The sequence below is a fragment of the Leptospira kirschneri serovar Cynopteri str. 3522 CT genome, from assembly GCF_000243695.2.
Classification (GTDB): domain Bacteria; phylum Spirochaetota; class Leptospiria; order Leptospirales; family Leptospiraceae; genus Leptospira; species Leptospira kirschneri.
On sequence record NZ_AHMN02000004.1, the window covers coordinates 576,716 to 634,386 of the forward strand.

Genomic DNA, 57,671 nt, shown 5'->3' on the forward strand with positions numbered 1-57,671 from the left:
TTATAGGAGAATAAGCAGTTTAAGGAGTAAAATATTTTTAGAATATAATAATTATTAAATGTATTTTTACATTTAATAATTATTTTAAGTTTCAAAAAAGAAACAAAAATAAATTCGATCGTAGACGGGATATCATTGAATTTGTTCGATTGTTTTTAACTTTTTATAGTTACAAGCGAGCGTTCTGGAAAGTTCTATAGCCAGTGGTTGAACGTCTTTTCGTTCTGGCTGTAATTGAAATTCGTGCGCCTGAAATTTTGCGGATTGAGTCGTATGGTTGTAAACCGAAATTGTAACTCCAGAAAAACCACGGGTACTCAACACTTCAATAATAAACGGACCGTGGCTGCTGGGCTCCGACCTAGAAGTTATTTGATGTTCCGATTTACGATTCAAAATCTCCGCCTCGATAGAAACGAAATTTTCAACACTATATACGACTATATTCTTTGCAACCGAAACGGGAACTTTCACGATTTTTACTCCCAGTCCTAGAATCGGAATATCTTCCACGGCTTGGAGGATTCCGGATAAACCCAACATTTGTCTTTGAGAAGATGGAAGTGAATTATGCGGAACCCGATTCATGATATTCCAAACAACCGATTGTACATCTTGCCTTGAGTTACATTGTCCCCACATGCTATTCAAAAGCTTTCGAATTTCGTTATTTTCGTTTACATGAATAACTTTGTAAGGTTCGTTCGGATGTGGACCTGCTCCCGATGATTTCAAACAATAAGAATTGAGCGATAGAATCAGCTTTGTTTCTGCTGGAACGATCAAAGTATTGGGTTCAAGCGTAGGAGATAAAATATTAAAAAGAAGGGGATTGATTTTACTTTGATTTTTTTTATCGGGGAAAAGGTTAAATTCGGTTTGGGTTTGTTTATCTATGTCTATTGCGGTTGTCTTTTTAGGAACGTATTTTGAAAAATCGACCATCTCTTCGGATTTTATTTGCTGTGTGCAAGAAATCGTAAAGATGCTTACAAAAAATGGAAGAAAAATCGCAACGATAAATAAAAAAAAACTGTTTAGAAAAAAAGTCATAGGCTCTAATCTTTATAACAATAATTCACCAGGATTGTAATCGGCAAAACTCCATTCGGACAAATATTGATAACTCCGATTTGGAAATTTCCTTCTCCGCTGATGTTAAGCGCTCCTATATTAAATCCTTTCCCATCGTTATTGATGTTAAGGACTCCTAGGTTGAATCCTATTCCTTGATTGACTGCTCCTATATTAAATCCTGTACTGTTAGAATTGACAACACCTACAGTGAGTCCTTTACTAATGGAATTGATAACACCCAGGTTCACTCCGGTTCCTCCATTGATGGCGCCTACGTTGATTCCCGTTCCTCCCGAATTGTAGAGTATTCCGGCATTTAGTCCGGCTCCGCTATTCTTGGAATTGATGATTCCGAGTGTAACACCACCACCACCGTTGTTGATTGCACCTACCGTAAGATATAAACCGGGTGTCGTTTTTGCATTATAAATTCCTAATTGAATTCCAGTGTCGCTTGCTTCTGTAAAATTCAACCCGCCGGCCTGAACCGTAAAAACTCCTCTTTTTTCTTCGTTATAAAGTCCTACTTGAATTCCTGTACTACTTTCTGCTTGATTGATTCCGCCTGCTTGAATCATTATGATTCCTTTTTCTTCTTCTTTATTCATTCCTGCTTGGGTTTCGGAGTATTCTCCAGAAGTTGCTCTGGTAACTTGAACGTTTTTGGTCTTTTTTCCACTTTCACTGTTATAAAAGCCTAATTGAATTCCTGCTACACCTTGGACTTTGTTTGATCCTCCAGCCTGCAGAATTAAACCAGCTTTTTTAGCGGTATTGTAAAAGGCGACTTGTGTGGCTGCATAAGTATTTCCTTGCGAAATATTAGCGCCTCCAACTTGAATTCCTACTAGATTTTCTTTTACAGTATTGATGACGCCCAAATTGATTCCGTATAAATTTTTTACTTCACCTTGGGAAAGACTGGTGTGAAAAACTTCCGTTTCCGTTCTAACGGGAATTCTGATAAAGGATTTAGACCCGCTGAGGCCGGTTACGCCGCAATTTAAGAATAAGGCCGTAGAGACGGTAATTTTGAAAAAAGAAACAACAAAATGGAATATTATAAAATTTTTATATTTCATATTTATCTACAATAGTTAAAAAGGATCATTACGGGAAGGATTCCTTTTCCGCAAAAATTTAAGAGACCGAATTCTAGAGTCGGTTCGTTCGTGTCTTCTTCACCGGCTGCGTTGATGAGACCGATGTGAATCCCTGAACCTCCGTTTAAAATACCTACATTGATTCCTTTACCTTGGATATTCAGAGCGCCTAAGTTAAAACCATTTCCTTGTTCGTTCATAATACCTACATTGACTCCTTCCGAATATAAATTCAAACCTCCGATCATCATTCCCTTGGTCTGAAAGTTACCCGCGCCAACTGTAATGTCAAAACCACTTTTTTGAGAACCAACATTGACGATTCCCGTTTGCAGTCCGTTTGATTGCCCCTCCGAGTAATTTATGAGTCCTGCTTGAATACCCGCTCTTTTATCCTTGGCCGTGTTCACGAGCGCTATTTGCGCGCCGTATGTACTTCCTTGTGAGGAATTTGCGATCCCTATCTGTGTGCCTATCATTTGATTTTGACTTGAATTATATAAAGAAACTTGTGCGCCGTAAGTGTTCCCTTTGGATGTATTCACAATTCCCGCTTGAGCTCCGTAAGAATCTTTATTTGAAAGATTTACAATTCCAGCTTGGGCTCCAATCATCCTATTTTCCACAGTATTGACAATTCCTACATTGATCCCGATCAGATTCATAAGTTCTCCGTAAAGGATATTCAATCGAATTATTTCGATTTTCGTTTCCTTATTTTGCGGAGGGATTGTCGTCGTAATTTGCGGCGTTAAAGCCAAGCCGCAATTGGAAAGCGAAATTTCGCATAAAATAAAAAACAGAATAGAAAAAAAGGAGTAAATTCTCATAAAATTATAAAGCTAAGGTGAGTGGCACTTTAACGAGTAGAATACGGATCGTCAATATTATTTTTAAGAAAAGGCTGATTGTCGAAAATTTTTAGGAAACGATTCAAGCCGGTTAGCTTTGTAAAGAAATTATGGAATCTTATATACAGTTTTTTCTCTCTTGAAAAAAACGAAGCCGAGATCTTTTAAAAAATCTAAAGTCAGTAAAACGATTCAATCGAAGTGGAAATAGGGTTTAAAGGATATGAAGCAGACTTTTGATGGATTGCATTCAAGTCGTATTTATAGTAAATTAAAAATTTTGAATATATGAAAGTGTAAATGTTTTTTATTTTATTGAGTGATTTTACCCCGGTGCGAGAATTTTTCAGAATCGCATCTTATACGTTGAAATTGTCTCTGAGTTAAAAAGAATCTGAATTAAGTGATCGTGATCGGGACCAGATTTTTTTCTCTTTTTAATTGTATACATCGACGATAAACATGATCCAACCATTGGAACAAAAATTTATAAGCCCGATCGAAAAACTTCCGTTTTTGTTTTAGGAGGAAGTTTCAACGTAGCATTTCGATTTAAAGCAATTCCACAGTTTGTGAGACAATATTACGAATATATTCTGTAGACTATTATAATTCGATTTCATATATTTTTCTGATCATTTTTTTAAAATAAGAACCTTCTAAATTGATTTTGATGACAGAAAAAGCAAAATTAAATTTTGATTTTGAATATTCAAGTATAATTCCATTTTAAATTTAAATTACACATTTGATTTTTATTTCACGAGTAGCATCTGATCAAAAATTCATTGGATATGGATTTTTTAAAAGAAAACAATTCTTTCTAGAGCAGATTTGATCTGAGAATTTCAATTTTCTTAGTGTGATACAAATTCGAAATGAAATTATGTAAATGCTGAAACAGTTCGATATAGAAGCACGGAAGTCAAAACGAAATAACTTAAAATTTTTAAAGTTATTTTTTTACAAGGTCAAAGCTTGTAAAATATTTTGAATCTGAATACAAAGTTGGTTCACTTCTTCTTGAGTTGTAAACCAACCAGTTGAAATTCGAATGGCGCGTAACGCTTCTTCTTTCGAAAAGCCCATGGATAAAAGGGAAGACGCCGGTTCTCTAGATCTAGACTTGCAGGAAGAGCCTGTAGAAATTACAAAACCAGCTTCTTCCATTCCCATCATAAAAAAGTCAACATCGTCGGTGGGAAGAATACAAAAAGAAGTAGAAGGAATTCGATTTGCATTTTTTCCTATTATTTTACAATTACATTGTTCCAAAACGGCTTCTATTTGAGTTTGAAAATTATTCAAAAGTTCGTTTTTTTCTTTTTGTTTTAAGATTCTATGTTTTAGTACTTCAGAAAGTGCTAATATAGAGGGAGAATTCTCAGTTCCGGCCCTGTGGTTGTTTTCTTGATTTCCTCCTCTAAAAATTGCATATTCTTTTTCAGAAATTAAATCGGATCGAACCCAAGTTCCGGAAGCTCCCATTCCTGCTCCGATTTTATGACCGGAAAAAGTAAAACCGTCTAAAAACTCAAAAGGAACTGGAATTTTACCAAAGGATTGCATCAAATCCGAAAAAAGCGGGACCGAATATTTTTGAGCAAGCAGATGAACTTTTTCCAAGGGCTGAATTACGCCTGATTCATTAGCGACTTGTAATATAAAAATCGGAGAAGGGTTTATTTTTAAAAGTTCTTCCAAATGATCTAAATCGATTTCACCAGAAGATAGGGAACGGATTTTTTGAAAATCAAATCCAACAAATTCTAAAGCAGAATATAAAGAAGAATGTTCTAAAGAGGAAACGATTGCAGAATTCGAAAATTTTCCTCGGATTGATTTTGTAAGTAAATGATTGGCTTCGGTTCCCGTGGAGGAAAAAACGAATTCTTTTGTAGGTTTACCCGTATAAGATTCTAAGGTTTTACGAGCTTCTTCTATTTTTCCTTGACGGGCTAAAGAAAACCGAGTCGGACCGGAAGGATTGTAAAAATCGGAGAAGTAATCGTTTTGAATTTTTACGAGTACATCCGTAAAGGGAGGGTGGGTCGCGTTGTAATCAAAGTATCGAATCTTCTTCGACATAAAGTTCATCCGCTTCTTCGTATCTTCCCTTTTTTCTCAAAACGTATCTAAGTAGTTTTTTACGATCTTCTAATAGATCACTTCTTCCTCTGCCAGTGACTCTATAAGCCTTATCGATCGTATAAAGCTCCGTTTCTAATTGTTGTAATTCTAACAGAGCCGGGTCTAGTTGTCCTTTACGAATTTCTGATCGTGCGATCATAAGTCTAGATTCAAAAACAGAACCCTTGTCTAAGTGAATCGACTTGGAAGATTCTCTAAAATAAAAAATTGCTTTATCAAAAAACATGGGATCTCGTTTGCCCAGTTGATAGTTTAACATTCCTCGTTTCATTAGTAATTCATCATATTCTACCGTATTTGGATCGGAAAAAAATAGAAGTTTTTCTAAAACTCCGTCTGCTTCTATAGGAGAAATTGAATTGAGTCCGGTTTTATAAATTCCAAATGCAAGAATATTAAGCGCTTTTTTAAAATCGTTTGCGTTAACTTTTAGATTTCGATCCGGATCGATTACAAATGTATTGAATTTGATCTGAGACCAGACCCTCATTAGGTTTTGTTTTTCAGTCAATACATTCGGTTGTTCTTCTATTTGATTACAGGAAAAAAAAGATTTAGGCTTTTTAGTTTTTTCCATTACGATTCGAACCGTTTCTTCCGTATTTCGAATGTAATCCGCGTATGCTAACAATACTTCTTCTGGACGACAAACCGCTAGGGCGGTTTTTTCGATTTTTTTAGGAACGTTTAAATCCGGTCCTGAAAAGTTCAAAGCTCTTTTATAATAATCTAGAGCTTCCAATACGTTTGGAGAAACCACTTTCCAATAATCTCCCGGATTAAAACTCCCAGTGATAGGACTTCTGGATTGTGTTTTGTACGAATTTTTTTTATCTCCGGATTCTTCTTCGGCTTTAAATCTCCAGATCGACATAGAATCGGTCCAAGAAGGTTTATATAAAACCCTATCTATTTCGCTCAAAGAATAGTAATACAAACAAGCTTCACGCATCACATTCAAATCAGGAATCCGTTCACCTAAATCTTGATAGGCGATTTCCTTTTCTAAAATAGAATTCCCCTTTTTTATAAATTCTTCCGCCGTTTTTGGGTCGTAACCGGGAGGTCGAATCATCAGTGCGAGTCTATTTAGTAATCGATACCGATTGGGAAGAATCCATACGGTTGCGATGATCCAGACAAAAATTAGGAATAGTATGTACTTTCTATTTTCTCGAATGTAAGTTAACAAAGTTTTGAACTCTCCGAGATTGGAAAATTGATTCGACTCCTGGATGGATCGATCTCAGAATGAAATTCCGGGCCTATGAAAAGGATGGTTCCTGATAGATGGAACATTCTTTTCAAATCTGCTCCGTTACCCGAATGAATCAAGCAAATATTAAAGCCGGTTTCCGTTTCGTTTTTTTTGTATCTTTGATTTTTGGAATCTGTTTTTTTCCAATATCCGTTTTTTCTCAATCAGAATGTGGGCACTTACCTCCAGAATATTTTCTTTCTCTTGCATTTGAAAGACAGACGAATGCAGCAAGAATTCAATTTCAGGAACAATCTAAAAAGATCTACGAAGAATCTTTGGAGTATTACGATCGATATATCCGTTGTTCCGCAGAATTACAAAAAGAAGTTTCTCCGGTTTCCAGGGTTGCAAAAGCAAGTGTACATTTTTTCTTAGGACAACTGGAAGATGCTTCCAAAGAAGTAGATGCAGCAATTCTTTCTGATTCGAGTTTTAGAGACAGTTATATTTTAAAGGCTAAAATTTTAATTCGTTTTGGTGAATTTCAAAAGGCGAGTGACTTTCTAGAAACAAATTTAAGTCGTTTTCCGGAAGATTCCGATTTTCTTTATCTTTTGGGTTCTCTCAATCAGGAACTTAAAAATTATCCGAGAGCAATTCTTTATCTGACTTCTTTGAGCGATACTATTCAAAACCGGGAAGGAAATCCAAAATATAAATCTTTTGTGGATAAGTCTTTGGGTGAGATTTATTTTGCAAATGCACAACCTAAAAAGGCGCTCTATTTTTTAAATTCCTATCTATATCAAAACCCCAACGATCTTTCTGCAAGACTGACTCTTGCAAAAATCTGGAATCAGTTGGGTAAATTCTCCTCTGCCCGCAAAGAACTAAACAGAATTTTAAAGACTAAAAAAAATCTATCCTCCGTGGAACATCTTCTTGCGGAAATGTATTTTATAGAGAGTAGGTCATCAGCATTCGAATATTTTAATATTCTTAATAAAAACTCTAAAATTCCTAAAGGAGGAGTTTTAGAAGGACTTTATTTAATTCTTCAGGGTAAAAGTGAACAAGCAAAAGTTTTGCTTTTACCAATAAAAGAGAAGTTTTCGAGCCGTTTAGCGATTAGACTAGCTATGTTGGACGTGTATGAAAAGGAGAATAACGCTTCTGTATTTCTGAAGGAACTCAAAGAAGTCGCCGAACTTGTGTTTGGGATGCAGCAATTTGAACTTGCGGAAAGAATCGCACAAAGGGCTTTGTCCGTGTCCGATAAATCTTCAGAATGGAATCAAGCGGAGATATATGATTTTCTTGCTTCTTGTCATGAACAATCGGGTTATATTTATCGTGCGATTTTGATGTCAAGAAAAGCAGTAGAAAACTCTAAAGCGGAAGAAGAAAAACTTAAGTTTCAATTGCACCTTGCTTATTTACTTAGAAACGATCCTCCTGATAAAAAAGAGGAAGCGGAAACACTCATTCGTAACGTTTTACAAACTCGTCCAGAAATGGCCTATGCTAGATATTTACTTGGGGTCGTTTTGGCTTCTAACGAAAAATATAAGGAAGCATTAGAAGAATTGAATGTAGCGATAGAAACGGATTCGGAAAACGCGGTCTACTATTTTTATAGGGCCTCGGTTCATGAAAGGTTGGAACAACAGGAATTTATGGAAAAGGATCTAAAAAAATCGATAGAAATCGATCCAGGAAATCCGGTTGCATACAATTATTTGGGATATTATCTTTCCGAAAAAGGGGTTCGTTTGGAAGAATCTCTCTCTCTCGTTCAAAAAGCTGTGGAACTTGCTCCTGACAACGAGGCTTATCAGGATAGCCTAGGTTGGATTTTTTTCAAACTAGGAAATCACGAAGAAGCACTTTTACATCTTCAACTTGCCTATCAAATTTTAAAGGACAAGGGGGGAGAAGATCCGGTCATTTTAGAACATTTAGGAGACGTTTATAAGGAAAAAAACCAAGGCGGAAACGCAGTCGCCTATTGGGAAAAAAGTCTAAAACTTTTTAAAAAGAAGGAAGATATCTCCAGGATTCAAAAAAAAATACAAACCGGTGTTCGACAAAATAACAAATAAAAAAACGAGTTATTATGAAATTTAAAGTATATTTTAATATTCTAATATTTATTTCAATCTTGAGCGGCGGGGGTTGTACCACTACTCAAATTGAGGAAATTTCTTTTCCAGACAAAGGAAATCTGAAATTCCTATCTTCTAAAAATCCGGAGGCGGCCAAAATTTTGAAAGCAGTCAGAGATTTAGAGGCTAAAAATTCTTCTTATTCGGGAGAATTTTCTATGCGGATAGAAAACTTTGTTCCCAAAAAGGAAAATTTTTCTGCGGATGGAAAGATCTTTTACGATAAACCTTCCGGGAAGATGTATATAGAACTTGCTGATCCTTTTTTCGGAATGATTGTATCTAGAGTATATACGGACGGAAATTCGATTCATATCAAAACCGCAAATGGCGGAACGCAGGTTCTTCCGATGGGAGATATTCTTCTTAAAGATCCAAGCGGTAAAAAACAATCTACAATTCCATTTCCGGTTTTATATTCTCTTTTATCCAACAATAGTTCCGGTCTTGCGGGAACGGATCCGATTTATGTGAATCTTTCTGAAAAGGCGATTCTTGTTAAAAAACCTGGGGAAGACATTACTTTTTGGACGACTGATTTTGGAATTTCTTCTGTGGAATTACTTTCTAAAAAAAGTAATCTCAAGGCGATTACAAAGGTTCAAGGGACGGTTTCTTTTCCTCCAAAAAACACAATCACAAGAATCGTAGAACCGAAAACCAATTTGGATCAAAATAAGATAGAGATTAAAATGAAAAGAATTTCTCTTTCCGAAACGATTTCTGCTTCTAAATTTCAATTTTAAAATATAAAGATCTGTAATTCCTATCAAAATAAATTTAAGGATTGATTCTAAAATTATAAATAGATTAAAAAACTAAATGCATGTTTTAGAATATATTAAATAAATAATGAATCATTTTGGGAAATATGTTCTTTGATTTATTTGAAATTTATAAAAAATGTAGAGTGGGTTGTTAAATAAGGAGAAATGAATATGCTTTCCGAAATCAGAAATGGTCATATTATGGAGTTTTATATTGAAACTAACGAAGTGAATTCTTTGAACGTAGAATTTTTCAAAACGTTTTCCGCAAAACTGGATTTAATCGCTAAGGATCAGTCGATCAAATCGGTCATCTTAACTTCTAAAAACGAAAAGTTTTTTTCCAACGGTTTTAATCCCGGAATTTTTGTAGATAAATCTTCGGAAGAAATCAAAAACGTTATGCGTATCGCTTTGGAAACTGCATCTAAATATTTATTTTTGGATAGACCGGTAATTTGTGCGATGAACGGACATTCTATGGGTTTGGGAGCGGTGTTTGCGATCTTTTCTGATTATAGAATTATGGTGGGAAAAAAGGGAAGGTTTTGTTTTCCAGAATCACAGATTGGAATCAACTTTCCCGCGGTTCCTGGTTTTATGCTTAAGGAAATCGTAGGAATTACGAAAGCGAGAGATCTTTTGTATTCCGGAAAAGCTCTCAAAGCGGAAGAGGCTTTGGAAATCGGTTTGATTGATGAGGTTGTTTCTTCGGATGATCTTATAACTCGTGCTCGAAAATACTGTGATCAGTTCAAGGATATGGCGATCGGTTCCGTGATTGGAATTAAAGTTTCTTTGCGTGATCCTGTTCGTGTTTTTGCGGAACATAACGCGGAAAGAGACGTTGAACTGATTTCGGAGGCCATATTTTCTAAAAATGGTCAGGAAGGTATGAAGTCAATCTTAGAAAAAAGAAGACCCATATTTCAGTAAATTGGAATATTTTAATAAAATAATTAACTGAAGTTTATCTTGTTTTCGGAAATTGAATCTTAAATTTAGAAAGAATTTTATTGTAAGAAAACCTTTATGAAGTAGGTTTTCAATTTTTGTAATGACCAGAAAACGGTGTTTCCATCAGAAATTTGAATGGCGAAGTTCTTTGGGTTTTTAAAAATTTCCGAAACCTGTTCCCAAATTTTAGTGTGAACTCTTTTTAAAGGATCGATTGAATGTGGTAGTTCCCACAGATTACGTCACATTTTGAATTCGCTGAATTTAATTCTTGCATGAATTTTATTTTAACGTAAATCCCATGTAGAAAATCAGAAAGAATTTTTTAAAAGTATGAGTTCCTACAATTTTAGAATTCATTCGTAAAATCGTGATCTGTGGTAGTTCCCACATTTTAGAAATTAATCTGTAAAGTTCAGAGAGTTATTGCATTGATTTTTTTATTCGCCCAGATTTTCTTACGTCGAACTCACATTATCTATGGTTTTTAAAATCCTTTTTGTTACGAAATTTTTATGGTAGTTCCCACAAATTACATCTCTTTTGATTCTTTTTGTGATTTTAAATCATTCTGCCTGCAGTAGTAGTTCCCACATTTTCAAAAAAAAACTCTCTTCACCAAATTAAGATCTGCAATACAAAAGTTAATTTCGCTTATATTCTCCCAGCTTTTTTACGCCGAATTCACATTAGATTAGCTCGGGGTTAAAAATTTCGTTTTACGAAAGTTCATTTTTTAATTTAAGAAATGTAGGAACTCTTACTTTTAGTGAAATACTTTCCCCGGATTTAAGATTTCCTTTGGATCTATTTCTTTTTTGAACATTTTCAAACCTTGCAACGCAGGTTTGGAAGTTGCTTTTTCATACCAAACTTTGTGGTCAAAACCGACTCCGTGATGATGGGAGATAGGAGCGCCATTTTGAAAAAAAGTTTCTGAAACTGAACGTTTCATTTTGAACCACTGTTCTGCGGGTTTCTTTTCATCCATAGGAAAGAGAATGGTGAAATATAAACAAGCTCCTTCATGATAACTATGAGAGATATGACACATAGAGATCGAACCCGGAATTGATTTTTTCAAAGAGTCAATTCCTTCTTTATGAAGTTGAAGAACCCGATCGTATGTAGTGGATGTCTCCATAGTATCCACACCGATTCCGTTTTCCATCAAATGATTTCTAAGGAAAGGCATATTGTATCTGGAATGAATCCATTGTTCCCCTAAATGAGTTCCTGCGTAAAGCCCTCTATGCTTACGAAGAATCGATTGGATCCTTGAAAAATTTCGAGATACTTCTTCTCGAGCGCCATCTAATCCAAGTAAGACTACACATTTGTCTCTACCAAGGGAATTCCATTTTAAAATTAAATTTTGAATTTGGTTCTTGAGCCAGCGGATCGGTGTATTTTTTTTACCAATAGTGCCTAACGTTTGATAAAGACGGGTTTCGTTTGAATCGGAGAGACGGATCATAGAAGTCGGAATTTCCCTATGATTGACTTCTCGAATAAAATTAACTCCTGATTCAAAGTTAGGAAATAGAATTCCAAAATACTTTCTAGTTTCCGGAAGTTTATGAACTTTGATCGTAGCCTCTGTGATAATTCCGAGCAGTCCCTCACTTCCGGCAAAAATTCGATTCAACTCAGGGCCCGTTGAAGAGGCAGGCTCTTTCAGAGTTTCGACCGTACCCGCTGGAGTCGCTACTTTTAAACTAGTAAGAATTTCCTCAATCTTACCATATCGATTTGATTGTTGCCCCGCGCTTCGAGCTGCGATCCAACCACCTAACGTAGAATATTCGAAAGACTGAGGGAAGTGACCTAGGGTAAATCCTTTTTCATTTAAGGATGTCTCTAAAAGAGGCCCGTAGATCCCGGTTTGAAACGTGGCCAAATGACTTTCCAAATCTAAGTATAAAAGAGAATTCATTCGAGTAGTATCTAAAGAAAGGACCTGTTTTTGTCCTTTACCCTTGATTACTTCTAAACCTCCCACTACGGAAGAGCCACCTCCATAAGGAATTACTGTGATGTGGTTTTTAGAACAGTATTCTAAAATTTTGGAAATTTCAGATTCCTTACCTGGATAAATCACTCCGTCTACGAAATTTTTAAGAGAGTTGAACGAAAGTCTTAATACGTCGTAATAACTTCTTCCAGCGGAATGAAGAATCCTTTCTCTCCTTTCGATCGAAAAATGTTTTGCACCGCTGATTTTACTCAAATCTCGAATCTGAGTTTGTGTGAAAGAGGACTTAGGAAGAGTGATTTCTTCCAGAGCGACTGGAGGAGTTTTTCGTATTTCCGAAATTTGAAGTTCGACTGATAAAAATTTTAGGATCTCTTGCATCTGTCCAACTTTAAAAAAGTCCTGACCGTAAGCTCCCCAAGAATTCCATCTTAGATTTTCTCTTGTATAATCTATCTTAGAATTGAGTTCCGTATAAAACATAACGCTTTGAAAATCTCCGTTGATAACTGTATGTTCAATTTTTTTCAAATAGAAGATTATATTTTGAAACAAATCGAAAAAATAAATATCTTATAAACCAATGATCGAATCCTTTCGAGTTTAAAATCGGAAGAATCCGTTTCATTTCTAAAAAATCGAGATGAATATGCCAACCAATAAAAAGTTATCTTCTTCAAAAACAAAATCATTTAGAAACTCAGAAACTTCCGTCTATGACTTGTTAGTGATCGGAGGAGGAATTACAGGAGCACATGTACTCTGGGATTCCACTTTGAGAGGAATGAAATCGGTTCTTTTAGAAAAAAACGACTACGCTTCTGGAACCAGTCAGGCGACGTCTAAAATGATTCATGGAGGATTACGGTATTTAAAAAATTTAGAGTTTGGACTTGTCAGAGAATCTTTGAGAGAAAGGGCTACTTTGGCCAGAATTACACCGCAAGCGGTTCAGACAATGGGGATTCTGGTTCCACTTTATTCGAACGTGGAGAGGGTTGTTTTGAAGTTCGGAATGATTTTATACGACGCTCTGTCTTATGATCGCAATACAAATATATGTAAAGATAGATTGATTCCTAAATATGATTTTCTTTCTAAAGAACAAATACTTTTAGAATCTCCTACAATCCAACAAGAAAAACTAAAAGGGGCTTACTTATATTATGATTATTTAAACATCAATCCAGAAAGACATACTTGTGAATTTATCTTTTCTGCAAGGGAAAGAGGGGCGGAAGCAAAAAATTATACAGAAGTGGTTTCTATCACTCGTTCGAATGATTCTTTATACACAATCATTGCAAGAGATAGAATTTCAGGAAAGGAAATTATATATAGAACTAGGACGGTCATTAACGCAGCCGGACCTTGGGCGGATTTTGTGGAATCTATTGCAGGAGTTGAAATTGATAAACACCTCGTAAGATCCAAGGGAATACACATAGTTACCAGAAAAATTGGTGGGGATAAAATTTTAGTAACAAAAAAAAAGGACGGTACACATCTTTTTGTAATTCCTTGGAGAAACAAAACGATCATCGGAACGACGGATACAGAATATACGGATCATCCGGATCGTTTTAGAGTTACTAAAAAAGATATAGAAGAATTGTTAAACGAAATCAATAATTGTTTTGGATATACAAATCTGACTTTAAAAGACGTGGATTTTTATTACGGAGGTTTGAGACCTCTTGTAGAAGATTTAGGTGAGGGCAGGTCTACATACAATACTTCCAGAAAGACGGAAATCATCGATCATAGAGAACTTGGTTTTCCGGGTTTTTTGACGGCGATGGGAGGGAAATATACAACGAGTCGTAGTGTAGCGGAAGAAGTAGTCAATAAGGTAGCCGATTATCTTCCGGGAAATTTTCGAGTTTGTGAGACTTCCTCGGTTCCACCTTCTACCGGAAATTATTCCGATCTTGTTTCACTTGTCAAGGATCTACAGAAAAAATTTACTAAATTTAATGGAGAATGGATCGAGACTTTAGCGTTTCGTTATGGGTCTCAATCGTATCGAATACTTGAAAAGGGTAAACCGGAAGAAGAATTTTATATTCTTCAAAACGGAGAAAAATTTTATGAAAGCGAAGTAAAATTTATCACAAATAGAGAAGACATACGATTTGCCACCGATTTTTTCTTTCGTAGATCTGGAGTGGGTGTGCCGGGTTTATTGGAAGAAAAAGAAATAAATAGACTTTTCGGATCGTTAGGAAGACATCTTGGTTGGAACCAGACCCGAATTCGTCAAGAAATCAAAACGGTAAAGGATCGTTATAAGATTTATTAGAAAATCAGAATGTAAACGAATTGGAAAGAAGGATCGATAAAAAATCTTTAACAATGTCCGAAGTTTCCGAAAGACTGATCCCCTCCGAATCTAGGATTCTTTGAACTACGGTTCCTAAAATCACGCTGATTAGAATTCGATTGAGAGCGGGGTTTGTAATTCCTAAATGTTTTGTTATGATATGAACGTATTCTTTGATGGTATCCGCGATCAAAGATTTTTCCTCTTCATGATTTTTTAATCTGGAAACGTCACAAATGATGTAGAGTAGATTTTGAAAATACGCTTCTCTTGCTTGAACCATTTGAAAAAGGGATTCTACTCTGGTTTCTAAAGTTTCTCCTAGATCTCCTTTAGAGTGGATTTGTAATTCTTCAATATCTTTGTTTAATACGAACTTAACCAATTCCTTAAATATATCTTCTTTGGTGGCAAAATAGTGATACAACGTTCCTGTGGAAACGTCCAACTCCGCGCCGCGATTTCCCTCATAGAAACCGCGGAATATCCTCTTCTTGCAAGAATATCCACGCATTTGGCTAGTATCTCCGTTTTGTATTTTTCATGATTTACTATCTTAGGCATCGAATTCCCTCGGGATATTTTTTTGATAATTTGTATTGTACAAAGTGATACTGATGAATATCGATTTTTTTCGTACTTGAATTGGAACGAATTAATAGGCGATTTTCATCTTTTTATAGATAAATCCAAGTAACCAGATCGGGCCGATCATTAAAAACTGAAGATCCTTAAAGAAGGAAGGTTTTTTACCTTCAATTTGATGGCCGATAAATTGTCCGATCCAGGCCAAAACAAAAATCGTAATTGAAAATTCCAAAATTCCGTAAGAATAATTTCCGATCATAATTGGCAGAAGGGTTCTTTGTAAAAGAATGATCAGATACATCATCAAAGAACTTAAAATCAACATTCCAAAAGCCAATGTAGGCGAAAGTCGTATATAAAATACAAGCGCCAAAACAAGAGCGATCGTTGCAAAGTTTAAGTAAGGTACGGATAGAAAAATCGAAGGAACTGGGATTGCCCAAAGAAGTCCAACGACCGTAAAATAAATCGAAGGAACACAAATCCAATGTATATTTTTATTGATAGGATTTTGATGGCTTTCCCCGTACTCGTCCAACCAGGTTTCTACAGATTTCATAATAACTCCTTTAGATTTAAAAATTTTAAACGTTCGAAATAGGACCGCAAGTGTTTTTTATGAAACTTCCCGAATAAAATCTAAAATAGTCGCAATTTCGGGAAACGTTATTAAATTCATAAAACGTAATTGAATTCTAAAAATTTTAGCTTTTCTTTGAGAAACTTTAAAGAATTTGGATTCCAAAATTCGAAATAAACGCACAGAAATCTTTATAAAATGAATTTTTAATTTTAATTAGATCATATTCGCCGAACGTAGATTTAACGACGGCTTATTTTTACTCACTCCGTTTCTAAAGGTTTTGTAATTCTTTCGATAGGTAGTTTTTTTACGTGATTTGCCATTTCTTTCAAAATACCTTCCGTGACTTGTTTCATGATTTCGCCGGTGACTTCGTTTTCCAAAATCTCCGTAATCATAGAACTTATATCTTCTCCTAATCTTTTGGAAATTTCTCCCATGAACGGAATTTTAGATAATTCTCCCAATAAAAATTTAGATTGAAGAGACTCGTTTACCTTTGCGTGGAATCGATCTTGATGAAGTTCAAATGCTTTTTTGGCTAGCCCGTTATAGTCTAGACGAATCATCACTTCTTCTACTCTTTCCAAAGAATGTAAAAAAACTGCGTCCGCAATTGTATCTACGATCACATCTCTAAATCGGAAAGTAATTTCTCTGGTGACAATATCGCTTAGGTTTTGTCCGGATTGACCTAACTTGTAGAATGCGATCAGTAATTTGATTCCTCTTAGAATCAAAAAAGGACGTAGAAAATAAAATGGAACGACTCCTATTATTTCATACCAATTCATAGAAAAATAGGAACTTGGATCTTTTGATTTTCTAAATTTTGAAATGAGTTCCAGAATCCAAATCGTTAAGACAAAAAAATCAAAACCGATCACGTAGACGTATAATTCTTTTGGAAGGATTTCTTTATAAGAATTGTAAATTAAAAGAAGTAGAACGTCTAAAACGGCAAAAGAAAGTAGAAAGACGTCTCTTCCAGAACCAGGAAGCGCACGGAACCAAAGATAAAAATGCCAAATGTTAAATCTGTTGATCCTGACCGGAAAACGTTCGGAATCAGCCATTTTAGTTATAATCTCTCAATAAAGGATGGTTTACAGTATTTGAGAGAATGGGATTTTGGTCACTACAATTCCATGTCATCTCAAGTGGCGATTGACGGTTTTAATCTGATCTATAAATTTCCAGATTTGGAAGAATTCATGTATCAAAATCGACTTTCTGATGCCAGACGAACTCTTTTGGAATGGATGGAGTTGTATTCCAAAAAAAAGAAAAAACAAAACTTTCACGTTTTTTTTGACGGAAAAAAAGAAATAGGAAACGAAGTTCTCCAAGAAACATTCGGAAAATTGAACGTATATTATAGTCTAGATAGAAAGGCGGATGACTTGATTAAGGAATTTGTTCGAACTCAAATTCGTCCGGCCGATGTTCAAGTAGTCAGTTCGGATAAGGAAATTTTTTATCACGCAAAAAAATGGGGTGCTTATCCGATTTCTTCGGAAGAATTTGCATCCATCATCACCGCGGAAATTTTCCCTTCTAAACAGAAAATCGATCTAGAAGAATTCAAAGATAAAAAACTGAGTTCCGAAGAATTGGAATATTGGAAAAATTTATTTAGGAAGGGTAGATAAACCGTGTTGTTCAATTCGATTACTTTTGCGATTTTTTTTGCAATTGTTTATTGTATCTACTGGTCGATTTCTAAAAAAAGGCGCCCCGATTTTTTGATTCTTTCCAGCGCTTTTTTCTACATTTGGTTTTCTTGGATTTTCTTTTTTCATTTCTTTTTTGTAATTTTACTCAACTATTTCTTTTATATTCGTATTAAAACTTCTCAAAATAATCCGAAGTCTTGGATGATCGTATCGATTCTTTTCAACTGTATCAATCTGGGATTTTTTAAATATTTTTATTTTTTTTCTAGGGTTTTAGCGGATTTAACTGGTTATCCGTTTTTTACGGAGATACAGGGAATCATACATATTGTTCTTCCTCTTGCGATTAGTTTTTATAGTTTTCAGATGATCGCTGCGGCTGTGGACGCGGGAAGAAATCAGGAAGGAAAAACGATTTCTCTAAAAGAATACTTTTTATTCGTATTATTTTTTCCTGTTCTGATCGCCGGACCTATCATGAGGACTGGAGATTTTTTTCCGAACTTAAATAATTTAGAACCGGATCGAGATAAAATCTATAACGGCTGTTATTTGATGTTAGGCGGATTGATCAAAAAGGTTCTGATTGCAGATCCGGCCTCTGGACTGATTTCTCCCGTATTTTCCAATCCTGCAACGTATGATTTTACTTCTTTGATTCTTGCAGGGATCGGGTATTCGATTCAGGTATTCTGTGATTTTTCGGGTCTTACCGATATGGCAAGAGGAGTAGGGGCGTTGTTAGGTTTTTATCTGCCTGAAAATTTTAAGGCTCCTTTTTTTTCCTTAAGCGGAAGAGAACTCTGGCAGAGATGGCACATAACTTTGTCTTTTTGGCTTCGGGACTACATATACTTTTCGTTAGGCGGAAGTAAGGTAGCGGTTTGGAGAACACATTTAAACTTAATTTTAACCATGACGATTGGAGGTTTTTGGCACGGTGCTGATTATACTTTTATCGCGTGGGGTTTTTACTGGGGAGTTTTACTTGCTGTAGAAAGATATTTAGAAACTTCTTTAGGATGGAAACTGACTCCCGATAAAAATTTTGTTTTAAAGATAGTCAAGGTTTGGATTGTGTTTTTGCTTTTTTCTTTCGGGGCCATTCTTTTTCGGGCAAATAACGCAAAGACTATGATACAACACGTATTCGGAATTTTCGAAAATGTTCCGAATAAAATTGAAACTGAACTTGTTTTGTCTTCCTTATCCTGGTTAGGAAATGCGGGAAGTTTGATTGATGGAAATTCCTTCTTTATACTCAATCAAATGGAAAATTTAGAAAAATTCTTTTACCTTTTTTTGGGTTTGGTGTTTTTCAATTGGGTTCAGTATGTTCCGGATTTTTGGAAACGATTTAGAAAATACGATCCTTGGCTTCTTACGTTAGTTGGCGTTGTCTCCGTTTTTTTGCTCGCTTTGTTTTCGGAAGATTCGAGCGCGTTTATCTATTATAAATTTTAGGAAAATGGAATGTTTCGAAATCGATTTCTTCTGATTCCTTTTGTTATATTTGTGATCTCGTTTGGAATCGATAAGTTAATTAGTTCCACAATTTTTGAACCTTATTATTCTTTGAGTCTTTCCGATTTGAATTTCAGACATAAGGAATTTCTTTTTGAAGAATTGAAAGATTATCTGAAAAAAAAGGACCGTAAAAAAGTTTTGGTTTATTTTGGAAATTCCAGAGCACTTTTATTTAGAAATGATTATATAGAAAAAAAATATCCGGATTGGGTTTTGTTCAATTTTTCCGTTCCCGGAGGATCTCCCGATTATTATTTGTATTGGTTGGAACGTTTTCAATCCGATGGCGTAAAACCGGATTTTATCTTGATGGACGAATCGATAGAAATTTTTAATTCTTCTTCTATTTTGACCTTGGACGAGGTTCTTTTTTACGGATTAAATCCTCTTTTTGTATTGAGACATTCAGATCGTTATTCTAATTCGGATCTTACTGGTTATATAGTCAAAAAATTATTTCATACGGTTAAAAACCGTCCTAGATGGAGCGTAATTCGTGCTCGGGCTAAAGAAGGAGGAATTTTAGCAAAAGGTTATAGTAAACTGCGTTCCGAAATTTGGGAAAATCTTAAAAGACAAAGAGGTAGTGCCACTTCGGATTCAAGTCCCAGAGTTGTGTTGCCTGCGGAGCTTCTTAAAAAAAGATCGAACACTGATTTTAAATCTTATTTAGGTATTTTTACGTTCAATCCGAAGATGCTCGCAAACCAAGAAGACGCGATTCGAATTGTCAAAGAAATGGGAATTTCCTACGCTATGATTTGGGTAAGAGTCGCTCGTCCTTACTTTGAACTTTATAAAACTAAAAAAGTTTCGATGGGCGATCAAGATGAAAAAACTCCCTACGAAATTATGATTCCTATTTTACAAAAATTGCATGAATCTACCGAGACTTCTTTTTGGAACATGAACGAAGATGAGGAGTATCATTGTGACGATTTTAGCGATCCTGGTCATATGTCTCCGAATTGTTTTAATGACTACGCCGACTTCATATTCAAAAGATTACAGAAATAGGGAAGATTTTTCTTCGCGTGAAAAGTATTTATTTACACGTGTCTTTTATTAAAAGATTAAGCTGAAAAAGTTCTGTTTAGGTTTAGAACGGATTTTATCTTCATTGAAAAATTAGATATGTATTTGGATTTCAAACTTTAGGATTCTCTTTTCGTAATGAAGGGTTTGAATTCTTTCTGAATTTTAGTTAACGTGAGTTCTGTGTAAAAAAAAATTTCTAAAAGTAGTAATTCCTACATTCATATACGAGAGAACTAAAACCGTCTCGCTTCTTGAACTAAAATAAAACGCTTCCTGAATGGCTCTCTACGGATCGCGTTTGAAACTAAAGCAAAACGCTCTCTATCATAACCTTATCCACAAGTATTTAGATTTCAATATTAAATCTTGTGGGAATTACGACAAATCCTCTGTAAAATTTAGTTCCCACCCCACAACGCGATTCATAGAGAGCGTTGTGCTTTAGTTTTCCCTATTTTTGGGTGGGGGCAACTCAATGAATTGCTTCCCATGGGTCGCAATTCAGGTGGAGAAATTCGGAAAACTTTTCTCTATCAGAAAAACATGTTTTTTGCAAGTAAAAAGACTCATTCTTGTCGGAACACTTGAAAAATGTGCGTTTTTGAGCCCACAACGCGATCCGTAGAGAGCGTTGTGTTGAGTTTCCAACGCTTTCGCAAAAAGCGTTTTGCTTTAGTTCAATTTTGATTCTAAAATCCTATTCAACTTGTGGGGTTGGTTATGGCTCTCTATGGGTCGCGTTTGAAATTGAAACTAAAGACGATTGTTGTATAACGTCTTCTGTATGTAATTTATTAACCAGAGCTAAAGAGCCCAGTCCGGCTGTTATAGGCAGGCGCCGGATCGCCTAGATTTTATTACGACGTACTCAAGTTAACATAAGTCAAATGAGACGTTAGGATAGATTGTCTAAAATTTCTCGTATTAATTCCGGTAAAACCTCACCCGTTTTGCCTTGCAGAAACAAATCTACGGAAGATGAAAACGAAGAAAGTTCCGGATTGATTTCTACAAGAAGCGCGCCGGAATCTTTTGCGATTTGTGATAGATAAACAGGCATACTGACGGAACCAGAGGTTCCAAGAACGAGTAATAGATCCGTATGTTTCATTCTTTGGATAGAAAGATTCAATTTAGGATCGTCGTAACTTTCTCCGAACCAAACGACTCCCGGTCTTAAAAAAGAATTACAATTTTGACATTGCGGAGGAAGAGACGTTGTGTTTTCGGATATTTTTTCCTTAGATTCTTGTCCGCATGAAATACATCGATTGATAAAAATATTTCCATGAATTTCGGTTAATTTTTTAGAACCTGCTTGAGAATGTAGACCGTCCACGTTTTGAGTGATTAGAAAAAAATCTGGATGTATTCTTTCTAATTCCGCAAGTGCAAAATGTCCAGGGTTGGGACGTTTGGTCTTGATGATATTTCTTCTCCAAAGATACCATTCCCAGACTAGTTTAGGATTTTTGGAAAAAGCTTGAGGAGTTGCAAGATCTTCTGCTCTAAAATTTTTCCATAGACCTTCCTTTCCGCGAAATGTAGGAATTCCACTTTCAGCAGAAATACCCGCTCCAGAAATTGCACTGATTTTTCGGAGTTTATTTTTGTGTTTTGCTATAAATTCTTTCATGAAGCCAGTTGAAGAGCTGATTTTACCTTTAACATGGATTCTTCCCCAGAAAGTATTTTAACGAGTTCTAAAGCAAATTCGAACGCGGAGCCGGGACCTATACTCGTAACTATTTTTCCGGAAATTTCCAATCTGGAACCAGTATAACCGGAGTTGTTAGATATAATTCCTGGAAATGCAGTAAAACGATCTTTAGATGTTAAAATATTTTGATGTACTAAAATACTAGGAGCCGCACAAATCGCGGCGATCCATTTGTTCTTTTCTTTTGCGTCTTTGAGAAGTTCCAAAATTTTCGGTTCTGCACCTAAAACTTTTGTTCCGCCTCCACCTCCTGGAAGAACGATCATATCAAAATCTTCAAAATTAATTTCGCCTAACGTTATATCTGCTAAAATACGTACTCCTCTGGATGCTTTTACCGGACCTTCTTTTAAGGACGCACTTAAAACTTCTATTCCGGCTCTACGAAGAACGTCCACTACGATAACTGCCTCCATTTCCTCCATTCCTTCCGCGAATGGGACCAAAACCTTTGGCATAAAATACCTCCTTGGAAAACCAATTTAAATAATCTGTAAATGAAAGATTACAAATCTCTGACATTTTAAAAAAACTTCTCAAAAATCCGAATATAAAAATTGAAAAAGAAAAGAATATTTTTTTTCAGAAAATGCGAAAGTTTTGAAATGGAATTTATCATGGTATTTAAAAGAAAAATTCATCCTAGAGTCCTATATAAAGTTTTAGGCGCGTTTACTTTTTTTGTCATTATACATCTTCTTACTTCTTTTATTTTAACAAACGAACTCAGATCGATCAAAAATTTTCCATTCAAAGGAGATAAGATTCATTCTCCTTATTCTGAAACGAAACATAGATGGTTGAAAATGGCGTTTCACCTTCATTCGGATCGGGACGGTTTTTCTCCTTTTAGAAGTTCTCCAGAAGAGATTCAGGAAAAATATTTAGAAAAAAAATATGATCTAATCAGTATTACGGATTATTTAAAAATCAGCGGAACTGAATCTAAGAATCCTAAGTTTTTTCCGGGATATGAATGGGGAAGAGATTTTAATAGAAAACATATTCTTGCGTTAGGTGCCGAAAGTTTAATTCGGGATTTTTTTCCTCTTTATGCTTCTGAAGAAAACATACAATGGACAATTGATCAGATACAAAAATCGGGAGCTTTTATCGTGATTAGTCATCCTGGTTTAGAAGGATCCATTTCTTATAAAATTTTAGAACGTTTACGAGGAATAGATGCTGTAGAAGTTTTTTCTAATTATGGAGATACTTTCGAAGATTGGATTCGACTTTTAGACCAAGGAATTCCGGTGCTTGCTACGAGTGGGGATGATCTACATTATTTTCCCGGAGAATTGATTCGAGCTATGAAACTTCCGCTTTATCAGAGAATTTTTCATGAACTTACTTTTTCGGATCAAAATGAAGGAGAAGCTTTTGTTCGTTATATCCTATTGAATACCTATTCAATAGAACGAGATGAAATTATTCGGAATCTTAAAAAAGGAAATTACGTTTCTGTAATCAAGATTGCGAATTATATGGAAGATCCTAAAATTACCGAATTAAAATTAACGAAAGATCTGATTATGGCGGAGTTTCCAGATAAATTTCTTAAAATAATGTTTATCGGAAAAAATGGAAAAATTCTCAAAGAAGATAAATTGGCATTTCGGTCCTTTTATCAATTTCGAAACGAAGACGAATATGTGATCATGAAAGTAGTTTTTTCCTCCGGATACATCTATTCAAATCCGTTTTATAGAACCTCTAATTCTGATACAAAATAAAATTTTGATCTAAACACAGAATTTTACTTTGGAATAGGTTTTTTCGATAAAAACCTGGTAATCAATTTTATAAGGATCAAATAATTTTCACTTAAATGTTTGTTTACGTAAACTTACTGTTAGAGTTTTCAATAAAAACATTTATATTAAAACAAAAATGTACAAAAGTAATGAATTAAAAAGTATACAGGATTAAATTTAAATAAAATATAATACTTAAGTAATTTTTTTGTAAAAAATTAAGTTTTTAAAAAATTTGCTTGTAAAAGAATCGTATTTTAGCAAATTCAATTCAAGAAAAGGAGTTTTATGAAAAAGGATTTTTTTCGGATCAAATTTTTAATTTTTGTGATTATTTTTTTATTATATAATTCTAATGTTTATGCTTGGGGATGGGAGGGGCATCGCGCGATTGGAATTATTGCTCAACAATTATTGATAAATTCTAAGAAATTTGATCCGATAAATGATATTTTAGGAGATTTAACTTTAGAACAAATTTCTACCTGTCCAGACGAGTTAAAAGCATTCCAGTCTCAAAAAAGAGAGATGAGTCCGGTTTGTAGTCAAGTTTTTACCAGTCCAGCACCTCCAACAAATACGGGTCCTTGGCACTTTATAGACATTCCGGTTTCATTGACGAATCCTACCCATGACGATATAGAAAAAATTTGTAAATCTACTTGCGTAGTAGCTGAAATTGATAAATGGAGTAGTGTGTTAGCGGATACAACTCAGACAAAAGCAAAACGATTGCAGGCTCTTTCTTTTGTAGTACATTTTATAGGGGATTTACATCAACCTTTACATACCGCGGAAAGAAACAATGATCTTGGAGGGAATAGGGTGAGTGTGCAAATTGGAAAACGCAAAACTAATTTGCATAGTATGTGGGATACCAGTTTAGTAAATTATGTTAGTACAAATCCAGTCACGGTGACTATTATGTTAAAATCGGACATAGCTTTTGCACAAATGGAAACTCAAATGAATCCTGAGGCGTGGACGTTTCAAAGCTTTCACTTTGCTCGCAATGTCGCTTATGATGGAATTCCAATTGGTCGTTCGATTACAAAGATTTCAGACGTGTACATTCAAAATGCATTACCAGTTGTAAAACATCAACTTGCAAATGCAGGCGTTAGATTGGCAAGGCATTTAGAAAAATTATTTTCTAAGTATAATACCAATGAATAATAAATTAGTATTTAATAATATATTGAATTTATAAATTTTTATTGCTACGGTTAAAAAATAAATTTTTTTTGGATGTTCGTTATGTTATATAATATGTATTATGGGAATTTAATGTTACTTAATGGTTTATACTAATCAATTTGCTTAATTTTTGATGCTAAAGTTATGTTTATGATGAAGTGCTTTTCTTTTGTTATAAATTGGTAGAAAAATATCGATGTAGTGGAATTATAAAATTTAAAAGTATTATTTTCTTGATGTTGAAAAAAACTCTTTCTTATATGAGGTTCGAAAGAAAATTCATGTTACTCAATTTTATAAGAGTTACTCAAAACTATAAAATAATAAAGTAAGCAATCATTTACATTTCAATAGTGTGAAATTCTACATAAAAACGATTAGGCGAATTCGGTGTTTGTCGGGTTGAATTTCAACTTCAATCAATAAATTGAAGGTTCACTTGAAAACACTCTTAAGGACTCTGCTACTTCTTTTATCGTAAACGAACCGCTTAACATCCGGTTTACTGTTTGTTTCCAAAATTCCGGCTAGTAGTTACTTATTCTTTTTATCTCACTTTTTACCTCAATTCTTGGTGAAAAAATGCCCACTTTTATGTTACCAGGTCTGATAGGGAGCAGTAATTGGTATTAACAAAAACCTATTTTGGTTTTTATAATTACTTTTTATAGAAAATATAATTATAAAAAGAAGAATAATTTCCATTATGAAATATCGTTTCATGTTGATGTTTTTCAATTTTATAAAAACCTGATTTTTGCATTATCGAAATAACACGATCAACATAATCGATTTCATTATCGTCAAGTTCAATTGATACTGATTTTAACTTAGAATTACTCAATATTTTCATGCCCCCTTTTACAATTTTATCCCCAAAACTATCAACGTCGATTTTAATGTAATTCGGAAGAGGTGGTTTGTATAGATTGACGAAGGAATCGATTGTATAAGATGTCATGGCTTGTCTACAGTTAATTTGAATGATCTTACCTCTAACTTTGGTTTCTTTTATTATATCTTTTTCACTAAAAAAATTCATATTACCTCCAGGAGTATCAGAATTCATATGGAGATAACCAAGAGAATCAAGATCATTGAATGCGATTGGATAGGCGCTAATGGTTTGGTCCATCTCATTTAAAAATATATTTCTATTCAGTAAAAAAAAATTTACCGCGGATGGCTCAAAAGATAGTATTTTTAAATTCTTATTTAAACTTCCTGCATATATAGAATAACTTCCTATATTAGCTCCAATATCCCAAAAAACAGAATCGTTTGAAAATGTTTCTATCCATTCAATAGTTTCAGGTTCTTGTATAAATAGAGTTTGAGCCTTCCAAATTACAATTGGTCCAAAACCAAAAAATTTAATTTTTCCTTTTTTTGTTTTAATTAATATGTTTTCAAAAGATGAATATAGATCTAAATAGATAACCTTTTTTATAACTTTATTTAATTTTATTAGAATTTTAAATTTGCAAATCGAAGACTTTAAAGGTTTTACCATTTTGTCAAAAATCAAAAACATATTCACAACTTCCGATAATACATATTATGTCTCATAATGAGAAAACTGGGGAAGAAGGTTGCTTACGTGGGCGATATTCTTTTTTAGAAAGCTGTCGTCCAGCTTGTCGGTGAAAGTCCGATCCGGGTTAAACGCCAGAGAGCCCGGTAGCTATTCTCAGATGTTTCTGGGCAACCAAGATGTCTAAGGGAGAATATTAGGCCATTTGAATGGAGGTGCGAAAAACAGCAGTCCGTAACATAAAGTGAATTCTGTGCTGTTAAATAACGCAAGTTCGGCGTAAAAGATTCGTTTTATAAAAACCTAGTTATTCATAAAAAATAAATATAGAACCTTTCGACTCGAATTACAAAAAATGAAAGTTTAAAAATTTGTAATGCGACTTAATCTGTGGGAACTCTCACAAATTTATATTTTAACGTGAATTCGGTCATGGTTCACTTTTCTGAAAAAACTTAAAATCTGAACTTTACAGATCGATTCCTAAATGTGGAAACTCATACTTTTAGAAAATTCTTTCTCATTTTTTTTACGCCCTGCTCACGTTAAATACCGACAAAAGAGAGTCGAGCCTGTCATAGTGAGGTGAAGACAATAAGAAGAAGCGAAGATTCTAGAAATGCAGCTTCGAAGAACTACATCGGTTGTGGGATCGATGATCTGATAGGATCTCTCACGTTCCGTTGTTCATTTTCACAATATTCCGATTCCCTTACGCCGAGGAATTTTTGGTATAAGTGAAAGAGTCTGATTGGGTAAACGTCGGAAAATCTGGTAGGAAAGTTTTGGATCTTTTCTCAATCAAATTTATAGATAAAATTATTGTGTTAGATAATAGCGCTCCATTTTATAAAGATAAAATAGGAACGCTATTTAAAAATGTTTAGTAATACTGGCCGAGACTGATCGTAACAATAGTTTTATTGTTATCTTTTTTGTTGATACATTCACATTTAACTTGAGCCGATTGGCTATAATAACCTTGGTGTGCGGAAAAGCCTGGAGCAGCTTTACAACTTTTGTACATTCCCTCGTTTACCAAACGATTACATGCTTCTTGAATCGCAGCTGCAGCATCACTTGCTTGAGAAAATACTTTTCCAGGCAATAAAATTCCTACTAAAACTAAACTTGAAAATAACACTGTTTGAAAATACTTTTGAATCACGTAAAAATTCCTCTCTTTATGAAGAGAGAATTAGTTCATGATTGGTTAAAATTTCAAGAGAGAATATGAATTTCGAAATAAATTTTTAGAAATTCTGGAGGTTTCTAGTGAGAAAAAACTTCAAAAATGACTTAAAAAACGTGAATTAGGTATAACGCGAAAGGGAGCGATGCGGGGAAACTTAGTAGAACGCTCTCTAAAACTAAAGCTGTCTCGCGATTCGACAGGTCGTGTTTGAAACTCAGCAAAACGAACGGGTCGCGTTTTATATTGAAACTAAAGACTATTATATTTCCTATATACAATTTATTGACCAGAGCGAATTATTCGCCCAAATTTTCTTAAGTCCGAACTACGTTAAAAAGGGATCAAAAATATTTCTTAAAATTTCGAAATCAATTTTCAGATTGAATACTTAAAAGTCTAAGTTCAGAAGCTTGAGTTTTAATTCTTACAATTTCTTCTTGAAGTTGTCCCGAGTCTTCATTGATTTGATTGATTTCAGAACCTAAATTTCCCATTGTCTGAACCATTTCCTTTTGTCCCAGCATTTGTTCCTGAGTAGATCTGAGGATTTTTTCAGAAGTTAATTTAATTCGATTCACTTCTGAGACGAATTTTTGAATAATTGATTTTTGTTCCAGATAAAACTGATTCATCTTATCGATTCGATCTGCCGTATCTAAATTTTTCATTTTCTGATTTTCCGTCAGATTTCCAGTTTCTGTGGAAGCAATCCTTGCCTCTTCAATAAATTTTCTGGACTGATTGACAATTTCCGAAATAGATTTGGCATTACTGGAAGTAAATTCTGCAAGTTTACTTACTTCATTTGCGACCACTGCAAAACCTCTTCCGGCAATACCTGCCCTTGCAGCTTCAATCGAAGCGTTTAGAGCAAGCAAGTTGGTTTTATCTGCAATTTCACTCATAATTCTATTGATTTCGTCTACTTTGTTAAACGAATTCGAAATATCCATGAGATAAGACTTCGTTTTTTCTGCAGCGATCGTTACGTTCTCCATGTCTATTTTATTTTCTTTGGCGAAAATAGCGAGAGCTTCGCTTAGGGAAGCGCTGCTTTTTAAGATTTCGTCTAACTTTTCTGAATTTCCAACAAGCTCGCTCAAACTCAAATTCTGAGTTTCGATAGAATGTGTAGTGTTTGAAGAAGAAACGGAAAGTTCTTCGATCACTGCGTTGACTTCTTCGATAGCGGCGGCTTGAGATTCCATCTTTTCTCCGGTTCGATTGATAAATTCTGCGAACTTACGGATTGAAGATTCCAAATTTTCTGCTGAATTCTCCAATACCTCACGATCTTGAGTGAGTTTCTTTAAGAGATGTTGAGAATCTTCGTAAAGTCTTGAACCTTCTGTAGTAAGTTTATCAAAAAGTTTCATCAAATGAAAGAGAATCACACTCGCCGTAAATACGAAAGTTACTTTAATGATCTGAACAGAAAAGATCAAACTACCTGGATTTTTACCTATTTCAGGATCTTCTGTGAGAATCATACCACCTTTCCAAGCCACAAAAACCGAAGTAATGATGCCTAACGCGGAAAAAACGCCAACTAGAAGTATGAATTTTTTTTCGCCTAAAAAAGACGAATAAAGCATGATGTAAAAATAAATAAAGAATATAAGCATATTAGCGAGTATACCGGAAGATACTTCTGGTTCGATGGAACAGTCTACCATGAGAGTTAAAGAAAGAATGTTAACATCAAAAAGAACTAACGTTTTTTGAAATCGAACCCCTACTTTACCCGCTCGATGAAGAATAAATTCTAAAAGACAATAAAGTCCCATTAAAGTTGTACCAGCTACGTGTGCGATCACTTGAGTGGGGTGATTCGTTTTAGAAACACTGATCAATGTAAGAGAAAAAAGAATGACCAATCCGAAACGAATTCGGTTGATAACTACGGCACCTTCTTTCCAAATCTGATGGATGGAAGATTTTTCGGATTGGATTGGATTCTGCATGAGAATACTCCTATGAAGAAGTTCATTTTGAAAGTGCGGATAAAAAAGAAAAGCAAAAACTTCGGAATAGAAAAATCGTATTTAGGTATCCATTGTAGAAAAGTAAATTCAAAGGATGTAATATTCTCAGTATTAAATAAAAAGTAAAAGGACATTTATCTTTTCCGGACGTTTCCCCGTTCTGAAAGAGTTTACAAGATTATAACGAAAAGATTTCTAACTTAAATTCGTAGCTGTATTTTTTTAAGTCAAAAATTATCTGAAACATTTGTTGTCTTTTACTCATCTAAACAGTGAAATTTATAATTTTAGAAATAAATATAATCTATAAAATAAGTTTTAAAAGTAATTACCAAAAACAGAAAAATATTTAAGTGAGAATTTATTTTAATTTGTAATGGTAAATTTTCTTTTTATACGATAGAAACAAATATTTTTCGAGAACGAAAAGCAATTTCATTTCTAAAAGTTTTTTATAAGCTTAAAATTCTAGTGGGTTAAAAATTCCTTATTTGTCATTCTTCTAAAATTTTGTATTTGTGTTTTATACAAAACCAAGTTTACATTTTAATTACAAAATCGATGATACTTATTCTGAACTTGTTTCAAAACTTAAAATGTGGATTCACTTCAAAAAGCCAATAAATTCGGATTAAATGTAATTTTTCGAAAACTTCTACATCTTTGATAAAATGGATTGTTAATTTTAGATACGTCTGAGTAGTAAGTAAGTAAGTTTGAAATAGAATACCCAAATCTTGCTTTTAAACTTGGGGTCTATCTCAAAATTAATGGTACTTTTATATAAGAATCAGTAGTACAAATTTATAAGATTTACTTGACAAGAAATCTTAGATCATTAAGGAATGAGTGGAAAAATTTAGGAGAGAAAATTTTGAAGGGATCTATATAAAATCCAAAAGAAGCCCAATCAAATTTTTGCATAGAATCGCCGTTTGGCGACCATGATGAACAAAAATTAAAAATTTTATAGAGTAAAATTTTAAATTCTAAAACTTCAAAAGTTTCAAAAACAAATAAAGGAAAAAATGATGAAAATATTATTTAGTTTATTAGGAACAATTTGTATTCTTGGTTTGGGATTTTTGGGTTTAGGGGTTTTTGCAAATCCAAAATTTGAAGGTAACATTTCGGGAACTGTAAATGCTCCTGTGGAAAAAGTATTTCAACATCTGTTGAATTTGGAAGAGATTCCAAAGTATAGACAAGAAGTCGTAGATGTGATTCTGGAAGGAAAAAACACGAAAGGATATCCGATTTGGAAAGAAGGAACGGATATGGGTGGATACATTCATTTCGAAATGACTGAAAGAGAAGAAAACTCTCGAGTTCGAGTTGAAATGAAAGAAAGTAGCTTTGGGATGAAAGGATCTTGGGATTATAGATTACAACCTGACGGAGGCAAAACGAAAATTACGATTAACGAAGTTTCAGAAGTTTCTAGTATTCCAATTCGAGCGATTTTTATGATTGTTGGAAAAGATGCAAATCTCAAGAAGGAACTTGAAATCTTAAATACTGTCTTTCCTTAAAAGAGTTTTTATTTTATTGGAAATTTATCGTATTCGATTTGAGTTTAAGATTACATCCGAACCACGTTAAAAGTGCTTAGGAAATTCTGATTCTAAAACAAAAATTCGCATCAAAGTATTTTTATATTATAAGGATCAGTTTATAAACTCAATTATTGAAAATGAATGTTTAAAAATCCGTAATGTGACTTAATTTGTAGGAACTAACACAAATTAAAATTTCACAAAATGCCTACTCTTCTTTTCTGCTCGAGCTTTAGTATAAAGAAGCAAACTCTTATACATCTTATCTTGAATGTTTCTATTATAAGATGTTTAAGTTGTTATAAATTCAATAATCCTGTTGCTTCCTCCCAAACATTATTTTTAGAGAAGGTCTTTCTATTTTTTCATATATGAACATGCATTTTTCTTTTTATAAATCTGAGATTTAGTTTTTTATTTAAATTGGATCGCTTAAATTAAATTTCAATTTATAAAATGGTTTTATTATTGGCATACTTTTTGATTTCTTAAATATAAAATTTATACAAAAATAAATTGTCACTCAAGTTCCAATTTTACGAAACCAACCTTGTTTCAACTGAAAATTTTCATTGGATCCATTTTTAACATAATTGATTTTGAGTCCTGGGATCATTTAATATCTTTACAAATAAAACAACTTATTTCTAATGTGGTCATGCTATATAAGTTAGTTGTTTTATCTTGTTTCCTAGGTAATGCAGTTGGAACTTATCTTTTAATTTTAAAAAATACAACTCAACGCATAACTTTAAAAATAAGATTCTTAAATTCTAATATTCTTTTTCATTTTTGTAAATTATCTATTAGGATTTTATTATTTATATCGACATTCACTCTTGATGGACAAGAACCTACTCGTCCGACTTTGAAAGAAGAAGATAAAAAAACTTCTGAAAAGAAAGATGGAATTATGGTTCAAGGTAGAAAAGATAAAAGAGATCTTGAAATATTCAAAACCCCGAGTAGTATTTCCAGATTTAACGAACAGGACATCTTAGATAAGGGTATATCTAGAACCAATGATATTGATAAACAGGTTCCAAATTTTGCAATCATAGATTCGGGTTCTCGTAATTTCACATATTATAATATTCGAGGAATGAGAAGTACTCTATTCAGCGATCCTTCCGTGGGATTGATAGTGGACGGAGTTCCTCTTATGGATAACGTTGCACTAAACACGGAATTATTTGCACTAGATAGTATTGAAGTTCATAGGGGCTCTCAAGCGACTGTATTTGCAAAAAATTTCCAAGGAGGTGTAATAGAAATTAATACCAAAAAGCCGAATAATATGCCTCAAGGTAGGTTTACGGTCGATTGGGGAAATTATAAAAAAAAGGAATATTCTTTTTTTTATAATACACCTCTGATCAAAAATAAACTTTATATAGGTATCTCCGGAAAATCCATCCAAAGAGATGGATATTTGAATAACGTAAGCGGATTTAATTATCCTAATAATTTAGTTTCTGATATACCGATTGAAATTCGTAAAACACATCCAGACGGACGAAGAGGAAAATCTGGAAGACTCAGATTGTTTTGGACTCCATTAGAAAATTTAGAAGTTGATTTACAGGCAAACGCCGAAAGTTTCGACGATGGTTCTTTAAACATAGTCAATTACCTTGCGTCAAAAACGGAAAGACGAAAAAGTCTAATAAAAGGATGTGTGGTTAGTCCGGAAGTTTGCGATAAAAACGTTCGAACTTATATCAATCGTACGAAAGCGGTTCGAAAAGTGTTTTGGGATTATGAAGGTGTCTCAAATACAACCGGGAAAACATATTCCAGTAATATTACCTATAGATTACCTAAGGCGATTTTAAGGACAGTTTCTAGTATTAGAAAAATGGAAATTGATCCTTTAATTGTGGATGGAGATTTTACAAGAAGCCCAGTAATTAAGTCCGAATATATAGAACATTCCACTACTAGAACCCACGAAACAAGTATAGAATCAAAAAATAAAAAAGAACCATTACAATTTAAAGTTGGAACATTATTTTATCATAAAATATCCGACAAAGAATTTGTTCAAGAACGTTTGATGCAGGCGTATACGTATAACGTTCTTAAGGGTTTAAACGCTCCCGCCAGAGAGATACATCATTCAAGAATTGTAGATAAATCTTTCAGCTTTTTTACTCATAATAGTTATACGTTTTGGGAAAAATTTACTCTTACCTTAGGCGCCAGAATTGAAACTCAAAGAATTGGTATAGGTCATAGCCGTGATGCTAGAGGTGCTCTATTCGATAATCCTTATGGAGACGTAAGAATTTTATCTCCCCACTACGTTCGAAACGATTTCTATCGTTACAACGTTTCTAGAATCATTTTTGATTATAAACCTATAGAATCTTTGATGATTTTTATCGGCTTAAGTCGCGGATATAAAAACGGAGGATTTAGTACCGTTGTGAATCAACCAGCGTTGGCCGCCTTTAAACCAGAGATCAACGATACACTGGAAGTAGGAATCAAATCTAAATATTTCAACGAAACCTTAGGAATTAATCTCGCTTATTTTTATACGGAAACTGCTGACTTTCATGTAATCAGAGCCATTTCTATTGCTGAGGCTGTCAATTTGAACGCCGAAAAAGTTACAATTCGCGGGGCTGAAATGGAAGCCTATCTAAAACCTCATAAGTCATTACAACTCGGTTTTTTAGCAGGATATACGGAAGGGATTTTTAATAAATTTTATGATCGGATTTTAGATACGAACTTCGATGGTAAACACGTACATTTTATTCCACAGTACGACGTAGTCAGTTATCTGCAATATCGTTCTTCGCCTGGTTTGTTTTTCAGATATGAATTTCAAGTTGTTGGTAAGATGTATTTTGCCGCAGATAATACGATTTATAGCAGTCCTTATACGATCACAAATCTGAAAATAGGATACGAAGAAGAACGTTTATCCGCTTATCTTTATTGCAATAACATTAATAATGAATATTACTTTACTTCCTATATAGATGGTACCTTTCAAGCAGTCCCAGGAGCACCACGGACTTATGGATTCATTGTAAATTACAAAATATAAACAAAGTTTAAGGAGATTTAAATTCAATGAAAAAAATGATAAGGATAGTATTGGCGATCGTTTTGATATTCGCTAACTTATCTTTTTGTAAGCAGGAGGATAATATAAACGTAAATGAAATTCTTGGGTTTTTACTTTTAAAGAAAACTTCTGAAAGTGTGGGTGAAAGTTTGGGACTTACAATTGCGTTTAGTCATAGATTAAGAAGACCTAATGGAGAAATTTTTTCATGTAAGGAATATTCAACCGCTTATTTAGACAAAAGAGCGGAATGGGATGGAAGTATTGAAAGGTTTGCAAAGGACCTCAAGGCTGGAATCAATTTAGATTTAGTAATTGATCGTGTAGATGGTCCTTGTTCGGTTCCAAATAAAGTAAGCGCTTGTATCTACGAAGGAGAAGGAGGAGTAAACTCTCCAATTCCTCATTCTTATTCCTATGCTGGAGAAAGGGAGTTTTGGGTTCCTACGATGCATTTTTACCAATTACCGGTTCAAACTGCAAAAGAAGCTTGTACGGATACTACAATCAATCGTGGAATTGCCTCAGAGTATAAATGTTACGCTCAAGGGCGATGTTGGGAATAAATGTAATTTAAAATATTATAATTTATTTATTATCATTAGAGTTGTTGAAAAATGAATTCTTCATCCGTTTCTATTGTGTTGAAATAGACAATTGAAGCGGTTTTTTAAATCTGAACGGCGGAATTTTTCAACAACCCTGCTTTAGATAATTGTGTGAATCGATTTTTCTTTGTATCAGAGATTTAATGTTGTGTGTATTGATATTCGAGTTTTTACGGGCCTCAAAAAAATAAAAACAAATTTTAAGATAATAAAAAATATTCTTTATGACAAGTTCACGTTAAATTAGAGCGAGTATATTATTTATTTGATAATAAGAATATTCTTTTTATTTAATTTTTAGAATTAGAGATTCAGTTCAAAAGATTAAAAAACCAGGAATTGGATTTTGAGGATTCATTATAAATTACAAAATATAAGAATCAAATTTTAAAAATATGGAGAACACGATGAAAAAAATAATGAAAATGGGAATCATCGTTTTGGTGATTTTTACATTATTACCTTTTTGTAAAAATGAACCGAAACAGGATCTACACGATATACTTGGAATTTTGCTTTTAAAACAAAATTCACAGAGTGAAGGAGAAAGTTTAGGGCTTACGATTGCGTTTAGTACTAGGTTTAAAAAGCCAAATGAAGAAATCCTTTCTTGCCATGAATGGACAAAGGCATTTTTAGATAAAAAAGCGCTTTGGAATCAATCTGCTCAAAATTTTGTAAAAAGAATGAAAGAAATATACGACTACGATATGGCTTACGATATTATAGACGGCCCTTGTGTAGTTCCCAATAAAGTAGCTGCTTGTAATTATGAAGGTTTTATGGGTATTAACGAACCAGTACCAAATGTATATTCCTATGCTGGAGAAAGAGAATACTTTGTGCCCATTTGGAACTCATATAATTTTGCTTTTGGAAATAGTAGTTCTGGAAAAGAGCTTTGTAATAATCTGCAGAGTTTTGGGCATGCAACTCATTATAAATGTTTTGCACCAGGACAGTGTTGGGAGTAACTGGAAGATTCATTCTTGATAATTATTTAATTTTGAAACAATGTTTTAGGATCAATTTTGATTTATCATAGATAAGAAAGAAAGGGATTTCTTTTAAATGATTTCAAAAAGCTAATTTGTTCGTTTTATCGTGAATTATCTGATTTCGTTAAACTATCAAATTGTATAAGAATTTGAGGAAATTCCTTTCTTTAAAAATTATGAAGTAACGATCAATCTTGACGATCGTTGATGATTTCCGGAACGGTTACAAAACTATACCCTTTCGAAAGCATTTCTTGGATAAAATCAGGTAGAATGTAAATCAGTTTTTCCGATTGTCTGGGAGAACCTAAGTGCATCAAAATGATGGCTCCGTTCATGCCGTTTTTATCTGCTTCCTCCCAGCGATATAAAAAATCGAGAGTTTCTGCTTTGGTTTTATAATTTGGATTGGGGACGATTCTGGTTTTTCCGGTTTGAGGATCTTTTTTATAAATGAATTTCTTATATACAAAATCTGGAATGTCTAAAGAACCCTCAGAGTTGTTACTCCAAAAAATATGGTGTGTGTAACCTAGTTTTCCGAAGGTTTGTATTACTAAAGGATCAAATCCTCCGTAAGGAAGTCTATAGTATTTAGTTAATGGTTTGCCGGTAATGGATTGGAATTTCTCTTCTACCATTTTCATTTCTTGTTGTAGAAAATTCGCATCTGGGATCTCATTGGAAATGTAACTCAGTAATGCTCTTTTGTGAAGAGAGGTTTCATATAAGCTTCTTGGAATATTATAATGACTCCAAGTATGATTTCCAAAAACGACTCTGTTTCCTAATTCAGATAGTTTTTTTAAATAATATAAGTTGGTATTACTAAAAAAAGAACCGTTTTTAAGAGCCGGATTCTCGTTTGAAACGAACAAAGTGATTTTAATCGGAAATTGAGAAAGATATTCGTAGATCAGTTTTAAATCTTCTCCGGTTCCAAGATCAAACGTAAGTGCAATTTCTTTAAAACGTGTATCTCCCCGATTGATGTTTTTTCCAATTTCGGAACCCGCAAGTGTTTCTAAGTTTGTTTTGTTTTGTGCGACCTGATCGGATAAATCTCCATCCGGGATCGTGTCGTAAAAATCCGATTTGAATTTTAGAAGTTCTTCCTCTTTTTGTTGTTCTTCAAGACGAAGAGAGGTTAACGTTTCTTCCAAGTCGGTGATGTGAATCGTTTGTTTTTCTACGGTAGTTTCCAATTTGAAGATTTTATTGGTTAGAGTAAGAGCGGAAATCGTACCTAAAAACGTAAAAAAACCGATCGAAAAAATGACACGAATCGTTTTGAATTTACGTTCGATTACTTCGGACTCAATTCCGTTCTTTTTAATTTCGGAAATTGTCCTGGAAAGTTCCGATGATTCTTCTTCGCTTAACATAAAGATTTGATTGAAATAAGGAATTTTGAATCCTTCAAATCATTTTTAGGAAATAATTTTCAAAAATTTACCTTTTTTTCCCTGTCTTATTAAATATTCTTTTCCTTTTTGAATCGAAAGTTTTTCGTCAGTGATCTTGTCTTCAGAAAGATAAAGTCCCCCCGCTTTGATCAATCTTCTTCCTTCGGAAACGGAAGGTAGAAAAGAAAGTTTACTTAATACCCAAACTAACAAAGGTTCTGGTGTTTCCGCAAAAAATTCGTCCCCTAATTTGATTTCTTTTACGTCATCCGGAACGGCTCTGGATTTAGGGTTGTGAATTTTTTTCCATTCCTGAATGGCCTCATCATTTTCAGAAGGAGATGAAAATTGATCCATGATCAATTTTGCAAGTTCTGTTTTCACTTCTTTGGGATGAAGTTCTTTTTTTGACATTCCATTCTTTCTATTTTCGATTTCAGACAACGGAAGATCGGTTAAAAGTTCAAAATAGTTCCACATTAGATCATCACTGATCGACATAAGTTTTCCGAACATATCAATTGGAGTTTCGGTGATCCCAACGTAATTTCCGAGAGACTTGGACATCTTTTTGGATCCGTCCAGTCCTACAAGTAACGGAAGAGTTAAAACACACTGCGCTTCTTTTCCATATTCTCTTTGTAAGTCTCTTCCCACGAGAAGATTAAATTTCTGATCGGTTCCGCCTAACTCTACGTCACATTCCATTGCAACGGAATCGTAACCTTGTACTAAAGGATATAAGAATTCTATCATAGAGATAGATTGGCCCGCTTTATAACGTTTACTAAAATCGTCTCTTTCGAGCATTCTAGCTACGTTATATTTAGAACTAAGAACCAAAACGTCTTCGAAATTCATTTTAGAACACCAACTTGAGTTATAGACGATTTTAGTTTTAACCGGGTCTAAAACTTTAAAAACTTGGTTCTGATAAGTTTTTGAGTTTTCTAAAACTTCTTCTCTCGAAAGCCTTTTTCTAGTTTCTGATTTTCCGGTAGGATCTCCGATCATTGCGGTAAAGTCTCCTAGTAAAAAAGAAACCTCATGACCCAAGTCTTGGAAATGTTTTAATTTTTTAAGTTGAACAAAATGACCTAAATGAAGGTCGGGAGCGGTCGGATCAAAACCCGCTTTGATTTTAAGAGTTTTTTTCTTTTGAAGTTTGGATTTTAATTCCTCTTCGCTAATCAGATCAACGGTGCCGCGACGGATGATTTCGATTTGTTTTTGAATGTCCATGAAAGAAAATCCGAATTGGATTGTGAAATTTAATGCAAATTTGTAGGGGGGAAGAAACCTGTAAAGCAGGAAGAGTTCTCAAAATGGAAAAACAAAAACGATTCGAACAAATTTCAAAACTACAAAAAGAATCCTTTGATATTTTAGTAATCGGAGGTGGATCTACAGGTGCCGGAGCTGCTTTTGATGCTGCAAGAAGAGGTTATAAAACGGCTCTGATTGAAAAAAAAGATTTTGCTTCGGGAACTTCTTCCCGTTCCACCAAACTGATTCATGGCGGGGTCCGTTATTTAGCTCAGTTCCATTTCAAATTGATTCACGAGGCTTTGACGGAGAGACAACGATTATTGGAAAATGTACCTCACTTAGTCAAACCGCTTAAGTTCGTTCTACCTGCGTATCGATTTTACGAAAGACCATATTACGGAATTGGTCTTACTCTTTATGATCTTCTTGCGTCTAAAGGAAAACTTCCTTTTCATAAAACGGTTTCTAAATCCGAAACAATTTCCGAGTTTGAAGCGATTAAAAGAGACGGTCTATTTGGTGGAATCACCTATTACGACGCTCAGTTTAATGATGCTCGTTTGAATGTTCTTCTGGCAAGATCCGCACAAAAAGAAGGAGCCGTAGTAGCCAATCGGGTGGAACTCGTTTCCTTTATTAAAAAGAATGGAAAGATTGTAGGAGCCAATCTCAAGGATTTAGAGACCACAAAAACGTTTCCAGTTTATACAAAGGTAATCGCAAATACAACTGGAATCTGGGTAGATCACATTCGTAAGTTAGACGATCCAAGAACGTTTAACGTGCTTTCTCCTAGTCAAGGGATTCATTTAGTATTTTCCAAAGAAAAAATTCCTTGTAAATCCGCCATGATCATTCCGAAAACAAAGGATGGACGAGTCGTATTTATCATTCCTTGGGAAGATCACGTGATTCTTGGAACCACAGATACTCCGATCGAAAATCCAGGCGAAGAACCACTTCCGATCGGAAATGAGGTTCAATTTTTATTGGATACTGGGAATGAATATTTGGAAAATCCAGTCACTGAAAAAGATATTCTTTCCGTGTTTGTAGGGATACGCCCTTTGATTTCACCAGAAGGAAATCAGGATACTAAAAATATTTCGAGAGAGGAAGTGATTTTAGTTTCTAACTCAGGTTTGGTTACTATGGGAGGAGGAAAATGGTCCACATATAGGAAGATGGCTGAGGATTTGGTGGATAAGCTAATCCAAGTCGGGAACCTAGAAGTTCGAGAAGAATGTTCTACCAAATTTTATACTTATCCCGGAGCCGCAAATTATTCAGAGTCTCTTTATCAGGAGATTGAGAAAACGTATAAGATCGATACTGTCTTTGCAAAAAGACTTCAAAATTATTATGGAACGGAAGTTTTCGAAGTTTTGGGTAAAAAGCCCAAACTTTTAGGAAAAGGAATTCCGTATTTTGAAGAGGAAGTTGTGTTTGCGGTTAACGAAGAATTTGCGTTAGGCGTCACAGATGTTCTCGCAAGAAGATTTAGAATTCTATTTGTGGATCTCGCCCTGGCGCAAAAGATGGTCGTTCCCATAGCTACGATTCTTGCCAATAAGTTAAAATGGAAGGAAAAGACAAAAAAGGCGGAAGAATCTTCCGCCTTGGATTTGATTGAAAGTTTAAGAAAGTCTTATCGTTGAGATTAGATCATTTCAGGAAAAATTAGAATATTAGAAATATTTAATTTTTTTGCGAAATTTAATATCGATTCCTAAATCGTTAAAAATAGCTTTCGATTAAGAAAAACCACAGAAGTGCCGTCCAGAACCAAAACATAGGAATATATAAAAAATATAATATTCCCTTCGACCATCCTCTTTTTTTAAAGGAATGAAATAGAATCGCACCGAAAATAAAACCTAAAGGCCATAATACGCTTGCGTACATGGCTACAAGCCAGACGTTATCTCCGTGTAAAGAATCGGGGTGTGGAAACAAAGATTGTGAAATCGGAAATACCAAATAGTACAATCCAAATCCCATCATCCCCATACTAAAAAATCCTATAAATTCAAAAAAGATAAAAGGGATAAAACCAAATTTAGTTAGAAATTGCCACATAGTTACCTGATTCTAAATTTAAATGGACCTGAAACTTTATGAAAAGAATTAGTTTTCTATTTTCTTTATATTGAATTTAAAACGAAGGGACGGAAATAGAAATTTTGAAAACAATTTTCAGTCCTTTTCGACAAATCAACCGTCAATATAGTCTTTCAATTTTTTAGAACGAGAAGGATGTCTCAGTCTTCTAAGAGCCTTCGCTTCGATCTGACGAATTCTCTCTCTCGTAACTTTAAATTGATAACCTACTTCTTCTAAAGTTTGAGGATAACCGTCATCCAAGCCGAAACGCATACGGATTACTTTCTGTTCTCGAGCTGGAAGAGTATGTAGCACTTGACGGATTTGTTCCGCTAAAATGCTGGAAGCCGCCGCATTTACGGGAGTTTCCACTTCTGTATCGGGAATAAAATCTCCTAGTTCTGAGTCTTCTTCTGAGCCTACAGGAATTTCCAGAGAAATCGGTTCTCTTGCAACATTCTTAACCATTTTCACTTTTTGAACAGGCCAACCAAGTCTTTCCGCAATCTCTTCGTTATTCGGATCACGTCCAAATTCTTGGATAAATAATCTGGTTTCACGAATTACCTTATTGACTTGTTCGATCATGTGAACTGGAACTCGAATCGTTCTTGCTTGATCGGAAATGGCGCGTGTAATCGCTTGACGAATCCACCAAGTAGCGTATGTGGAAAATTTATAACCTTTTTTATACTCGAACTTATCTACCGCTTTGATCAGACCTATGTTTCCTTCTTGAATCAAATCGAAGAAGTGCATACCACGATTCGCATAACGTTTTGCGATGGAAACCACGAGTCTAAGATTTGCCTTGACGAGTTCCTTTTTTGCCTGGGAGATTTCTCTTTCTCCCTTGATAATTTTTTCACCCCAGTCTTTGATTTCTTGGACCGTGGAGCCAGCTTCCTGTTCCATACGACGAAGTTTTCTTTCGTTATTTCGGATGTCTTTGATGACTTCTCGAACCTCGTCTATGTTGACTCCCATTTTGACTTCGATGTCGTCTAACTTTTCATTCTTTTCGATGAATCGATTAAACGCCTTGATGTCTCGGACGTCTTGACCGTATTGTGCTTTGATCTTTAAAAAATGACGATCTATTTCCTTGATTCTAAAGACCATGGATTTGATCTTTTGGGAAATTTTTTGAATTTCCTTTTGAGAAACTCCAAGTTCTCGAATCGCGTTGTAGATGATTTCCGTAGAAGCGTCTATCTTTTCCTTAAATTCCTTGTACTTTTTAGAAGTTTCAGAATACTTTCTAATTTTAGAAACAGCTTCTTGAAGAACCTTCTCCTGTTCTTGGATCACTAAAATATTTTTAAAAAATAATTCCTCTAGTTTGTGAGCTTCTTCCGCGTTGAGAGCGTACATTTTATCGACTCGAATCAGATCGTAAACCTTGATCTTTTTGCTTCGAATTTTAGGTAAAAGTTTAATATAATTCGCTCTGAGAATAGAGGAACTTAAGATCGTCTCTTCGATAATCTTTTCTCCCTTCTCAATTCTTTTTGCGAGAAAAACTTCTGTTTCACCGGAAATCAGACTTACCTTACCGATTTCTCTTAAGTAAAGTTTGATCGGATCTTCGGAACCACTTGTGGAAGCGGAGGATTCTTTTTTCTTTCTAGCTGGTTTAGAATCGTCTTTAGGAACGAGAGTGGAAGCGGGTTCCAGAGTGTTTCTGGTATATTCTTCTACGATTTCGATTCCCATCTCGTGTAGTAGTGTAAAAAAATCGTCTATCTTTTCCGAGTTCAGAATTTTATCGGGAAGTATTTCGTTAATATCATCGTAAGAAACTTCACCGTTTGCCTTTCCGAGGGAAATAATTTTCTGAACCTCGGGCATACTTTGTAGATTTTCCATTCGAACCCCTCTAAATTTATGTGGTTGATTGACTCCGGATATGTTCCAGAATCTTTTCTTTTTCTTTACGGTAAAAACTCAGTTCCGTAAATATTTCGGGCGTAAAAAAACGTTCTCTTTTTTGATCGAGTTCCCGAATTTTTTCCTCGATTCTAAATTTCTTTTGTTGTAACAAAAGAATTCTAAAAACCTTATGTAGCTCTCCTGGTTCCGTTTTTTCAGAATCCTCTTCTAAAAGATAAGGAGCCAGAATTTGTTTTAAATCCTCCGGAAGTTCGGAGGTTAAAATTCCTACCGGAGAAATCTCCCCTTCTCCCGTGTAGACTGTGTATAAATAATCCCAAAGATAAGAACTTGCAATGTCCATGAATTCCATCGAAGAAATTTCTTCCGAATACGAAAACAATCCAGTATGTTTTACGAGCATGGAAACGATCTTTCTTTCACAATCTAAGGCCGGACCAGAGATTCCCTGAACTTCCTTTAAGTTAGAACTATTATCGGCATTGGAAGGTCCATTCTTTGCACCGGTTCCACCTTTAAAATCTCTAAGAACCGCATCCATGCTGATTCCGAGTTTGTTTGCACCTAATCCGAGCAAGAATTGTTTGTCCGTTTCCCGACCTAGGGTTTGGATGAAGGAATATAAATTTTGAAGTGACTTTCTTTTTTTTTCCGGCAGCGTGCGGGAATCTGCATTTTCCAGCAATTCTTCTACAACAAATTCAGAACCCTGAATTCGATCGGAAAGTATTTCGTGTAATTCCGGTCTGCTAAGTGATTTAGATAGATCGAAAGGATCTTTTCTTTCCGGAAGTAAAACGATGGAACATTCCATTCCTTCTTTTAGACAGATTTCGGCGGCTCTTAACGCACCTTTCTTACCAGCTATATCTCCGTCTAAAACGAAAATTATCCTTTCTGCAAATTTTTTAAGAGTTCGAATGTGATTTTCTGTAATTGCGGTTCCCATAGAAGCGATAACGTTTTCGTAACCTCTTCTAACCAACCCGATTACGTCTAAATAACCTTCGACGAGCATCGCCTCCCCCGTCTTACGGACTCCTTCTCTGGCCTTAAAAAAATTATAAAACGTTCTACTTTTATCAAAGATCAATGAGGCTTGGCTGTTGATGTATTTTGCTTCTTTTCCCGGACCTAGAATTCTTCCTGAAAATGCTACCGTTCTGCCGGAAAGATCCAATACCGGAAACATGATTCTATCTCGGAAAAAATCGTAAGGACGTCCGTTACCGGTTTCTTTTTCTCTGAGAAGTCCTAGTTGAATTGCTCCAGAGATTTCTTCCTTAGTCTTTAACACTTCTTTGGCGAGTGTATCAAAACCTTCAGGGGCATAACCTAAGCCGAACAAACGAATTTCCGAATCTTCTATTTCTCTGGATTTAAGATAATCGAGCGCATTTTTACCCGTGGGAGTATGCAACAGATGTTGATAATATTCAGAAACCTTTAAGTTGATTTTATAAAGAAAGTCTGAAAATTCAGAGTTTTTAGAACTCTTTTCTTCAAGTGGAATTCCGGAATATTCGGAGAGAATTTCCAGAGATCTGGAAAAATCCACTCGTTCGTAACTCATTACAAAACGGATGAGATCTCCAGATGCCTTACATCCAAAACAGTAATAAAATTGTTTTTCTGCCGAAACGTTAAAAGAAGGAGATTTTTCTTGGTGAAATGGACAAAGACCTATAAAATTTTTGCCACGTTTTTTAAGAGGAATAAAACGAGATATATAGGACTCGATGGGGACTTCCCGGTGAATTCGATCGATGAAATCCTTTTTGTTGGACAAAGGGGGCTCACTTAGTATTTAGGAAAGCCTGGATTTAACAATTGCCGAAACTTTAGTACCGTCGATACTTTTTCCTTTGAACGCAGCCATCACCCGACCCATTACCTTTCCCATATCCTTTGCGGTCGGTTGTAATTCCGCAAAAATTTGATCGATTGTTTTGATCATCTCCGATTCTGGAATTTCAGGAGGAAGATATTCTTTGAGAACGGAAGCCTCACCTTCTTCTTGAGCTAAAAGATCGGTTCTTCCTGCTTTTTGGTACATTTGAATTGCATCTAAACGTTTTGCGTATGCTTTTTTGATCACGGAAACTACCTGATCATCTGCAAGTTCTTTGGCTCCGGTTTTAGTCAGTTCATATTGAATATCAGATTTAAGAAGACGAAGTGTAGAAAGATGAGGTTCTTTCTTTGTTTTCATCGCTTCTTTCAGGTCGTCATTGATTTTTATCTGCAAGGACATAGGTTTTTAGATTCGAGTCAATTGATTCCAAGTTTGACAAAGTCAGAGATTAGGCTTTGTCTTTTTTAGAGAAAAGGCGTTTTTTCTTTTCTGCTTTTCTTTTTGCGGATTCGATCGCTTTTTTCTTTTTAATGCTTGGTTTTTCAAAATATTCTCTGCGTTTAATTTCGCTCATGATTCCTGCGTTTGCACAGTCGCGCTTGAAACGTTTTAGAGCAGATTCGATCGACTCTCCGTCTTTTACAATAATTCCTACCATTCGATTTTTAGGTTCCTTTGTTTTAATTGCAATTCTCCAAATGAACACTTGGAGACAAAATACGTGAAAAAATAACTATTAATTTCTCGCGTAGAGAAATAGATAGACAAGATACACGATACCAGAAAAAGGGAGGATTCTGTCAAGTTTTTTACGACAAAATTTCAAAAAGGCATTTTAGGCGGCAAAAAATTCCGCTTTTTGAATCTCTGAAATTTCAATCTCTGCCACGATTCCGGATTTTCCATTTTTAATGACTACGTCTCCGTTCAATCTTCTGTTTTTATCCAGTTCAATTACGGTTCCGTTTTTAAGATGAAGTACGATGTCGATTCCTCTGTAATCAATGTATCGAGCCAGTGTTTTTTTGAACTTTTCCGTTTGATCCATTCTTTCCTCCGAGAATTGCCTCGTGAAAATTTACGGTACAAACGTTCATTCTCTGAAGAATTTTTTATAAAAGATTCATTTTCTGTGTGATTTCAGATTAGATAGAGTATTCAAAAATTGAGATTCATAAATTTCGCATTTTTGTGTTAGTCCCACATACTTGTTTTTTAGAAAAATGAGAATATTTTAATTCTAGATCGGTTACACTTCGCTTAACAAATGTCAGGTACTTTTAAAAGAAACGAGCAATTGTTTCCAAATTGGTTCGATCGAATCGATCGGAGAATTCAGTTCCATAAATTGAATTTCGTAATCTATAATGAGATGGTTTACTTGAAATACTACTTCGTTGAATCTTCCTTGTACAACTTCGATTTTACAATCCGGAGACAAGGTAAGCATCGATCTAGAATTGACTACGTATAGTTTATCGTATGGACGAAGATGAGCTTGTATAATGAGTTTAAGCTCTTTTATGATTTCGCCGGACTTTTGTTCTCCTAAAAGTTTAAAATAAGAATATAAATCCTGAAAATAAAAATGAGTGATTACGATTTCATTACTCAAAGAATTTCGAATATCTCTAATAATCTGATCTGAAAATTCCTCAAACGGATCTTCCGTAATTTTATACTTATGTGTGATCGGTTTGATTGAGGATTCCATCAGAAACTAACTCCTTTCTTTCTTACAAATATCGGATAAGAATCTTCTAAAAAATCGTAAGATTCTTTTGAGTTTTCATTTTCGGACTTTTTTACGAGATCTTTTCGCTTGAATTCACAGACCCACAAAAAAACTCTGTTGGAATCATTTTCTTAGAGGAATCTATGTCTGTTCATCCTACACAAACATTGAGTCTTTCCCAGTATTTAATCGAGGAACAACTCAAATTACCCCAGGCTACCGGAGATTTTACCGCTTTGATGAGTCATTTGGTTTATGCGGCTAAAATTGTTTCCAGAGAGGTTCGAAAAGCGGGACTTTTAGAAAATATTTTAGGCTCGACGGAAACTGTCAACGTTCAAGGGGAAACTCAAATGAAATTGGACGAATACGCGGATAAGGTTTTTAATCATACACTGACTCGTTCGGGTCATCTTTGTATTTTAGGAAGTGAAGAACACGAAGAAACTGTTCCGGTTCCAAACGGGTATAAAATCGGCAAGTATACAATCGCAATCGATCCGTTAGACGGTTCTTCTAATATAGATGCAAACGTTTCTATCGGAACTATTTTTTCCGTTCATTTGAGAAAAAGCCCCGGTGGTACTCCGGGAACGTTAAGCGATCTTTTACAACAAGGTTCTGGACAAAGGGCCGCTGGTTACGTTTTATACGGATCTTCTACAATGCTCGTTCTTTGTACCGGCAAAGGAGTTTCCGGATTTACGTTAGACCCTTCTTGCGGTGAATTTATACTTTCTCATCCGGATATGCAGATCCCGGAAACGGGTGGAATCTATTCCATCAACGAAGGAAACTATAACTATTGGTCCGACGAAGTAAAAAATTATATCCGTGACATTAAATCGATTGAAGGAGGTAAAAAACCTCAATCAGGTAGATACATCGGTTCCTTAGTTGCAGATTTTCATAGGAATCTTCTAAAAGGAGGAATCTTTCTCTATCCAAATGATACTAAGTCCACGAAATATCCGAACGGTAAATTAAGACTTCTTTATGAAGCGGCTCCTATGGCTTTTATCGCGGAACAGGCGGGTGGTATGGCTGTGACTGTTTATGGAGAACGAATTTTGGATCTTACTCCTAAAGAACTTCATGAACGTACGACTTTGGTTGTGGGAAGTAAAAAGGAAGTGGAACATTTCTTAAAGTTTGCTCCTAAAAAATCTTGATCTAGAATAAAACATTCTCGATACGTTATACGAAACTGTTCGGGAATGTTTTCTCGTGAGATTCTATTATTTATAAATTATATTGTGGGAAAAATTAGTCTTCTTTCATTCTTTTCGTTAAAATAAATCGATAAAACTGTTTTGTAACCCATAGATATGGATTTTTTCAAGCAACTCTGCAGAAATGCCTATAATTTCTGATTTCCCAGTCAAATTCTGAAAATCCTAGAACTACCATTTTTTTAATTTTCTTATTTCGAATATATATTAAATTAGAATAATATTATAAAAAAATAAAATATTAAAAAGAGATGAAGATTCTGAGAAATCTATCTATATTAGACGGCTTACAAATACTGTAATTTATGGAAATTGCAAGCGTTTTTTAGTAAGGCGACAATTATTGAACACTCGGGTCAAAGATAGGAACTCTCAGATAAAAACGAGTGTATTTCCCAGGCTCGCTTTCAAAATTCAAGCTTCCTCCGTGTTCTTTTGCAATTCCTAAACTAACCGATAAACCGAGCCCAGTTCCTTTGTCAGCAGACTTAGTAGTGAAAAAAGTTTTAAATATAGATTTTTGGATGTCGATCGGAATTCCTGTGCCAAAGTCTTGAACTGAAAATTCAGCATATTTTTTATGATTTTCTTCTACGATAGAATTTTCTAAAATGACCCTCTTTTCGACGTCATATTCTGGATATTTTTGGTTCAAACTATCCACGGCGTTATTGACTAAGTTCAAAAGGATTTGAAGAATTTGTCCTTCCCTACATTGAATCGAATATCCAGGCTCTACGTTTTTCCAAGAAGCGTCTATCCGATTCATTTTAAAAATTTGTTGTGTAATCGATTCTAATTTTACAAGTATTTCTCCTACTTCTACTGGATAAAGTGAACCTTTGTCGTCTCTGGAAAATCGGAGAAGGTTTTTCATAATGGTAGAAATCCGCGCGCTTTCGTCCCGAATTTTGGAAGCTAACTGTTTTGCCTTTTCCGAATCCACCTCCCCTTTTGCGATCATTGCCGCATATTCCGAAATTGCAATTAGAGGATTGTTGATCTCATGCGCCATTGTTCCAGCCATCACTCCCATTGCTTCTAGTTTTTGGCTTTGTCTGAGTTGTTCTTCTAATTCATATCTTTCTTTTTCAGCCTTAATTCGTAATTCATGATCTTCTAATTCGTGTAAGGCTCTTTGTACTGCAGGAAGAAGTTTTTCGATTCTATCTTTAAGTACATAATCGGTCGCTCCCATGGTAAGAGTTTGTATGGCAGCTTCTTCTCCGTAAGTACCCGAAACAAATATGAACGGAGTTGTAGGACAGATCTTCTTTGCTAACTTCAAAGCGGAGAATCCGTCGTATTTAGGAAGACTAAAATCAGATAGAATGAGATGGGGTTTTTGATCCAGGATTGCCTGGAAGAATCCTTCCGAATCGCTGACATGAATTGGATAATAATCGATTTTGGCTCGATTCAATTGTCTTTGAATCAATTCCAAGTCGACTAAAGAATCTTCTAAGAAAAGGAATTTCCATTTATTCATTTATGTTTACCACTTTCAATATTTTTATGACGTTTTTTTAAACGTTTTCGTTTCGTGAAAGTTTAGGAAGAGTGAATGAAAACTTAGAGCCTTTGTTTACCTCTCCTTCCGCAAATACCTGACCTCCGTGGCGTTGTACAATTTTAGCTACGATTGCTAAACCTACTCCGGTTCCTTCAAATTCTTCCTGTGTGTGAAGCCTTTGAAATACCTTGAACAATTTATTTGAATAAACCTTATTAAAACCAACACCGTTATCTTCTATAAAATAGTTATTAAATCCGTCCATTTCCTCAAAACTAATCTTGATGAAAGGAGTTTCTCTCGTGGAAGAATATTTAACCGCATTTGAAATCAGATTCATCCATACCTGTTTGAGAGCGGCTCCGTTTGCAAATGCATTTGGCAGTTTGTCCACTTGAAACAAATAGTTCTTTTTAGGATAATTTTGAAGAACGGTTGTTATTACTTCCTGTACCATTTTGTCCATCTCTATCAACCGGACTGGCAGATCTATTTTTGAAACCTTATGGAAATTCAAAAGGTCTTGGATAAGATGATTCATATAAACCACGTTCTTATGTACGATCTTAAGTGATCTCAACGCTTCCGGATCCATCTTTTCAGAAAAATCTTCGAAAATGATTTGGAGAAAACCTTCGATTACTAAAATAGGAGCTCTAAGATCGTGTGATACCGAATAGCTGAAAGATTCCATGTTCTGCATTTGCGTTTTCTAAAGTTTCGATCGTTTTTTTCAGAACGTAAAAGTTATGAACTTTTACGTTCAATTCTTCGGGAGTAAAAGGTTTAATTAGATAATCATGAGCTCCTTCTTGAAGTAGTTTGATTCTAAAGTTCTGATCCGACTTCGCACTTAAAAAAAGTATATAGGTGCCGGAAAGTTCCGGAATTTTTTTCAGTTCTTTCAGCATTTGATCCCCACTCATCACAGGCATCATAATATCCGTGACTATAATATCCGGCTTTTCAAGAATCGCTTTTTCCAAACCTTGTTTTCCATCTACTGCCACAGAAAGATTAAAATCATCGCATAACGTATTAAAAATATATTGCCTCATTTCTGCGTTGTCTTCTACGATCAGAACTTTAGAACGATTGTGAGAATTGGTTAATTCTTTCGTCTCGATTGTATCCCTTTTCAATTCGTTGATACTACTCATCAAAGCTGGAACAAACTCTTCCGTTTTGACCGATTGTTCTGTCTTCTCTATTTGAATAGGTGCATAAATTGGAATTTGCACTTTAAAAAGAGCTCCTCCTAAAAAAGAATCAAAAACTCCGATAGAACCCAAATGTAAATCTACGAACTCTTTTACAATGGCAAGTCCAAGTCCAGTTCCTCCAAATGAACGAGAATCTCCTTCTTCTATTTGTCTAAATTTTTCGAAGATCTGGTCCCTTAGATGTATTGGAATTCCAGGACCGTTGTCCGCTACATAAATAGAAGCCATTGTACCTTCTGTTTTTAACTCACAATAAATTTTGCCAGAATCTGGAACAAATTTAAAAGCGTTTTGATATAAGATTCAAAATGATACGCTCCACTTTAGAAACGTCCATTTGAATCGAGAAGTTTTCTGGAATCATTAGAACAAAATCTATATTTCTTTCTTTTGTTATGGAATCGAAATGGGATACAATATAACGAATTACTTCGGAAAGATTTGCATTCGAATATTGTAATGTCATTTTCCCGGATTCTAACTTGGAAAGATCTAGAAGGTCGTTTACGTGTTTCAACAAAGTGTAAGAATTCCTTTCTATTGTTTCTAAAAACGTCCTTTGGGTGGAAGTGATTCCTTGATCCCTTAGTAATGTTCTGGTTGGGCCAAGTATTAAAGTCAAAGGTGTTCTAAGTTCATGGCTTACGTTTGCAAAAAATTGAGATTTCAATTGATCCATATTAAATAAACGTTGATAAACCTCCTGAATTTCTCTTTCTCTCTGAGTCAATTCTTCGTTGAGTCTGATTAGTTCTTTGTTGTTTTTTTGAATCTCTTGAGCCCTTTGATAAATTTCGGTTTCCATAGATACGGTTAGATTTTTAAGTTCTTCTGTAATTTTGTTTTGTTCTTTTCCCTTGTTTTTAAGCTGAACGAATTCTGTAACTTCCTCCACTCTATGGACGATGAATATGACTTCCCTTTTTTCGTTTAGAATCGGGGAGTTCATTGGACTCCAATATTTTTCTTCAAATCCTCCTCCTTCTGATTCTGGTCGTCTAACGTCGTATTTTTGAACGGCCATCGTGTTCGGGATTTTTTCCTTTAAAACGAATGAAAGAGAAGTATATAAATTACCCACACCATCCGCATTTGGATCCGAAGGATTGTCAGGAAAAACATCGAAAATTCCTCTGCCTAAAATTTCGTCCCGTTTTGTATTTGTGGCTTTTAAATACGAGTCACTTACCGCGGCGATCCTAAGATCTGGAAAGAGAATGAGGTAAAGCCCAGGAAGAGACTCGAAAATTAGCCGATAGTCGTTGTGTTTTAAATCGATTGAATTTATCATAAATTTCTAATTATGCTTTGAAATCGTGTCAAAGTTATTATTTACTTTGATTTCAAGTCGCAAAACATAAAAGTACCAGAATATAAATAGAATTTCAAATTCTTTTTACGAAATTTATAATTAGATTCGTTTTAATAAAAAAGTATAACATAATTATTTAAAAAGAAATCGATTTTTCTAAAATAAAAAATGAATCTCTATTTATTCAGTTAGATGTACTTTTTGGAAGAAATTTGTCGTCGAAAGTTCAAGTTTTTGTCTACTCCTAAGGCAGGAATGTTTTAAGTGAGTATTTTACTTGTTTTCTTGGAGTAGACAAAAACAAATAATTTTGCAGTATACTAGTATACTTTTTTTAAAAGATCAAATCTTACGTTATTCAACCAACTAACTCTATAATTTATCCAAATTCGATATATTTTCTTACCTAATTTTTCAGTTTCAGTAGTTGTATTTGTAAGTAATCCAGCTCGGGGTTAATACACAGGCCGATTTTGCGTCATTTGGATAGGACAAAAATAGTAGACGAATCTAAAAAACAAAAACCACTTTTATATTTCATGAAATCGGATCTATATTTTTAGAATATTCTAAAAAGCGAACGTATCTAATAATATTTTATTAGATTGGAACCAGTTTATAAAAAATCCGTTTTGTTATTTCTGCAGCCATTCCGTAGATAAACACAATCCCAATCAACATTCCTAAAAATGAAAGAGGAAGGCAGAACCAATCTGCGATAGAGGTATAGGGAATGGATATGGTAAAACAAATTACACAAAGAGTCGTTAAAAAAAGAGATCTGCTGGGTTTACTCACAAAAAATACATTTCTGGCTCTAATGATAAGTACGATTAAAGAAGCGGAGACGATAGATTCTATAAACCAGCCGGTTCGAAATTGATCTTGATTTACTTTTAATACCCATTGTAAAAGTAAGATAATCGAAAAACGAACTTACCATTCCAAAAACTACCATAAATTTACGAATTGCGGAAATATCCCAACGTTTCGGAGAGGAAATCATCTCTGAATCTACCACGATCTGTTACGATCGTCATTTCTGGAAAATCAGTCAAAAAATTAGTGAGTAAAATTTGTTTAGGTAGAAGAGGCAAAAAAGGAAGAAACATAGAAATCCCCGCCATACTAAACATGTTTCCGAAGTTTGCACTTGTTGCCATGAACACGTACTTTAGAGTATTTGCAAATGTACTTCTACCTTCTTTAACTCCATCCACTAGAACTTCTAGATCCTTTTCAAGTAAAACCAAATCGGCAGCGTTTTTTGCAACGTCCATTGCCTTTTCTACGGAAATTCCAACATCCGAAGAATGTAAAGCGGAAACGTCATTGATTCCGTCTCCTATATAACCTACTACGTTGCCTGCTTTTTTCAGAGCGATTATGATTCTTTCTTTCTCGTTTGGTTCTATTTCTGCAAATACGTCTACCTTACCAACTTGATGGATCAAAGCTTCGCTGCTCATTTTTTCAAGTTCATGTCCGGAAAGAATATTCGGATTTTCTAATCCGATTTGAGAACACAAATTCATGGCCACAAAACGATTGTCACCCGTAATTACTTTGAGAGTGACTCCTAAATTTTTTAAATCTGTAATCGTTTCTTTTTCTGAATAATTTTAAACTAAAAAGTATTCTATATTTTTTAAATAATTTACTATTCACACACATGAAGATAATAACTGAATTTTTTTGAAAACTTAGAATTTCAAAAAAACTAACAATTTAGAGTTAGACGAAATGATTAAGAACTTTTGTATCTTTGATTAGAGTTGTTGAAAAATTAATTTTTGATCTGTTTGTGTTGGATTGAATGGACAATTGAAGCAATTTTACGAATCTTCACTATGGAATTTTTCAATAACTCTATTATTCGTTTTTAGTAGTATTTTATGTGTCTAGAATTTAAGAATTTTATAAAAATCTAAAATTCTCTGCCGTGGATGATTTTACTTCCGGCGGATCACTTCTTTTTTCAATTCTTCCTTAACGGCGTCTCTTGTGGAGCCAACCTTGTTTTTTAATTCTAAAGAATAATGGATCTGAAATTTAGTTACGATCGGTTTTTCTTCGGAATGTTCCATAGACCAACGTGTTACGTCGTTTTGAACGATTTTAGCGAGATCGTTGATTCTGGGGACCCTAGTATTAAAACGAATCGTTTCGAATGCTCCCGTATTTCCGTTTAATACTACGATGATAATTCCATCGTCTATAAAATTGATTTTGTTAAAACGCGCCAATTCCTCGCTGATCAAAGCATCTCCTCCTTTATCTACTTTTCTTTTGATAAATTTGGAACCTCTCAATTGACGTAACTGATAGCCGTCGCTCGAAATATGAACTCTGAAATATTCTAAAGGATCTTTGGAAGGTTTTAAAAAAGGAGCGGGATCTCCCGTATTCAAAATCACTTCTTGGCCTTCTTCGTTCAGTACGACTTCGTTTTCCCCTGCTGGATTAGGAATCGATTCGTGTTTTATCGATTCGTTATCCGTATTTTTTGTAGTGAAACAGGAAAGTAATAAAAATAACAATCCGCTTATTCCTAAAATAAATAACGTATTTTTAAAAATGGATCTTGGTTTTATGGCCGACATTGATCTTTGATTCTCCGAAACTGATTTCTGATTAAAAAATGAAAACTTCTATAAAAATCCAAAATAAAATGGTTTTTAAAAATGGGAACTCTATAGAATCCTAAGACGGTGCCCTCAATATCAATTTTCTTCATAAAGTCACAGTTTATAATTGTTATTTAATAAAAAGTTCATTTTACCATAGACGTCGCAAGAAAAATTGGTAATTGATAACATCATAATATTTGAATGAATAAAGTGGCTAATCCTAAAAAACAGAAAAACCCAAACACATCAGTAAACGTAGTCACAAAAATAGATGAAGCGATTGCGGGATCGATTCCTAAAGCTCGTAAAAACAAAGGAATCGAAGTTCCGATTACTGCGGCGATCATCAAATTGGCTTGTAGAGCCATAAACATAACCATTGAAAGAGTAAAATTTCCGGTAAAAAAATAAACGATCAATCCGGCGATAATTCCTACCATAAAACCATTGAGAATTCCTACAAGACCTTCCTTTCGAATTGCGGATTTCCAGTTTCCAGTCGTAAGATCTCCAGTTGCCAGATTTCGAACGATCAAAGTGATCGATTGTGTTCCTGCATTTCCCCCCATTCCGGCGACTATAGGCATAAGAGAAGCGAGTAACACGTATTTTTCGATCGTTTCTCCGAAAAAGGAAACGACTGAGGCCGCAAGAGAGGCGGTTCCTAAATTGATCATAAGCCAGACCATTCTTCTTCTTGCAGAAGTAAGAACCGAGGAAGATAATTTTTCTTCTTCAGAAACTCCTCCTAGGCGAAGAATGTCTTCCGAGGCTTCTTCGTGAACGATGTCTAAAATATCGTCTACGGTAATTCTTCCTAAAATTCTTCCTAAATCGTCGAGCACCGCCACCGAAACTAAGTCATACTTACGAAAAATTTTAGCGACTTCTTCTTGATCCGTATCGTAATGAATCGAAGTAAATCCGGTTTTCATCAGACGATGTACTTTTGTATTGAGAGGAGCGAGGAATAAATTTTTTAGTTTTACATATCCTTTGAGTATGTTGTTTTCGTCAGTGATATATAAATGATAAATATCATCCGTATCTCTTGCGATTTTTCTAAGTTTGATGATTGCCTTTCGAACCGTGTCCGTTTCTACCGCGGAAGCAAACACTGTGTTCATCAATCTTCCGGCGGAGTCTTCTCGAAACGTAAGTTGTTTTCTAACTTGAGAAGAATCTTCTTTGTCGATCGAATTTAAAATTTCTTCTGCTTTGTCTTTCGGAAATTCGGAGATGAGGCTGGATAATTCGTCTGTTTCTAAATTTTCCAGAATGGGAGAAATTTCTTTCATCTGGAAACGAGAGATTAAGTCTGCTTGAAATTCTTCGTCGAACTCTACTAAAATAGAACTTTGTAATTCGGAGTCACATCGTTTGAATACATAAAAGGCTTCGTCTTCTTCTAACTTTTCCAGTACCTCCGCTATGTCCGCAGGGTGATTCTGTTTGAGGAAAAGATCTAAAAAAGTGTTTTGTCCTGCTTTGATTTTTTCCGAGAAAAATTCGATCCACTCCTGAGAAGAGGGATTTGCCTTTTCCGAAAATAGTTCGTGTCCCACTCCTCTTTCTTCCATAAACTTCTCTCCAAGAAAAAACGGTTTTTAGTGAACAGGATTGAGAACGGAACCGACCGATCAATGAATTTCTAAACAAACCTTAAAAAAGGAGTGACCCGATCGTAAAGCGCTCCATTTTAGAAAGAAAGTGATCAAGATGAAGCCATTTCTGAAATTCTATTTTCTCTTCGTTTTAACTTTAAATTCCGTTTCCGCTGATGTATTTTATTATCCTTGGGAATACAACAAAGTATATAACGAGAAAATCACTTTGGAAATTGAATTGGATTCCCTGAGAACCAGATATAGAAATGAAACTGAAAATTCTAAAAAGGAACGTTTAGAATTCGATTCTAAAATTCGTTCTTTGGAAGAATTACTTTCCAGAGAAAAGGAATTTAGAGCCAAAGATAACGACCTAAACGTAGAAAAAATTAAAGTTTTAGAAAATCAAATTTCGGTTTTAAAAGCAAAGAGTTCTAATAAGGAAAAAGAACTGATCGATGAAAATGAAAGACAATCTAAAAAGTTTAGAGATCTGATTGATGGCTTAAAAGAGGACTTGGAAAAAGAAAGGGAAAATTGTCAAAAAAAAACCGAGGCTCTTCAAAAAGAATACGAAAAAAAAATTTCGGATTTGGAAAGTAGAATTCTAGTTTTAAACGACGAAATTTCTAAATTGAAACATCTTTCTGAAAATCAAAAGAAAGAATTGGATCGTCTTTCCGACCAAGCAAATGAGTTGGAAAATAAACTTACCGATGAAATCAAAAAAGGGCAGATCCGTCTCAAACGATTTCACAACAGACTTGTAATCAATATAGATGATAAGATTTCATTTGACTCCGGTTCTGCAGATTTAAAAAAACAGATCCTTCCTGCATTGGATAAGATCAAAGAAATTTTGGGAAATTATCCTGGAAATTTAATCATCATAGAAGGACATACGGATAACGTTCCGATTCGAACCAAAAAATTTTCGGATAACTGGCAACTTTCCGGTGAAAGAGCCCTTTCCGTACTTCATTACTTTTTAGAAAGTAAGATTTTAGATCCTAGAAACTTTTCACTCGCGGGTTATGGTGAATTTCAGCCAATCGTTTCTAATGACACTCCCGAAAATAGAGCACTCAATCGAAGAGTGGATATAGTAGTCGTTCCACGTTGATGGATGATTTTTTTCAACTTCATCACGTAAAAAGAAGTCAAGAGAAAGGTCTGAAAAGATCCATTCTTCTTGCGATTTTAGTTTCTATTTCCATCTTTTTTGTAGAGTTATTTGGAGGATTTCAAAGTGGTAGTATCGCTCTTCTTGCGGATGCGGGGCATATCATTACGGATACGATTGCTTTGTCTTTGTCTTTGATTGCTGTATTACTTTCTTCTAAAAAACCGAATTCTAAATTTTCATTTGGTTATTATAGAATCGAAATTCTGACTTCTCTTTTAAATTCTATTTTAATTTTTGGGATTTCGTTTTATATCTTTTACGAAAGTATAGAAAGGTTTCAAAATCAGAAAGAGATTTTGAGTTTTCAGATGATCTTTTACAGTTCTTTCGGAATTATTTTTAATCTGATCAGCGCTTGGGTTTTATTTCGTTTTAGCGGCGAAAATATCAATATCAAGTCCGCTTATGTTCACGTTTTAAGCGATCTTTTGTCTACGGTAGGGGTTTTAGTTGGTTCGGTTTTGATTTATATTACGAGTTGGAACTGGATCGACCCTTTGATTAGCGTTTTGATTTCGATTTTGATTTTACGTTCTGCTTGGGGAATTTTTAGGGAAACAATATCTGTTCTTTTGGAATCCTCTCCAAATACATTCGAAATTACTCATATTCTGGAATACGTTCGTAAGGTGGAAGGAGTAAGCCAAATTTTGGATTACCACTTTTGGGCGATTACGAGAGGAATTTACGCTTGTACTATGAGGGTTTCAATTGTGGATTTAAAATTTACAGAGGAGGTCGTATTTAAATTCAATCAGATTTTGAAATCTTCCTTTGGATTTGATTTTGTCACCATTCAATGTGAAGTGCCAAACTTAACCGAAAAAATTCAAGAACTACCTCTTGCGAACTATCAGGAAATGCATCAACATCATCATCATTGAGTTTTTAAGATTCATCCGTAAAATCCGTGATTTGTAATAGTTCCTACAGTTTGAGAATTTAACAGTGAAACTTCGATTTGTAATAGTTCCCACAGTTTGAGAATTTAATAGTGAAACTTCGATTTGTAATAGTTCCTACAGTTTGAGAATTTAACAGTGAAACTTCGATTTGTAATAGTTCCCACAGTTTGAGAATTTAATAGTGAAAC

At 34.6% G+C, this 57,671-nt stretch carries 45 protein-coding genes and 2 pseudogenes; 18 read left to right on the forward strand and 29 right to left on the reverse strand.

Annotation, left to right across the window (positions count from 1 at the left end):
• Positions 1 to 132: 132 nt before the first annotated feature.
• The 6 genes from LEP1GSC049_RS221615 to LEP1GSC049_RS221595 form a co-directional block, all read right to left on the reverse strand.
• Complete coding sequence (locus LEP1GSC049_RS221615) at positions 133 to 1,053, reverse strand: hypothetical protein (RefSeq protein ID WP_004758705.1); 921 nt, start codon at positions 1,051 to 1,053, stop codon at positions 133 to 135.
• 5 nt (positions 1,054 to 1,058) lie between these two features.
• Complete coding sequence (locus tag LEP1GSC049_RS221610; RefSeq protein ID WP_004763158.1) at positions 1,059 to 2,159, reverse strand: LA_2272/LA_2273 family lipoprotein; 1,101 nt, start codon at positions 2,157 to 2,159, stop codon at positions 1,059 to 1,061.
• Positions 2,160 to 2,161: 2 nt separating this feature from the next.
• Positions 2,162 to 3,010 (reverse strand): LA_2272/LA_2273 family lipoprotein, encoded by an 849-nt coding sequence (locus LEP1GSC049_RS221605; RefSeq protein ID WP_016748712.1) that lies wholly within the window; start codon positions 3,008 to 3,010, stop codon positions 2,162 to 2,164.
• A 508-nt stretch (positions 3,011 to 3,518) separates the two neighbouring features.
• Positions 3,519 to 3,593 carry a hypothetical protein gene (locus LEP1GSC049_RS2000000229225; RefSeq protein WP_413771805.1) on the reverse strand — a complete coding sequence of 25 codons (75 nt, stop codon included), beginning with the start codon at positions 3,591 to 3,593 and terminating at the stop codon, positions 3,519 to 3,521.
• Between the two features lie 401 nt (positions 3,594 to 3,994).
• Positions 3,995 to 5,119 (reverse strand): cysteine desulfurase family protein, encoded by a 1,125-nt coding sequence (locus LEP1GSC049_RS221600; RefSeq protein WP_004752347.1) that lies wholly within the window; start codon positions 5,117 to 5,119, stop codon positions 3,995 to 3,997.
• Positions 5,094 to 6,374 carry a hypothetical protein gene (locus LEP1GSC049_RS221595; protein WP_016560485.1) on the reverse strand — a complete coding sequence of 427 codons (1,281 nt, stop codon included), beginning with the start codon at positions 6,372 to 6,374 and terminating at the stop codon, positions 5,094 to 5,096. Before LEP1GSC049_RS221595 ends, LEP1GSC049_RS221600 begins: the two co-directional genes overlap by 26 nt.
• A gap of 134 nt (positions 6,375 to 6,508) precedes the next feature.
• Here LEP1GSC049_RS221595 and LEP1GSC049_RS221590 point away from each other — a divergent pair, with 134 nt between their 5' ends.
• The 3 genes from LEP1GSC049_RS221590 (at position 6,509) to LEP1GSC049_RS221580 (ending at position 10,251) form a co-directional block, all read left to right on the forward strand.
• A complete protein-coding gene (locus LEP1GSC049_RS221590) occupies positions 6,509 to 8,485 on the forward strand; it encodes a tetratricopeptide repeat protein (protein ID WP_016748714.1) in 1,977 nt (658 codons plus the stop codon).
• A gap of 14 nt (positions 8,486 to 8,499) precedes the next feature.
• On the forward strand, positions 8,500 to 9,294 hold the full coding sequence (locus LEP1GSC049_RS221585) for a LolA family protein (RefSeq protein WP_004758656.1): 795 nt from the start codon (positions 8,500 to 8,502) through the stop codon (positions 9,292 to 9,294).
• Between the two features lie 192 nt (positions 9,295 to 9,486).
• Complete coding sequence (locus tag LEP1GSC049_RS221580) at positions 9,487 to 10,251, forward strand: enoyl-CoA hydratase/isomerase family protein (RefSeq protein ID WP_004758684.1); 765 nt, start codon at positions 9,487 to 9,489, stop codon at positions 10,249 to 10,251.
• Positions 10,252 to 11,038: 787 nt separating this feature from the next.
• Here the strand turns inward: LEP1GSC049_RS221580 and LEP1GSC049_RS221575 are convergent.
• A complete protein-coding gene (locus tag LEP1GSC049_RS221575; protein WP_025175870.1) occupies positions 11,039 to 12,730 on the reverse strand; it encodes an FAD-binding oxidoreductase in 1,692 nt (563 codons plus the stop codon).
• Between the two features lie 166 nt (positions 12,731 to 12,896).
• Here LEP1GSC049_RS221575 and LEP1GSC049_RS221570 point away from each other — a divergent pair, with 166 nt between their 5' ends.
• Positions 12,897 to 14,549 (forward strand): glycerol-3-phosphate dehydrogenase/oxidase, encoded by a 1,653-nt coding sequence (locus tag LEP1GSC049_RS221570; protein ID WP_016560474.1) that lies wholly within the window; start codon positions 12,897 to 12,899, stop codon positions 14,547 to 14,549.
• Positions 14,550 to 14,553: 4 nt separating this feature from the next.
• Here LEP1GSC049_RS221570 and LEP1GSC049_RS02000000224480 read toward each other — a convergent pair.
• The 3 genes and pseudogenes from LEP1GSC049_RS02000000224480 to LEP1GSC049_RS221560 form a co-directional block, all read right to left on the reverse strand.
• Positions 14,554 to 15,134, reverse strand: a pseudogene (locus LEP1GSC049_RS02000000224480) (TetR/AcrR family transcriptional regulator).
• A gap of 91 nt (positions 15,135 to 15,225) precedes the next feature.
• Positions 15,226 to 15,717, reverse strand: a complete 492-nt coding sequence (locus LEP1GSC049_RS221565) for an Mpo1 family 2-hydroxy fatty acid dioxygenase (RefSeq protein ID WP_004751979.1) — start codon at positions 15,715 to 15,717, stop codon at positions 15,226 to 15,228.
• Between the two features lie 284 nt (positions 15,718 to 16,001).
• Positions 16,002 to 16,817, reverse strand: a complete 816-nt coding sequence (locus tag LEP1GSC049_RS221560; protein ID WP_004758918.1) for a hypothetical protein — start codon at positions 16,815 to 16,817, stop codon at positions 16,002 to 16,004.
• A gap of 72 nt (positions 16,818 to 16,889) precedes the next feature.
• On the opposite strand from LEP1GSC049_RS221560, the gene LEP1GSC049_RS221555 reads away from it, so the two are divergent.
• From LEP1GSC049_RS221555 to LEP1GSC049_RS221545, 3 genes are read left to right on the forward strand one after another with little or no spacing between them, the layout of a single operon-like run.
• On the forward strand, positions 16,890 to 17,393 hold the full coding sequence (locus tag LEP1GSC049_RS221555) for an NYN domain-containing protein (protein ID WP_016748717.1): 504 nt from the start codon (positions 16,890 to 16,892) through the stop codon (positions 17,391 to 17,393).
• A 3-nt stretch (positions 17,394 to 17,396) separates the two neighbouring features.
• Positions 17,397 to 18,881: an MBOAT family O-acyltransferase gene (locus LEP1GSC049_RS221550; protein ID WP_004752194.1), complete on the forward strand. Its 1,485-nt coding sequence runs from the start codon at positions 17,397 to 17,399 to the stop codon at positions 18,879 to 18,881.
• Positions 18,882 to 18,890: 9 nt separating this feature from the next.
• Positions 18,891 to 19,961, forward strand: coding sequence for a DUF1574 domain-containing protein (locus tag LEP1GSC049_RS221545; protein WP_004752161.1), 1,071 nt, complete (start codon positions 18,891 to 18,893; stop codon positions 19,959 to 19,961).
• Between the two features lie 916 nt (positions 19,962 to 20,877).
• On the opposite strand, the gene LEP1GSC049_RS221540 is transcribed toward LEP1GSC049_RS221545, so the two are convergent.
• Positions 20,878 to 21,618 (reverse strand): SIR2 family NAD-dependent protein deacylase, encoded by a 741-nt coding sequence (locus tag LEP1GSC049_RS221540; protein WP_016560510.1) that lies wholly within the window; start codon positions 21,616 to 21,618, stop codon positions 20,878 to 20,880.
• A complete protein-coding gene (locus tag LEP1GSC049_RS221535) occupies positions 21,615 to 22,160 on the reverse strand; it encodes a DJ-1 family glyoxalase III (protein ID WP_004751987.1) in 546 nt (181 codons plus the stop codon). The genes LEP1GSC049_RS221540 and LEP1GSC049_RS221535 overlap by 4 nt, the downstream gene beginning before the upstream one ends.
• A gap of 159 nt (positions 22,161 to 22,319) precedes the next feature.
• Between LEP1GSC049_RS221535 and LEP1GSC049_RS221530 the strand changes: the two genes are divergently transcribed.
• Together LEP1GSC049_RS221530 and LEP1GSC049_RS221525 are read left to right on the forward strand one after the other, a co-directional pair.
• The gene (locus LEP1GSC049_RS221530) at positions 22,320 to 23,438 is read left to right on the forward strand and encodes a PHP domain-containing protein (protein WP_004751991.1); all 1,119 of its coding nucleotides are present in this window, start codon (positions 22,320 to 22,322) and stop codon (positions 23,436 to 23,438) included.
• A gap of 309 nt (positions 23,439 to 23,747) precedes the next feature.
• Positions 23,748 to 24,635, forward strand: coding sequence for a S1/P1 nuclease (locus LEP1GSC049_RS221525; protein ID WP_016560453.1), 888 nt, complete (start codon positions 23,748 to 23,750; stop codon positions 24,633 to 24,635).
• Positions 24,636 to 25,314: 679 nt separating this feature from the next.
• Here the strand turns inward: LEP1GSC049_RS221525 and LEP1GSC049_RS221520 are convergent.
• The 3 genes from LEP1GSC049_RS221520 to LEP1GSC049_RS221510 all read right to left on the reverse strand — a co-directional run bounded on the left by LEP1GSC049_RS221520 (position 25,315) and on the right by LEP1GSC049_RS221510 (position 29,349).
• A complete protein-coding gene (locus LEP1GSC049_RS221520) occupies positions 25,315 to 26,190 on the reverse strand; it encodes an FkbM family methyltransferase (RefSeq protein ID WP_004763175.1) in 876 nt (291 codons plus the stop codon).
• 883 nt (positions 26,191 to 27,073) lie between these two features.
• Positions 27,074 to 27,358 (reverse strand): hypothetical protein, encoded by a 285-nt coding sequence (locus LEP1GSC049_RS221515; RefSeq protein WP_004752454.1) that lies wholly within the window; start codon positions 27,356 to 27,358, stop codon positions 27,074 to 27,076.
• A 395-nt stretch (positions 27,359 to 27,753) separates the two neighbouring features.
• On the reverse strand, positions 27,754 to 29,349 hold the full coding sequence (locus LEP1GSC049_RS221510; protein ID WP_004758854.1) for a methyl-accepting chemotaxis protein: 1,596 nt from the start codon (positions 29,347 to 29,349) through the stop codon (positions 27,754 to 27,756).
• 1,052 nt (positions 29,350 to 30,401) lie between these two features.
• On the opposite strand from LEP1GSC049_RS221510, the gene LEP1GSC049_RS221505 reads away from it, so the two are divergent.
• The 4 genes from LEP1GSC049_RS221505 (at position 30,402) to LEP1GSC049_RS221490 (ending at position 35,590) form a co-directional block, all read left to right on the forward strand.
• On the forward strand, positions 30,402 to 30,902 hold the full coding sequence (locus LEP1GSC049_RS221505) for an SRPBCC family protein (RefSeq protein WP_004751937.1): 501 nt from the start codon (positions 30,402 to 30,404) through the stop codon (positions 30,900 to 30,902).
• Between the two features lie 682 nt (positions 30,903 to 31,584).
• Positions 31,585 to 33,987 carry a TonB-dependent receptor gene (locus tag LEP1GSC049_RS221500; protein ID WP_016749900.1) on the forward strand — a complete coding sequence of 801 codons (2,403 nt, stop codon included), beginning with the start codon at positions 31,585 to 31,587 and terminating at the stop codon, positions 33,985 to 33,987.
• A 26-nt stretch (positions 33,988 to 34,013) separates the two neighbouring features.
• Positions 34,014 to 34,574: an LIC_11695 family lipoprotein gene (locus LEP1GSC049_RS221495; RefSeq protein WP_004751835.1), complete on the forward strand. Its 561-nt coding sequence runs from the start codon at positions 34,014 to 34,016 to the stop codon at positions 34,572 to 34,574.
• Between the two features lie 449 nt (positions 34,575 to 35,023).
• On the forward strand, positions 35,024 to 35,590 hold the full coding sequence (locus LEP1GSC049_RS221490; RefSeq protein WP_004751933.1) for an LIC_11695 family lipoprotein: 567 nt from the start codon (positions 35,024 to 35,026) through the stop codon (positions 35,588 to 35,590).
• A 212-nt stretch (positions 35,591 to 35,802) separates the two neighbouring features.
• On the opposite strand, the gene LEP1GSC049_RS221485 is transcribed toward LEP1GSC049_RS221490, so the two are convergent.
• Together LEP1GSC049_RS221485 and tyrS are read right to left on the reverse strand one after the other, a co-directional pair.
• A complete protein-coding gene (locus LEP1GSC049_RS221485; RefSeq protein WP_004763210.1) occupies positions 35,803 to 36,999 on the reverse strand; it encodes a polysaccharide deacetylase family protein in 1,197 nt (398 codons plus the stop codon).
• Between the two features lie 45 nt (positions 37,000 to 37,044).
• Positions 37,045 to 38,262, reverse strand: coding sequence for a tyrosine--tRNA ligase (tyrS, locus tag LEP1GSC049_RS221480; protein ID WP_004752224.1), 1,218 nt, complete (start codon positions 38,260 to 38,262; stop codon positions 37,045 to 37,047).
• A 32-nt stretch (positions 38,263 to 38,294) separates the two neighbouring features.
• On the opposite strand from tyrS, the gene LEP1GSC049_RS221475 reads away from it, so the two are divergent.
• Positions 38,295 to 39,947: a glycerol-3-phosphate dehydrogenase/oxidase gene (locus tag LEP1GSC049_RS221475; protein WP_004758902.1), complete on the forward strand. Its 1,653-nt coding sequence runs from the start codon at positions 38,295 to 38,297 to the stop codon at positions 39,945 to 39,947.
• A 79-nt stretch (positions 39,948 to 40,026) separates the two neighbouring features.
• Here LEP1GSC049_RS221475 and LEP1GSC049_RS221470 read toward each other — a convergent pair whose 3' ends face one another.
• The 7 genes from LEP1GSC049_RS221470 to LEP1GSC049_RS221440 form a co-directional block, all read right to left on the reverse strand.
• On the reverse strand, positions 40,027 to 40,368 hold the full coding sequence (locus LEP1GSC049_RS221470; protein WP_004752405.1) for a hypothetical protein: 342 nt from the start codon (positions 40,366 to 40,368) through the stop codon (positions 40,027 to 40,029).
• Between the two features lie 135 nt (positions 40,369 to 40,503).
• Entirely contained in the window at positions 40,504 to 42,261 is a 1,758-nt protein-coding gene (rpoD, locus tag LEP1GSC049_RS221465) for an RNA polymerase sigma factor RpoD (RefSeq protein WP_004752699.1), read from the reverse strand.
• Between the two features lie 16 nt (positions 42,262 to 42,277).
• Entirely contained in the window at positions 42,278 to 44,074 is a 1,797-nt protein-coding gene (gene dnaG / locus LEP1GSC049_RS221460) for a DNA primase (RefSeq protein ID WP_016560352.1), read from the reverse strand.
• A gap of 18 nt (positions 44,075 to 44,092) precedes the next feature.
• Positions 44,093 to 44,539, reverse strand: coding sequence for a GatB/YqeY domain-containing protein (locus LEP1GSC049_RS221455; protein ID WP_004752694.1), 447 nt, complete (start codon positions 44,537 to 44,539; stop codon positions 44,093 to 44,095).
• Positions 44,540 to 44,588: 49 nt separating this feature from the next.
• Positions 44,589 to 44,798: a 30S ribosomal protein S21 gene (rpsU, locus tag LEP1GSC049_RS221450; protein WP_000232823.1), complete on the reverse strand. Its 210-nt coding sequence runs from the start codon at positions 44,796 to 44,798 to the stop codon at positions 44,589 to 44,591.
• A gap of 177 nt (positions 44,799 to 44,975) precedes the next feature.
• Positions 44,976 to 45,188, reverse strand: a complete 213-nt coding sequence (locus tag LEP1GSC049_RS221445) for a hypothetical protein (RefSeq protein WP_002176753.1) — start codon at positions 45,186 to 45,188, stop codon at positions 44,976 to 44,978.
• Positions 45,189 to 45,410: 222 nt separating this feature from the next.
• Positions 45,411 to 45,854 (reverse strand): hypothetical protein, encoded by a 444-nt coding sequence (locus tag LEP1GSC049_RS221440; RefSeq protein WP_004752487.1) that lies wholly within the window; start codon positions 45,852 to 45,854, stop codon positions 45,411 to 45,413.
• Positions 45,855 to 46,018: 164 nt separating this feature from the next.
• On the opposite strand from LEP1GSC049_RS221440, the gene fbp reads away from it, so the two are divergent.
• Positions 46,019 to 47,047 (forward strand): class 1 fructose-bisphosphatase, encoded by a 1,029-nt coding sequence (fbp, locus tag LEP1GSC049_RS221435; RefSeq protein WP_004752252.1) that lies wholly within the window; start codon positions 46,019 to 46,021, stop codon positions 47,045 to 47,047.
• Between the two features lie 400 nt (positions 47,048 to 47,447).
• Here the strand turns inward: fbp and lvrB are convergent, their stop codons facing one another.
• Positions 47,448 to 48,596 carry a hybrid histidine kinase/response regulator LvrB gene (gene lvrB, locus LEP1GSC049_RS221430; protein ID WP_004751688.1) on the reverse strand — a complete coding sequence of 383 codons (1,149 nt, stop codon included), beginning with the start codon at positions 48,594 to 48,596 and terminating at the stop codon, positions 47,448 to 47,450.
• A 37-nt stretch (positions 48,597 to 48,633) separates the two neighbouring features.
• Positions 48,634 to 51,134: pseudogene (lvrA, locus tag LEP1GSC049_RS02000000224485) on the reverse strand (hybrid histidine kinase/response regulator LvrA).
• A 754-nt stretch (positions 51,135 to 51,888) separates the two neighbouring features.
• Here lvrA and LEP1GSC049_RS2000000229000 point away from each other — a divergent pair.
• Positions 51,889 to 52,038 carry a hypothetical protein gene (locus LEP1GSC049_RS2000000229000; RefSeq protein ID WP_016748721.1) on the forward strand — a complete coding sequence of 50 codons (150 nt, stop codon included), beginning with the start codon at positions 51,889 to 51,891 and terminating at the stop codon, positions 52,036 to 52,038.
• A gap of 79 nt (positions 52,039 to 52,117) precedes the next feature.
• On the opposite strand, the gene LEP1GSC049_RS2000000229005 is transcribed toward LEP1GSC049_RS2000000229000, so the two are convergent.
• From LEP1GSC049_RS2000000229005 to mgtE, 3 genes are all read right to left on the reverse strand, one after another.
• Positions 52,118 to 52,717, reverse strand: coding sequence for an HAD-IC family P-type ATPase (locus tag LEP1GSC049_RS2000000229005; RefSeq protein ID WP_306292765.1), 600 nt, complete (start codon positions 52,715 to 52,717; stop codon positions 52,118 to 52,120).
• Between the two features lie 390 nt (positions 52,718 to 53,107).
• The gene (locus LEP1GSC049_RS221420; RefSeq protein WP_004752579.1) at positions 53,108 to 53,758 is read right to left on the reverse strand and encodes an LA_2219 family laminin/E-cadherin/plasminogen-binding protein; all 651 of its coding nucleotides are present in this window, start codon (positions 53,756 to 53,758) and stop codon (positions 53,108 to 53,110) included.
• A gap of 215 nt (positions 53,759 to 53,973) precedes the next feature.
• Positions 53,974 to 55,365 (reverse strand): magnesium transporter, encoded by a 1,392-nt coding sequence (mgtE, locus tag LEP1GSC049_RS221415; RefSeq protein WP_004751900.1) that lies wholly within the window; start codon positions 55,363 to 55,365, stop codon positions 53,974 to 53,976.
• Between the two features lie 139 nt (positions 55,366 to 55,504).
• Between mgtE and LEP1GSC049_RS221410 the strand changes: the two genes are divergently transcribed.
• Both LEP1GSC049_RS221410 and LEP1GSC049_RS221405 read left to right on the forward strand, forming a co-directional pair.
• On the forward strand, positions 55,505 to 56,515 hold the full coding sequence (locus LEP1GSC049_RS221410; RefSeq protein ID WP_004751706.1) for an OmpA family protein: 1,011 nt from the start codon (positions 55,505 to 55,507) through the stop codon (positions 56,513 to 56,515).
• The gene (locus tag LEP1GSC049_RS221405; protein WP_004752207.1) at positions 56,515 to 57,462 is read left to right on the forward strand and encodes a cation diffusion facilitator family transporter; all 948 of its coding nucleotides are present in this window, start codon (positions 56,515 to 56,517) and stop codon (positions 57,460 to 57,462) included. Before LEP1GSC049_RS221410 ends, LEP1GSC049_RS221405 begins: the two co-directional genes overlap by 1 nt.
• Positions 57,463 to 57,671 lie beyond the last annotated feature (209 nt).

Coding starts and splice junctions, on each gene's coding strand:
- LEP1GSC049_RS221615 (WP_004758705.1), bottom strand. CDS start 1,053: ATGACTTTTTTTCTAAACAGTTTTTTTTTATTTATCGTTGCGATTTTT.
- LEP1GSC049_RS221610 (WP_004763158.1), bottom strand. CDS start 2,159: ATGAAATATAAAAATTTTATAATATTCCATTTTGTTGTTTCTTTTTTC.
- LEP1GSC049_RS221605 (WP_016748712.1), bottom strand. CDS start 3,010: ATGAGAATTTACTCCTTTTTTTCTATTCTGTTTTTTATTTTATGCGAA.
- LEP1GSC049_RS221600 (WP_004752347.1), bottom strand. CDS start 5,119: ATGTCGAAGAAGATTCGATACTTTGATTACAACGCGACCCACCCTCCC.
- LEP1GSC049_RS221590 (WP_016748714.1), top strand. CDS start 6,509: ATGAATCAAGCAAATATTAAAGCCGGTTTCCGTTTCGTTTTTTTTGTA.
- LEP1GSC049_RS221585 (WP_004758656.1), top strand. CDS start 8,500: ATGAAATTTAAAGTATATTTTAATATTCTAATATTTATTTCAATCTTG.
- LEP1GSC049_RS221580 (WP_004758684.1), top strand. CDS start 9,487: ATGCTTTCCGAAATCAGAAATGGTCATATTATGGAGTTTTATATTGAA.
- LEP1GSC049_RS221575 (WP_025175870.1), bottom strand. CDS start 12,730: ATGTTTTATACGGAACTCAATTCTAAGATAGATTATACAAGAGAAAAT.
- LEP1GSC049_RS221570 (WP_016560474.1), top strand. CDS start 12,897: ATGCCAACCAATAAAAAGTTATCTTCTTCAAAAACAAAATCATTTAGA.
- LEP1GSC049_RS221565 (WP_004751979.1), bottom strand. CDS start 15,717: ATGAAATCTGTAGAAACCTGGTTGGACGAGTACGGGGAAAGCCATCAA.
- LEP1GSC049_RS221560 (WP_004758918.1), bottom strand. CDS start 16,817: ATGGCTGATTCCGAACGTTTTCCGGTCAGGATCAACAGATTTAACATT.
- LEP1GSC049_RS221555 (WP_016748717.1), top strand. CDS start 16,890: ATGTCATCTCAAGTGGCGATTGACGGTTTTAATCTGATCTATAAATTT.
- LEP1GSC049_RS221545 (WP_004752161.1), top strand. CDS start 18,891: ATGTTTCGAAATCGATTTCTTCTGATTCCTTTTGTTATATTTGTGATC.
- LEP1GSC049_RS221540 (WP_016560510.1), bottom strand. CDS start 21,618: ATGAAAGAATTTATAGCAAAACACAAAAATAAACTCCGAAAAATCAGT.
- LEP1GSC049_RS221535 (WP_004751987.1), bottom strand. CDS start 22,160: ATGCCAAAGGTTTTGGTCCCATTCGCGGAAGGAATGGAGGAAATGGAG.
- LEP1GSC049_RS221530 (WP_004751991.1), top strand. CDS start 22,320: ATGGTATTTAAAAGAAAAATTCATCCTAGAGTCCTATATAAAGTTTTA.
- LEP1GSC049_RS221525 (WP_016560453.1), top strand. CDS start 23,748: ATGAAAAAGGATTTTTTTCGGATCAAATTTTTAATTTTTGTGATTATT.
- LEP1GSC049_RS221520 (WP_004763175.1), bottom strand. CDS start 26,190: ATGTTTTTGATTTTTGACAAAATGGTAAAACCTTTAAAGTCTTCGATT.
- LEP1GSC049_RS221510 (WP_004758854.1), bottom strand. CDS start 29,349: ATGCAGAATCCAATCCAATCCGAAAAATCTTCCATCCATCAGATTTGG.
- LEP1GSC049_RS221505 (WP_004751937.1), top strand. CDS start 30,402: ATGAAAATATTATTTAGTTTATTAGGAACAATTTGTATTCTTGGTTTG.
- LEP1GSC049_RS221500 (WP_016749900.1), top strand. CDS start 31,585: ATGCTATATAAGTTAGTTGTTTTATCTTGTTTCCTAGGTAATGCAGTT.
- LEP1GSC049_RS221495 (WP_004751835.1), top strand. CDS start 34,014: ATGAAAAAAATGATAAGGATAGTATTGGCGATCGTTTTGATATTCGCT.
- LEP1GSC049_RS221490 (WP_004751933.1), top strand. CDS start 35,024: ATGAAAAAAATAATGAAAATGGGAATCATCGTTTTGGTGATTTTTACA.
- LEP1GSC049_RS221485 (WP_004763210.1), bottom strand. CDS start 36,999: ATGTTAAGCGAAGAAGAATCATCGGAACTTTCCAGGACAATTTCCGAA.
- tyrS (WP_004752224.1), bottom strand. CDS start 38,262: ATGGACATTCAAAAACAAATCGAAATCATCCGTCGCGGCACCGTTGAT.
- LEP1GSC049_RS221475 (WP_004758902.1), top strand. CDS start 38,295: ATGCAAATTTGTAGGGGGGAAGAAACCTGTAAAGCAGGAAGAGTTCTC.
- LEP1GSC049_RS221470 (WP_004752405.1), bottom strand. CDS start 40,368: ATGTGGCAATTTCTAACTAAATTTGGTTTTATCCCTTTTATCTTTTTT.
- rpoD (WP_004752699.1), bottom strand. CDS start 42,261: ATGGAAAATCTACAAAGTATGCCCGAGGTTCAGAAAATTATTTCCCTC.
- LEP1GSC049_RS221455 (WP_004752694.1), bottom strand. CDS start 44,539: ATGTCCTTGCAGATAAAAATCAATGACGACCTGAAAGAAGCGATGAAA.
- rpsU (WP_000232823.1), bottom strand. CDS start 44,798: ATGGTAGGAATTATTGTAAAAGACGGAGAGTCGATCGAATCTGCTCTA.
- LEP1GSC049_RS221445 (WP_002176753.1), bottom strand. CDS start 45,188: ATGGATCAAACGGAAAAGTTCAAAAAAACACTGGCTCGATACATTGAT.
- LEP1GSC049_RS221440 (WP_004752487.1), bottom strand. CDS start 45,854: ATGGAATCCTCAATCAAACCGATCACACATAAGTATAAAATTACGGAA.
- fbp (WP_004752252.1), top strand. CDS start 46,019: ATGTCTGTTCATCCTACACAAACATTGAGTCTTTCCCAGTATTTAATC.
- lvrB (WP_004751688.1), bottom strand. CDS start 48,596: ATGAATAAATGGAAATTCCTTTTCTTAGAAGATTCTTTAGTCGACTTG.
- LEP1GSC049_RS2000000229000 (WP_016748721.1), top strand. CDS start 51,889: ATGGATATGGTAAAACAAATTACACAAAGAGTCGTTAAAAAAAGAGAT.
- LEP1GSC049_RS221420 (WP_004752579.1), bottom strand. CDS start 53,758: ATGTCGGCCATAAAACCAAGATCCATTTTTAAAAATACGTTATTTATT.
- mgtE (WP_004751900.1), bottom strand. CDS start 55,365: ATGGAAGAAAGAGGAGTGGGACACGAACTATTTTCGGAAAAGGCAAAT.
- LEP1GSC049_RS221410 (WP_004751706.1), top strand. CDS start 55,505: ATGAAGCCATTTCTGAAATTCTATTTTCTCTTCGTTTTAACTTTAAAT.
- LEP1GSC049_RS221405 (WP_004752207.1), top strand. CDS start 56,515: ATGGATGATTTTTTTCAACTTCATCACGTAAAAAGAAGTCAAGAGAAA.